Raw genomic sequence first — 57,151 nt, 5'->3', positions numbered from 1 at the left:
GGCCGGGGAGACGCTCGGCGTCGTCGGCGAGTCCGGGTCGGGCAAGACCACGACGGCGCGCCTCGTCCTCGGCCTGCTCGCGCCGGACGCCGGCTCCGTCGAGATCGACGGCCGCCCGTGGGCGGGGCTGACGGCGGGGGAACGGCGGGAGCTCCGCCGCCACATCCAGGTCGTGTACCAGGACCCGCTGAGCTCCTTCGACCCCCGGTTCACCGTGCGCCGCGTCTTGGACGAGGCGCTCGGCGTCGGCGGCGAGCCGCGTGCGACCAGACGGGACCGGGCGGTGGAGCTGCTGGAACAGGTCGGCCTCGACGCCTCGGTGCTGGACCGGCGCCCGCTGCGGCTGTCCGGCGGCCAGCGCCAGCGGGTCGCGATCGCCCGCGCGCTCGCCCCCCGCCCGCGCGTGATCGTCTGCGACGAGCCGGTCTCCGCGCTGGACGTCTCCATCCAGGCCCAGGTGCTGGACCTGCTCGCCGACCTGCAATCCGAGCTCGGCATCGCGTATCTGTTCATCTCCCACCACCTCGGTGTGGTGCACCACGTCAGCGACCGCGTCCTTGTGATGAAGGACGGGCGGGCGGTCGAGTACGGCGACGTCCGGCAGGTCTTCACCGAACCCAGGGCCGCCTACACACGCGAGCTCCTGGCCGCCATCCCCCGCCTGGACGCCGTCTCCACCGGACTTCCCACAAGGAGGGCCTCATGACCAAGCAGATCCACCTCGCCGCGCACTTCCCCGGCGTCAACAACACCACCGTCTGGTCCGACCCCCGCTCGGGGAGCCAGATCGACTTCGAGTCGTTCCGGCACCTGGCCCAGACCGCCGAACGCGGCAAGTTCGACTTCTTCTTCCTGGCCGAAGGGTTGCGGCTGCGGGAGATGAAGGGCCGCATCCACGACCTGGACGTCGTGGGCCGCCCCGAGTCGCTCACCGTCCTTTCGGCCCTGTCCGCCGTCACCACGCGGCTCGGCCTGGCCGCGACCGTCAACTCCACCTTCAACGAGCCGTACGAGGTGGCGCGCCGGCTGGCCTCGCTGGACCACCTCAGCGGCGGCCGGGCCGCGTGGAACGTCGTGACCAGCTACGACGCGTTCACCGGTGAGAACTTCCGGCGCGGCGGCTTCCTGGCCGAGGAGGACCGGTACACCAGGGCCGCCGAGTTCCTGCAGACCGTGCGCGAGCTGTGGGACTCCTGGGCGCCGGACGCGGTGGCCGCCGACGCCGCCACCGGCGCGTTCGTCCGGCCGGGCGGCATCACGCCGTTCCGGCACCAGGGGCGGCACTTCGACATCTCCGGCGCCTTCAACGTGCCGCGCGGCCCGCAGGGACACCCGGTGATCATCCAGGCGGGTGACTCCGACGAGGGCCGCGAGTTCGCCGCGTCGGCCGCCGACGTCATCTTCAGCCGGCACAGCAAGCTGGAGGAGGGCCGCGCCTTCTACCGCGACGTCAAGCGGCGCCTCGCCGCGTACGGCAGGCGGGACGAGGACCTGAAGATCCTTCCGGCGGTGACGTACGTGCTGGGCGACACCGAGGCGGAGGCGGCCGAGCGGGCCGCCGAGATCCGGCGCGCACAGGTGAGCCCGCAGACGGCGATCGCGTTCGTCGAGGGCGTGTGGGGCAGGGACCTGTCCGGCCACGACCCCGACGGCCCGCTCCCCGACCTCGAACCGGAGCTGGAGGAGGGCGTGTCCAAGGGCCGCGCGCAGTTCCGCGGCGACCGTGGCGCGGTCGCGGCGAAGTGGCGGGCGCTGGCGGAGGAGAAGAACCTGTCCATCCGCGAGCTCGTCATCGAGGTCGCCGCGCCGCAGACCTTCATCGGGACCCCGGTGTCGGTGGCCGCCGAGATCGACAGGTTCGTGCAGACCGACGCCGCCGACGGCTTCATCTTCGTCCCCCACCTCACCCCCGGCGGGCTGGACGACCTGGTGGACAAGGTCGTCCCGATCCTGCAGGAGAAGGGCGTCTTCCGCGCCGACTACACCGGGCCGACCCTCCGCGACCACCTCGGCCTCGCTCCTCGTCCCGGCCCTTCCGGCCTCGCACCCCACCCGAAGGAGACGTCATGACACTCCACCTGGCCGTCGCGCTCGACGGCGCCGGATGGCACCCCGCGGCGTGGCGGGCGAAGGGCGCGCGGCCGGACCGGCTGTTCACCGCCGCGTACTGGGCCGAGCTGGTGATCGAGGCCGAGCGCGGGCTGCTGGACTTCGTCACCTTCGAGGACTCGCTGGGCCTGCAGTCCTCCCGGTTCGAGGGGCCGGACGACCGGCTCGACCAAGTGCGCGGCCGGCTGGACGCGGTCCTGCTCGCCGCGAGCCTGGCCCCGCTGACCTCGCACATCGGCCTGGTGCCAACGACCAGCACCACCCACAGCGAGCCGTTCCACATCGCGATCGGCATCGCGTCGCTCGACCACGTCAGCCGGGGCAGGGCCGGGTGGCGTCCCCGGGTGTCGCCCCGCCCCGACGAGGCCGCCCACTTCGGCCGCCGGGAGTTCCCGCCCCTCGACCTGTCCGATCCCATCGTCACCAGGCACGTGCGCGACCTGTTCGGCGAGGCCGCCGACGCGGTGGAGGTGGTCCGCCGGCTGTGGGACAGCTGGGACGACGACGCCGAGATCCGCGACGTCGCGACCGGCCGGTTCGTCGACCGCGACCGCCTGCACTACGTCGACTTCCAGGGCGAGTGGTTCGACGTCAAGGGCCCGTCGATCACCCCGCGCCCCCCGCAGGGGCAGCCGCTGGTGACGTCGCTGGCCCATGACACGCTGCCGTACGAGTTCGCGGCCCAGGGTTCCGACGTCGTGTACGTCACCCCGCGCGACCGTGCCGAGGCCGAGGCGATCACCGGCCGGGTGCGGGCCGCCGAGGACGCCGTGGGCCGCTCGGAACCGCCGCTGCATGTCTTCGCCGACCTGGTGGTCTTCCTCGGCGACGACGCCGCCGACCGCAAGGCGCGCCTGGACGAGCTCGACGGGGGCGCGCTCGCCTCGGACGCGCTCGTCTTCACCGGCACCCCGGAGCGGCTCGCGGACCTGCTGCTCGACTGGCGGGCCGCCGGCCTGTCGGGGTACCGGCTCCGCCCCGGCACGCTCCCGCACGACCTCACCGCGATCACCCGGGGGCTGGTGCCCGCCCTCCAGGCCAGGGGCGCGTTCCGCGGCGCGTACGAGACCACGGTCCTGCGCGAGAGGCTGGGCCTGCCCCGCCCGGCCGGCCGCTACCAGAAGGCGTCATGACCACGGCCGCATCACCTAGGAGGAGTCCCATGACCCGGCTTTCGATCCTCGACCTGGCCCCCATCGTGTCCGGCGCGACCGCGCGCGAGGCGCTGCGCGACACCATCGACCTGGCCCGGCACGCCGACGACGCCGGCTACCACCGCTACTGGCTGGCCGAGCACCACCTCACCCCGGGCGTCGCCAGCTCGGCGCCGGCGGTGCTCATCGGCGCGGTGGCCGCGGCGACCGAGCGGATCAGGGTCGGCTCGGGGGCCGTGCAGCTCGGCCACCAGACCGCGCTCGGCGTGGTCGAGCAGTTCGGCACCCTGGAGGCGCTGCACCCGGGGCGGATCGACCTCGGCCTCGGCCGCTCCGGCCAGCGCGCCAAGGAGCTGCGCTCCGCCGCCTCCGCGCCACCGCCGCCGCCGGTCGGGTCGCGTGTCGTGGACGGCCTGCTGATCCCGCCCCCGTTCTCGTTCGCCTCGATCGCCGGTTCCCCGCTGTTCAAGCTGTACGCGTCGCTGCTGCAGCAACCCGGCGCGGAGTCGCCCGACTTCGCCGACCAGGTGGACGACATCCGGGCCCTGCTGGCGGGCACGTACCGCTCCGCCGAGGGGTACGAGGCGCACGCCCAGCCCGGCGAGGGCGCCGACGTGGAGCTGTGGATCCTCGGCAGCAGCGGCGGCCAGAGCGCCCAGGTCGCCGGCGAGCGCGGGCTGCCGTTCGCCGCGAACTACCACGTCAGCCCGTCCAGCGTGCTGGAGGCGGTGGAGGGGTACCGCGACGCGTTCAAGCCGTCGGACACGCTCGCCGCGCCGCACGTCATGGTGTCGGCGGACGTGGTCGTGGCCGCCACCGACGAGGAGGCCCGCCGGATCGCCGAGCCGTACGGGCTGTGGGTGCGCAGCATCCGCAGCGGCGCCGGGGCGATGGCCTACCCCTCGCCGCGGGAGGCCGCCGCGCACGCCTGGAGCGACGAGGACCGCGCGCTGGTCGCCGACCGGCTCGACACCCGGTTCGTCGGGACCCCCGAGGCGGTGGCGGACCGGCTCAGGGTCCTGCGCGACGCCACCGGGGCCGACGAGCTGCTGGTCACGACCATCACGCACGACCACGCCGACCGCGTACGCTCCCAGGACCTGCTCGCCGAGGTGTGGCTGGGCTGACACGCGGACCGGCCGGAGCGCGGGCGCCGCTATGCGATGATCGGCCGGCGCCCGTCCTCGGGCACGCCGTCCCCGGGATCGCCGTCCCCGGTCACGTCTCCGGGATCGCCGTCCCCGGTCCCGCCGTCCTCGGCCAGCAGGGCCCGTACGTCGTCGGCCTCGGGCAGGTCGCGGCGCTGGAAGATCTCCAGGGCCTCGGTCAGGCACGCCCGCGCCCGGCCGGCCCGGCCGAGGAGGGCGAGCGCCTGGCCAAGGGCGACAAGCGCCTTGCCCTCGACCCATTCGTGGCCCACCTCCGCCATGACCGCCAGCGCGTCCTCCGCGCGGTCGGCGGCCGCGGCGGGCCGCCCGAGCACGAGGTGGGTCTCGGCCATCCGCAGCAGCGTCACGCCCTCCCAGAGGCGCTGCTTGAGCACGCGGTACTCCGCGAGGACCTCGGTGAACCGCGACAGCGCCTCCTGCGGGCGCCCGGCGTCCCGCAGCACGACGGCCGACTGGTACAGGACGTCGTGGTCCATCCTGCCGCCCAGCTCGCGGGTGATGCGGGTGGCCCGTTCGACGGCCTCCACCGCCTCGCCGGTCTCACCGGCCGCCACGAGCTCCATCGCCAGGTTGCCCAGCCCGGTGGCCTCCAGCTTGCGGTCGCCGATCTCGCGCCAGATCTCGTTCGCCTCGCGGTACAGGGCGATCGCCCCGGCGTTGTCCCTGCGGCTGGACACCGCCATGGCCAGCAGGTTGAGGCTCGCCCCGTACTTGGCCATGTCGCCCTCGGCCAGGCTGAGGTCCCGGGCGGCGGTGCCGTCCTCGATCGCCCCGTCAGGTGACCACAGCAGCGCCACCCGCACCTCGCCGCGCATGCACCGCGCGTGCGCCTCGGCACGGCGGTCGCCCCGGGCCGCCGCCGCGTCGATGATCGCGCCCACCACCTGCTCCAGGCGTCCGGGGTCGGTCTCGGCGCCGAACCCGTCGGAGAGCATGTCGAGCAGCCGCACCAGGTCCAGCAGCGGCGCACCCGGCGTCCGCGCCGCCTGGAGCACGCAGCCCAGCAGGCCGGGGACCTCGCCGTCGGCCCACGCGACCGCCGCGTCCAGGTCGGCGAACGACAGCCCGGGATGCGCGGGGCTGACCGCGTCGGCCAGCCGCTTGCCCGGGTAGGCGAGGCGGAAGCCCGTCGCGACGGTGGCGAGGTAGAAGTCCAGCAGCCGGAACAGAGCCGCCCGCGTGACGTCCTCGCCGGCCGGCCGGGACCTGGCGAAGATCTTGAGCAGGTCGTGGTACCGGTACCGCCCCTGCGCGGGGGACTCCAGCATGCTGACGTCCACCAGCGTCTCGCAGACGTCCTCCGCGTCCGCCTCGTCCAGCCCGAGCACGGCCGCCGCCGCGCTCAGCGACGACTCGGGCGCGTCGGGCACCGCCAGCAGCCGGAACGCCGACGCGTGCGCGGCGTCGAGCTGGTCGTACCCGAGGGCGAAGGTGGCCTCCACGGCCAGGTCGTCCACGCGCAGCTCGGCCAGGCGCCGCCGCTCGTCGGCCATGCGGTCGCGCATCCGGGCCAGGCTCCAGGCCGGGCGCGCCGCCAGCCGCGCGGCCACGATCCTGATCGCCAGCGGCAGGTACCCGCACGCGGCGGCCAGCTCGCCCGCCGCCTCCGGCTCGGCGGCCACCCGTTCCCGGCCGGCCACCTTGGCCAGCAGCGCCACGGCCTCGTCGTGACCCAGCACGCCCAGGTCGACCTGCCGGGCCCCGGACAGGCCGATCATCTTGGCGCGGCCGGTCGCCAGCACCGCGCACCCGGCCGTCCCGGGCAGCAGCGGGCGAAGCTGTGCCGGGTTCGCCGCGTTGTCCAGCACCACCAGCACCCGCCGCTCGGCGAGGACCGAGCGGTACAGCGCCGCCCGTTCCGCCGGCTCGTCGGGGATGTCCGAGGCCTCGACCCCGAGTGAGCGCAGGAACGAGCCGAGCACGGCCTCCGGCGCCAGGGGCTGGGCGCTCGTCCCCCGCAGGTCCACGAAGAGCTGCCCGCCGGGGTAGTCAGGGGCGAGGCGGTGCGCCACGTGCACGGCCAGGGCCGTCTTGCCCATGCCGCCCGCGCCCGCCACCGCCGAGATCACCAGCGCCGAGGCGTCCCCGGACCGCAGGCCCGCCGCGATCCGCTGGATCTCCGGCTCCCTGCCGGTGAAGTCGGTGAGGTCGGCCGGTAGCTGCCGGGGCACCGGCGCCGTGGCCTGGACCGGTGCAGCCGCCTGCCCCACGCCGAGGGCGGGGTCGGCGGTGATGATCCGCTGGTAGAGCTCGGCCAGCTCGGGGGACGGGCCGACGCCGAGGTCCTCGGCGAGCAGCCGCCGGGTGTCGGTGTAGACCCCGATCGCCTCGGCCTGCCGCCCCGACCGGTACAGCGCGAGCATCAGCAGCCCGCACACCTGTTCCCTGGCCGGATGCTCGGCGCACAACGCGGTCAGCTCGGCGACCGCGTCGGCGTGCCGGCCCTGCTCCACGTCCTCGGCCAGCCGGCGTTCCAGCACCGCCAGCCGCCGCTGCTCCAGCCGGACCCGCCGCCCCTCGGCGTACCGCCCCTCCAGCCCGGCCAGCGGCTCCCCGTGCCACAACGCCAGCGCCTCGCCGTACCGGCCCGCCGCCGCCAGCTCCTCCATCACCGCGAGGTCGCTCTCGCCGCCGGCCAGGGCGTACCCGCCGCCCGCCGACTCCACCGCCTCCGCGCCCAGCGCCGAACGCAGCCGCGAGACGTACGTGCGCAACGTGCTCATCGCCGTACGGGGACGATCATCCGACCACACCGCGTCCAGCAGCGGCTCATGGCCGACCACCCGGCCTTCGGCCAGCACCAGCACCGCCAGCACCAGCCGCTGCTGCGGCGACCCCAGCTCCACCTCGGCGCCGTCCCGCCACGCCCGCACCGGCCCGAGGATCGAGAAGCGCAGCCCGTGGTCACTCATCCGGGACCTTCATCATGATCCGCGATCCTAGGGCAGACCCGACGGCGCCCGCCGCCGGCCCAGAACGCCCGCCGCCGGCCCAGAACGGGGGAATGCCAGGGGACCGCCCTCGCAGGGCCCCTGGCATTCGCTCGGTGGAGGGGATGATCCCCTGGTGATCAGACGGTGGTGAGCGCCGCCTCCGCCTTCCGGACGGCCGGCAGGTCGAGGCTCACGGTGAAGGTCCTGGACAGGCCGCTCGTCGTCAGCAGCCGGCGGAGCAGTCGCGTCGGGGCGAGCAGGCGGAGCGTCCCGCCGCGGCGCATGGCCATGCGCCTGATGAAGATCAGGACGGCCAGGCCACTGGCGTCCATGAAGGTGACGGCGGAGAGGTCGACCAGCAGCCGCCGCCCCGGCCGGTCCAGCGCCGCCAGCAGGTGCTCACGGAACTCGTGCGTCGTGAAGATGTTCACGTCCCCGGCCACACTGCATACGGTCCAGTCGGAGTTGACGCGGGTCGACAGGTCCATGAGGACCTCCAATCGGTTGACGCGGCCGGCGACCCTCCGGACGATGCGAACGTCCGTCGGGCGGGGGCCACGTCGAGGTGCGGGGCCGTTGGCGGCCCTGCGACGATCTTCAAAGCCAGGCGATCTTCAAAGCCAGGCGGGCGGATCAACGCCTGAACGATGGGGCCTGGCTCAAGTCAATCGTGCTCGGACGCCGCGGGAAACGACCGATCTGAGAAACGGCCATCACCGTGGGTGATGATCCGTAGCCGGGAGGTCGGCGGACTCCTCGGCGGTCTGTAGCCATCCTAGCCGGTCAGCCAGCTGCCTGGCACTCTCGATCACCGCCGCGACGTGCGCGGACGGGTCTCCGTACCGCCACAGCAGGGACCACGGATACTGCGGAACCGGCTCGATCAGCGGCTTCCACACGGTTCCCGGCCGGTTGGAGGTGCGCGAGGAGGAGGGGACGCACATCACACAGCGTCCCTGGAGCACGAGGTCGGCCGCCGCGCGGTTGCTGTCGACCGTTCCCTCGTAGATCGTGGGCGCGAACCCCACCGACCGGCAAAGTTCGATGACGAACTGGTTGAACTCCGGGGTCCGTGACTCCTCGCCCAGCAGCAGGGTCTCCCGGGCGAGCGAGATGACGGGAACGCCGTCATGGGCGGCCAGGCGGTGGTTCTGCGGGACCAGCACGCCGAGCGCGTCGAGGCGGACCAGCTCGGAGGCCACCCCCTGCGGGGTCAGGGACGCCCGCCCGATCCCGATGTCCAGCCGGCCGTCGGCGAGCTGCTGGTACTGGTCGGGTGTGCCGATCTCCACCTGGTGGATCGTGAGCCCCGGATTCCGCTGCTGGACCGACCGCAGGATCTGCGGCATCGAGTCGTATCCGGCGTCGATGATGCCCGCACGCAGGGTGGGGCCGGAGACGGCGGCGGTGCGCGCCGCCTGGGTGGCCCGGCCGATGTGGTCGAGGATCTGGCGCGCCTCCACCAGGAACGCGGCGCCCGCCGGGGTCAGCTCGACGTGGTGGGTGCTCCGGTCCAGCAGCCGCACTTCGAGTTCGCGTTCCAGCCGCTGGACCTGCTGGCTCAGCGCGGACTGCACGATGTGCTCACGCGCGGCGGCCCGGCCGAAATGCAGCTCTTCGGCCAGGGTCACGAAGTAACGGAGTTGCCGCAGTTCCATCCGTCACCCCCTTCCGGCTGGGAGCGCCGATGTGGACCGTCTCCCCCCCACGATACGCGCAGAGACCGCGCCCTGGACGGTACCCGGATACCTAACACTGAGGCCGTTCTGAGGTGATGACCCCAGAAGGCGCATCGTCTCTTGACGGCGGAAGATCGCGGCTGCAAAGTCTGGTATAGGCGGCCGCCGATCAGCACACATCTCCCCCGGCTTCACGTTTCGCGAGGATGTGCCATGACGCTCACCGACGCCCCCGGCAGTCACTCCCTCCCCTCCAGTCCATCCCTGCCACGCCACCGTGGCCGTCTCGTCGTGCTCAGCGTGATCGCCGGCGCGGTCGCCGCCGCGCTGTGGTCGTTCCGCTTCGTCGACAGCGTGATCGGCGACAACGTCGCCAACACCCTGCTCGGGTACGACGCCAAGGGCACCGCCATCAGCGGGGTCGTCGCGGGCGCGGTGTTCGCCTTCGTGTCCGGCCTGGCCGGGACGTTCACGGCCTGCAACGTCGCCGCCTTCGGCGCGGTGGTGCCGCTGGTGCGCGAGGGTGACTCATGGCGCGACCGCCTCCGCGAGACCGTGCGCCCGCTCAGCAGGCTCGCGATCGGCATGATCGTGGTCAGCGGGGTGTACGGCGCCGTCGGGGCCCTGTTCGGTGACCGGTTACCCCAGTTGTCGACCGCGACCGTGGGCGACGGGCTGCCCGTCCGGCTGATCCAGGCCAGCGTGGTCTTCGGGATCATCGGGCTGGCGTTCATCTGGCTCGGCCTGGCCTCGATCCGGCTGCTGCCCGACCCGCTGGCCAGGCTGGAGCGCCGGTTCCCGAACGCCCGCCTGGTCGTCCTCGGCGCGCTGGTCGGCGGCTTCCTCATCGGCCGGCCGTTCCCGCTGTTCCACAAGCTGTTCTCCTACGCCGCCGAGACCCACAACCCCCTGTACGGCGCGGCGGTGTTCATTCTTCAGTCGCTCGGCAACATCGTGGTGATGGCGGTGCTGTTCGCCGCCCTCATGCTGGTGGCCAGGGGACGGTTCGCGCGGTGGATGACGGCCAAGCCGAGCCGGATGGTGACGGTGACCGCGGTCGCCTTCATCGTCGCGGGCACCTTCACCTTCCTCTACTGGGACGTGCGGCTCCCGGCGATGTTCGGTTACGGCTGGTACCCCACCGCGTCCTGGTAGCCGTCACGAAGCGACCGGGCGCATCGCCTCCATGAGGGTGGCCAGGGGCACGCGGGCGAAGCCGATCCGGGCGTCACTGGCCCCGTACGGCAGCCACAGGGCGCCCGCGTGCGCCAGGCCACCACAGGAGTACAGGACGTTCGGGACATAGCCCTCGCGTTCGCCGTCATCGGGCGTGAGGAGGGTGGAAGGGAGTTCGGCGATCACACGGTGCGGCTCGTCCAGGTCGAGCAGCATGGCGCCGATGGCGTAGCGGCGCATCGGGCCGACACCGTGGGTCAGCACCAGCCAGCCGTGCTCGGTCTCCACAGGGGACCCGCAGTTGCCGACCTGGATCAGCTCCCAGCCGGCCCGAGGGGCGTGCAGCAGGACCGGCCGCCGCCACCTGTTGCCCGCGTCGAGCGAGGTCAGACCGATGGTCTCCCCGTCGGAACGGCACAGCGCGAGCCGGCGCCCGCCGACCGGGCGGGGGAACAGCGCCATGCCCTTGTTCGCGGCGGCCGGCCCGCGAAGCGGGGTGACCTCGAAACGCAGCAGGTCGTCGCTGCCGAGCACGCACGAGCGGATGTGACGGCCGTCGTAGGCGGTGTAGGTCGCCCGGTAGGCGGACGCGCCGTCCTCCTTGAGGGTCCGTACGAACCGGGCGTCCTCCATCCCGTTGCTCTCCGCGGCGGTGGCCGGCCACAGCACCCGCCGGGCCAAGGGGACGCCGGCCGGGAACTCCACGGCGTAGTCGGAGCTGATCGCGCGGCGCAGTTCCTCCAGCGTCCGCTGCGTGGTGGTCCGGGTGAGCAGGTCGGCCGGGAGTTCGGCGACCGCCTGCTCGAAGTCGTCGTCCTCGAACCGCTCGGGCAGGGACCCGAGCACCGTGGCCGAGACCTCGTCGTCCCAGCCCTCGTCGGCGAACCCGGCCGCAAGGAGGTCCCGCCGGTGGCGGGTGCCGCGCCGCAGGCCCACCGCCAGCGGCCCCGAGCGGTCGTCCACCGTGAGGCCGTCGCCGGGTCCGAGCAGGGCGGTGGCGAAACCGATCGACGACAGGTGCCCCTCACCGATCTGCCGCAGGCTGATCACGACGCGGAGCTGCCCGGGGGTCAGGCCGGACTGGTCGGGGTGGGGGACCATCGACGGGTTGCACAGCGCGGCGGCCTCCACCGCGTACTCGTGGCTGAAGTACGCGCCGACCAGGAGCCGGGCGGCCGGCGGCAGGTCGACGTGGCGCGGGACCCGGTGGCGGACCAGGTCGTAGTGGTGCAGGAAGGTCGCCTCCAGGTCGTGGTGCCGGTCGCCGAACCTCCGCACCGTCTCCGCCAGCATCGCGCCGGTCTCGTGGGGGTCCATGAGCGTGATGCGGTCGATCAGCCCGGCGGCGCGGGTGCGGGCCACGGCCGCGTCCTCGCCGGGGACGAACAGCTTGATGATCACCCTTCGCGGGTCGGGGGCGAGCGTCACGTCCAGCCGGTCGGCCAGGTCCCTGGTGGTCACGACAGGGTCGCCGCGTGCTGCATGGTCGAGATGAGGGCGAGGGTGGACTCCGCGCCCTGGTTGAGGTTCGGGCCGTGGTCGGTCAGGCCGTCGTAGCCGCCGCCGGTCTCGTGGTCCCACATGGGGACGTCCTGGTCGTTGGCGCCGTCGAACCACGCCACCGCCCGCAGCACGCCCTCGCGCCAGCGCGGGTCGCCGGTGACGGCGGACGCGGTGGCGCAGGCGTCGGCCAGCGCCGCCACCTCGATGGGCTGCTGGTCGTGGTGCCCGCGCGCGATGTGCTGGCGCCATCCGGCCACGGGGACGACCGACAGCCGCTTGTCCACGGTCTGGATGTCGACCAGCCACTCCAGCATGCGCAGACCTCGGCTGACCAGGGAGCGGTCACCGCCCAGGTCTCCGGCGGCGATGACCACCTCGGCCAGGGCGGCGTTGGCGTAGGTGAGCCGTGACTGCGGCCAGGGCCACCGAGGGTCCTCGGCGGGGACGCCGACCGCCGTCGCGGCGTCCGCCAGCAGGCGGGCGGCGGCGGTCCTGCCGGGGTCGGCGCGCAGGACCTCCGCGGCGCCCAGCCCGGCGAACACCATGGCGCGCGGATGCGGCGACCGCCGCGTGGCACCGAGCGTGAAGGCGTGCAGCGCCTCCTGGCGGATCCACGAGGCGGGGCCGCGCGCGGCGGCGGTGCCGAGGCCCCACATCGCCCGGCCCCACCAGTCGCCGGTCGACGCGGCGTCGGCCCAGCGCCGGTCGTGGCCGAGCCTGTTCCTGAAGGAGCCGGTGGCGTCCTGGGCGTGGGAGAGGAAGGCGAGGTAGCACTCCGCGAGCCGGACCACCTCCGGCGCGGGAGAGGGTTCGCGGCTGGTGACGACGAGCCCCCTGGCCACGTCGTCGGTGCAGTAGCCGTGCCTGCGGCGGGGGATGGCGTGCCGGGCGTGTTCGAACAGGCCGGTGTCGTCGCTCAGCCGGACCAGGTGCCGGAACCCGGGGACACCGGGGCTCACGGCATCGCCGCGACCACGGCGGGCGGCCGGTCGGCGAGCAGGAACCGGGCCACTTCCTCGTATCGGGCCGCCACGGCGGGCCACAGCAGGGCCGGGACCAGGGCGGGCGTCCGGCCGGCCAGGTCGTTGGCGAGACCGGGCTCGGTGAGGATGCGGCGCACGGCGAGCGCGAGCGCCGCGGGGTCGGCGTGCGGGACGAGCAGGCCGGGCCCGCCGGTGAGCAGCTCGACGGCATGGGGGAAGGAGGTGGCGACGATCGGGATGCCGGCGGCCACGGCCTCGATCAGCACGCCGGAGGTCACCTGCTCCGGTGAGTCGTACGGGAGCACGACGACGTCCGCCGAGCGGATCAGCCGGCTCAGCGAGGCGTCGTCGCGGTAGACCGGGTCGTACCGGACCGAGGGCGCGACGCCGAGCTTGGTGCCGATGCGGTGCAGGCGGTTGCGGTAGGCCTCGCCGTGGTGCTCCAGCACCTTCGGGTGCGTCTTCCCGGCGACGGTGTAGGTGGGCGGCGGGGTGAGGTCGCCGAGCAGGGCCAGGGCGCGCAACGCCCACTCGATGCCCTTGCCGGGGCCGATGAGGCCCCAGGTGAGCAGGTGGGGACGCAGGCGGCGCTGGGCAGGGACGCGGGCGTGGTCGGCGGCCCCGTGCGGGATGACCGACACCTTGCCGCCGTCGACGTGGTAGCCGGCGAGCAGCCGGTCGCGGGCGGTGCCGGTCATGGTGACCACCGCTCCCGCGGCGGCGACGATCTGCTCGAGCAACCTGCGCTGCCGGGGGGTGGGCCGGGTCAGCACGGTGTGCAGGACCACGACGCTCGGCACGGTGAGCCGGCGCAGCAGCGGCAGTACGTCCTGGCCGTCCGGGCCCGGGTAGATGCCGTATTCGTGCTGGACGACGGCGACGTCGAACTGGTCGAGGGCGTCGGCGGCGGCCTTCCAGCCGTCCGGCCGGTCGGGTCCCCAGGTGTGCACGACGCCGGGCACGGGCCGCTCGTCGTCCCCTTCGGAGACGACGCGGACGATGCCGCCGCGCATGCCGCCCCTGGTGAGATGGGAGGCCAGGGCGGAGTTGAAGGTGGCGAGACCGCATTGGGTGGGCGGATGGGTACTGAGGAAGCCGTATGTACGGGCCAACTGGGATGCCTTCCGGTCATCGGCCGATCCGGATGGGATTCGGGCCTCACGCGGTGAAGACGTCCATCGGCCAGCGTGTGTGGCGGATGGAGGTGAGCCGGTCGCCTGGCCGTCCTGGGCGGCCCTGGCTCGTCGCGATCCTGCGGTGGCAGGTCTACGCTTCTTTGACACTACAGGGCTCATGTCCGCCCATTCCGGTCGAGCCGGAACGGGCGGACGGGAGCGTCATCCCACCGGCGTCCGGACCGGCTCGGCTTCGCCGGCCTCGCCGCCGGCCGGCCGGCGGCGTCGTTCCACCCGCTCGGGGTCGGGCCAGTGGACGTCGGTGGCCCAGCCCAGCCGCTCGAACATCCCGATCAGCCCGGCGGAGACGTCGGTCTCGTGACGGCCGAGACCGTGCCTGGCACAGGCGGGATCACTGTGGTGGCCGTTGTGCCAGCTCTCCCCGAACGACGGGAGCGCCAGGGGCCACAGGTTGGTGGCCCGGTCATGGCGGCGGGTGGTGAAGGGCCGGTCGCCCACCACGTGGCAGAGCGAGTTGACGCTCCAGGTGATGTGCTGGAGCAGGAAGACCCTGATCAGCCCGGCCCACAGGAAGGCGGTGAACCCCGCGTAGAGGCTGCCGCCGATCACCCAACCTGCGGCGAACGGCAGGACCAGCGAGACCGCGCACAGGGCCGGGAAGGCACCGGCTACCCGCGTCATCGCCGGGTCGGCGAGCAGGTCGGGCGCGAAGCGGGCGGCGGGGGTGGGGTCGTTGCGGAACATCCACCCCAGGTGGGAGTGGGCCAGGCCGCGCAGCTGCCCGCGCAGGCCGGTGCCGTAGCGGTAGGGGGAGTGCGGGTCGCCGGGACGGTCGGTGTAAGCGTGGTGGCGGCGGTGGGTGGCCACCCAGTCGACGACGTTGCCCTCGAAGCTCATCGAGCCGGCCACCGCGAGCGCCACCCGCAGCCACGGACGGGCCTTGAAGGACCCGTGGGTGAGCAGCCGGTGGAAGCCGACCGTGACCCCGAACCCCGTGACCACGTAGAACACCAGTGCCATGACCAGGTCGGTGACCGTCACGCCACGGCCCCACGCGAGCCAGACGGCGACGCCGACCGCCACCAGCGGCAGCACGACGATCGCCCCCGTCAGCCACACCTGCAGGGCGCTCGGTGGCTCCTCGGTTTCTTCTCGCGCCCCCGGGAAAGCGGACACACCGTCGTAGCCTTGTTCTGTCGTCCGTTCGGATACGGCCATGAAGTCCTCCTGGGTCGTGACGATCCGGCCCGGGGTCAAACCGGCCGGCCGTGGACGTAGCACCATCGCCACGGCGGCTCGGAGTTGAGCCTGGCGGCCACCGGGTGATCGCTCTCCTCGTAGTGCTCCCGGGCGTGACAGCCGGGCGAGTCGTTGGAACAGGCCACCCAGCCGCAGGTCAGGCAGGCCATCAGCGCGGTCCAGTCCAGGCCGAGTACCAGGCACTGCTTGCATTCCGGCGCGCCGGGCCCGGCGACGGAGACCGCGGAGACGTGACCGCAGCGCGGCGTCTGCCCGTTCAGGCTGCCAATGCGCGTGGTCACGTCCACGACTTCAGGGATCGGGACCATATTTCGCCCCCCACGTCGACAGCGGCGCAAGTTGCACCGACTGCACCTCCCCAGTTCACGCGAAAAACGGCCCGGCGGAAAGGACCGATCCGAGCAAGCCTCATCAGTGGATCCGATGGCCGCCCCGCACGCTCCGCTGCCGAAGACTAAAACATCCTTGACAATAAAACTTGTCGGTGAGAAGGTCTTTCCATACCGGCCCCGCCGAAGGACGAAGACGACGACGCGGCCCGGCCGCGTCGACACCCGATAGGCCGAAGACCACCGATCGCGAAGGAAGATGTGATGACCGCCAACCTCCAGGCCGGCCCGGCGCCACGGGCCGGACGGCGCGAATGGATCGGGCTCGCGGTGCTGGCCCTGCCCACCCTGCTGCTCTCGCTGGACATCAGCGTCCTGTACCTGGCACTGCCCCACCTGAGCGCCGGCCTCGGCGCCGACGCGGCCCAGCAGCTGTGGATCCTGGACATCTACTCGTTCATGCTCGCCGGGTTCCTGGTCACCATGGGCACCCTGGGCGACCGCATCGGCCGCCGCAAGCTGCTCCTCATCGGCGCCGGCGCGTTCGGCGTGGCCTCCGTCCTGGCCGCCTACTCCGTCAGCCCCGCGATGCTGATCGCCTCCCGCGCCCTGCTGGGCGTCGCCGGCGCCACGCTCATGCCCTCGACCATGGCGCTGATCCGCAACATGTTCACCGACCCCAAGCAGATGGGCACCGCCATCGGCGTCTGGTTCGCCTGCTTCATGGGCGGCATGACCGTGGGCCCGCTGGTCGGCGGGCTGCTGCTGGAGCACTTCTGGTGGGGCTCGGCCTTCCTGCTCGGCGTCCCGGTCATGGTGCTGCTCCTGGTCGTCGGCCCCCGCCTGCTGCCGGAGTACCGCGACCAGGCCGCCGGCCGCCTCGACCTCGCCAGCGTCGCCCTGTCGCTCGGCGCGATCCTGCCCGCCATCTACGGCCTCAAGGAGCTGGCGCGCGGCGGCGTGCACCCGCTGCCCGTCGCGGCCCTGCTGGCCGGCATCGCGGTCGGCGTCGTCTTCACCCTGCGCCAGCGCACCCTCGCCGGCCCGCTGCTCGACCTGCGCCTGTTCGCCAACCGCCCGTTCAGCACCGCGATGGGCGTCATGCTCCTCGGCGGCATCGTGATGGCCGGCGCGACCCTGCTCTCCAGCCTGTACCTGCAGACCGTCCAGGGCCTCGGCCCGATGGACTCCGGGCTGTGGCTGCTGCCGCAGAACGTCGCCATGGTCGCCGGCTCGATGGTCGCCCCCGCACTGGCCCGCCGCGTCCGCCCCGCGTACGTCATCGCCGCCGGCCTGGTCATCGCCGCCGCCGGCCTGGCCGTCCACACCCAGGTCGCCCCGACCGGCGGGCTGCCGCTGCTGGTCACCGGCCTGGTCCTGACCTCGTTCGGCATCGCCTTCCCGATGGCGCTGACCATGAACCTGATCATGGGCGCCGTCCCGCCGGAGAAGGCCGGCTCGGCCGCCTCGATCAGCCAGACCAGCGGCGAGTTCGGGGTCGCCATGGGCGTCGCCGCCCTCGGCAGCCTGTCCACCTTCGTCTACCGCACCGACCTGCCCGGCAACCTGCCCGACGGCCTGCCCGCCGGGGCCGTCCACAGCGCCGGTGAGAGCATCAGCGCCGCCCTGGCCGCCGCCGACCAGCTCCCCGGCCAGCTCGCGACCGGCCTCGTCGACGCGGCCCGGACCGCCTTCACCTCCGGCCTGAACACCGTCGCCGCCGTCGGCGCCACCATCTTCCTCGCCCTGGCCGTCCTGTCCGTCGCCATCCTGCGCGACGGCGGACAGCCCGCCCCCACCCCGCAGCCCACCCCCGACCAGGCCGCACCGGCCGACCAGCCCGTCCTCGTCTCCGCCGGCTGACCCCGGCCCCTCCCCTCGTCCTCTCTGTCTCCTGCCAAGGACCCACCGGACCTCCCACAAGAGCCGGGCTGACACGGAACCACCGTGCCCGCCCGGCTCTTCACCGTCCGCCACGCCGCCCAGCGCCCTTCGACCCCGCGACCCGAGGCCCCCGTACGCCTTGCGGCTCAGCCGGGGTCGTTCGCGCCGGGGTTCCTCGCGGCGCGCAGGTGCGCTCGGTGCGCGCGCCAGCGGTTCAGGACCTGGGGCAGCTCCTGCTGGACGAACTCGAAGTACGCGAGCGTCTCGGCGATGCGCTCCCCGGCGGGGGTGCCCTCGCCGAGCGCCTCGACGCCCTCGCGCGCGGCGCCCTCCCACTGGCTGATCATCTGGTCCCTGCGGAGCTCCGCCTCGTACCAGACGTCGTCCAGGATGCGGAACTGGTCACGGCGGGAGCCCGGCTCGCGCTCGCGGGCGGCCAGGTTGAGCTGGATCAGATAGCGCACCGCGCCCGAGATCGCGGCCGGGCTGACCCCCAGCACACCGGCCAGCTCGGCGGCGGTGAGCCGTCCGGAGTCGGTGGCGAACAGGGCCGCGAACACCCGCGCCGGCATGCGGGGCATGCCGGCGTCCGCGAGGATCGAGGCGAACCGCTCGATGAACCGGAGGATGGCCTGTTGGTCACGCTTCGTACTGTCGGTCACTGCCGCGTCGTCCTTCGATCACTGCCCGCCCTGGAATCCCGGCACTCTAACATTTTCAATAGATTTTGTATCTTCAGAAAAACGTGAAAACAGTGTAGCTTGCGAGGCATGGAGACCCCGACCAGGAAGACGCCGGCGCGCACCGGACGGGCGCTGCTCGTCTGCGGTGTCGCCGGGCCGGCGCTGTTCGTGATCGCGTTCCTCGTCGAGGGCGCCACCCGGGCCGGCTACGACCCGCTGCGGCACCCCGTCAGCTCTCTCTCGATCGGTGCGCTCGGCTGGACGCAGATGACGAACTTCATCGTCACCGGAGCGCTGATCCTCGCCTTCGCCGCCGGACTTCGCCTGCGTGGCCTGGGCTGGGCATCGGTGCTGATCGCGCTGGTCGGGATCGGCCTCGTCGGCGCCGGGCTTTTCACCTGCGACCCCATCAGCGGCTACCCGCCCGGGACGCCGATGACGGCGTCGGTCCGCACCGCGCACGGCATCCTGCACGACCTGTTCTCCACCCCCGTCTTCACCGCCCTGCCCGCGGCCTGTTTCGTCGTCGCCCGCCGGTTCCAGGTCCTGGGGCAGAAGGGGTGGGCCCTCTACTGCCTGGTGAACGGCGTCGCCGTCCTGGCCGCTTTCGTGCTCACGAGCATGGGCTTCGCGCAGAACCCCGCCCTCATGCCGATCGGCGGCCTGCTGCAACGCCTCACGCTCGTCATCGGCCAGTCCTGGATCGCCATCCTGGCCCTCCACCTGCTCCGCCGCCCCCTCGCGTACCCGCAGGCCCGGCCGAGGTAGTGCCAGGTCTACCTGGGGGGCTAGTTCCCGCGCCAATGTGCGGCGGGTGCCGGGCCGGTTGGATCGACTCATGACCAGGACCGGAGACACCACCGCACCCGCCACCACCTCCAGGGAAACCGCGCACGCGACGCCACCCGCCGCCTCCGGGGACGCGACACGGCCCGCGACCTCCGCCGGCACCGGGCGCGCGGCGGGGGCCGGGACCTCGTTCGAGTTTCCGGGGCGCTGGGTGGAGGGGGCCGGGCTCGTCCTCGGGCCGTCGCTCATGCTCGCCGGGGTGCTGCTCCGCGCCGACGTGGACGGCTTCTTCCCTCAGCAGCTCGCCGCGGTCGCCGCGAGCCCGGCCCGGATGACCGCCTCCTACAGCGCCTTCGTCGCGGGGAACGTGCTGCTGTGGCCAGCCGTCATCGCCCTGGCCCGGCGCGTGGGGAGGACCCGGCCGGTGTGGGCGCTGTGGGGCGGGGTGATGGTGCTGCTCGGCCTGTTCGCCCGCACGTTCCACGCGGGGGTCAACCACCTGGCCTTCCAGCTCGTCGACGTCCAGGGGGCTCCCGCCGCGCAGCAGGTGATGGCCGACACTTACGGCGCGTTCCACATCTTCCACACCCTGTCCGCCGCCGTCTTCTTCGGCTGGATCGTGCTCGCCGTCGGGACGTGGCGGGCCGGCGTGCTGGGGATCGTCCGATCCGTGGCACTCGGGCTGATGGCCGCGCTGCCGATCGGCGTGCTCAAGGGCACCGGCCCGATGTCCGTCGTCGCCACCCTCGGCCTGTGCGTCGCCCTGCTCCCCCTCGGCGTCCGCGTCCTCCGGGACGGCCCCGCCCCCCGGTGGTGGGCGTACCCGATCGCCCTGGCCGTGGCCGCCGCGGCCGTGCTCCTCGGCATGGCCGGCTAGCGGGACCGCCGGCCGTCACCCTCCCGCCGGTCGTGGACGTAAGGTCGGGTCGCGGGCACAGGGCCGGCGTCGCGGGCACCAGGCCCGGGGCACGCCGGCGGACGGGAAGAGGCACCATGAGCTCGAAGACGCGCAGCGCGGCCGATTCCCGGTGAAGGTCGCCCTGCTGGGGCCGGTCGCCTGGCGCACGCCCCCGCGCCACTACGGACCGTGGGAGCAGATCACCAGCCTGCTCGCCGAAGGGCTGACCGCCCGGGGCGTCGACGTCACCCTGTTCGCCACGCTGGACTCGATCACCTCGGCGACGCTCGACGGGGTGTGCCCCCACGGCTACGCCGAGGACCCCTCCCTCGACGGCCGGGTGCAGGAGGCGATGCACGTCGCGCACGCGCTGAGCCGGTCCGCCGAGTTCGACCTGGTCCACAACCACCTCGACTGGCTCCCGCTGGCCTTCGCCGGGCACTGCCGCGCCCCGCTGCTCACCACCGTCCACGGGTTCTCCGGCGCCGGGATCAAGCCGGCGTACGCGCGGGCCCGCTCGGCCTACGTCTCCATCTCCGACGCCGACCGGGACCCGGGGCTCGACTACGTGGCCACGGTCCACCACGGCATCGACCTGGACTCCCTGCCCTTCGACGCGTCCGGCGGCCCCCGGCTGGTGTCCTTCGGCCGGATCCACCCCGACAAGGGGACCCACACCGCGATCGAGATCGCCCGGCGGGCCGGCGTCCCGCTGACCATCTGCGGGATCGTCCAGGACCAGCGGTACTTCGACCAGGAGGTCGGCCCGCGCGTGGACGGCGACCAGGTCACGTTCCTCGGGGCGGTCGGGCCGGAGCGGCGCGCCGAGATCCTCGGCGGCGCCATGGCCCTGCTGCACCCCATCGCGTTCGACGAGCCGTTCGGCCTGTCGGTCGTCGAGTCGATGGCCTGCGGCACCCCGGTCATCGCCTACCGGCGCGGGTCGATGCCGGAGGTCGTGGACCAGGGCGTGACGGGCTTCCTGGTGGACACCGTCGAGGAGGCGACGTCCGCCGTGTCCCGCCTCGCCACGATCGACCGCGCCGGATGCCGCACCCGGGCCGAACACCGGTTCGGCGCCGGCCGCATGGTCACCGACTACCTGAAGATCTATGAGACCCTCACCCGGCACTTCTGATCCCCGCCGAGTAAGGGACGGCTTTCCCCGAAGGTGTCGTGAATTTCGGTGCCGGGTTGAGCTGCGGTTTTTCGCGGGCGGTGGATAGCTTGGCGCTGTGAGGGCATGACCGTGCTTATGGCGGGGAACAATGGTCTGCTCGTGGCCCTCGAAACCCTGCGGCGTCAGCTCGATCACGATCTGTTCCCCCTCGCGATCGGTGACGTCGCTTCGCATCGGCGTGCGCACAAGGAGCTGATAGGGCAACTCGACGACTACCTGCTGCCCCGGGTGGCGGCCATGGACGCCCCCCTGCTCGCCGTGGTCGGCGGCTCGACGGGGGCGGGCAAGTCGACGCTGGTGAACTCCCTCGCGGGAGCCGACGTCACCGAGCCCGGGGTGCTGCGCCCCACGACGCTGGCCCCCACGCTGGTCGCCAACCCGGCGGACGAGGCGTGGTTCACCCGGCAGAGCGTGCTGCCCGGCCTGGCCAGGACGACCGGGCGCGGTCGCGGCGAGCCGGGGACCCTGCGCATCGTGACGGCGACCAGCCTGCCTCCCGGGCTCGCCCTGCTCGACGCACCTGACATCGACTCCGTCGTCACCGCCAACCGCGAGATCGCGGCGCAGCTTCTCGCGGCGGCCGATCTGTGGTTGTTCGTCACCACCGCCTCGCGGTACGCGGACGAGGTGCCGTGGGGGTTCCTGCGCAGCGCGCGCGAGCGGAGCACGGCCCTGGCGGTGGTCCTGGACCGGGTGCCGCCGGAAGCGCTCGGGCCGGTCGCCGCGCACCTGCACCGCCTGCTGGACGCCAACGGCCTGGCCGGGGCGCCGCTGTTCAGCGTCCCCGAGGTGGTGCTCCCTGAGGAGAACGCCCGGTTGCCGGAGTCCGCCGTCCGTGGCGTGAAGGACTGGCTCGGGGCCATCGCGGCCGACGCCCACGCCCGCTCTGAGGTCGTGCGCAGGACCCTTTCCGGAGCCCTTGAGAGCATCGGGACCCGGGTCCCGGCCCTGGCGGACGAGGCGGACCGGCAGCGGGCGGGCCTGGCCGACCTGCGCCTTTCCGTCGACTCCGCCTACGGCGCGGCCATGGCGAGCTTCGACGACGGGATACGTGACGGCTCGCTGCTGCGCGGCGAGGTCATGGCCCGCTGGCAGGACTTCGTCGGCACCGGCGACTTCATGCGCACGCTGGAGTCGCGCATCGGCTGGCTGCGCGAGCGGATCGTCTCGGCGTTCACCGGCCGGCCGGCTCCCGACACCCGGCTCAGGGCGGCGCTGGAGTCCGGGGTCGAGGCGCTGGTCCGGTCCTCGGCCGACGCCGCCGCCGAGCGGGCGCTGGAGGCGTGGTCGGGGATGCCTTCGGGGCGTGACGTCATCGAGCGCGCGGGGGCGGTCTCTGCGGGGCGCCTCGGCCGCGCGTCCGCCTCCCTGCCCGAGCGGGCGTCCTCGGCCGTCCGCGCCTGGCAGGGGTACGTCCTGGAGCTCGTCGCTGAGGAGGGGGCCGAGAAGCGCACCACCGCCCGGCTCGCCTCGTTCAGCCTGAACGGCGCCGGGCTGCTGCTCATGCTCATGGTGTTCGCGTCCACCGGCGGCCTGACGGGCATCGAGGTCGGCATCGCCGGCGGCACGAGCGTCCTGAGCCAGAAGCTGCTGGAGGCGGTGTTCGGCGACCAGGCGGTGCGGACGCTGACGCAGGCGGCGCGCGAGGACCTCAGGGAGCGGGTGGGCACGGTGTTCGAGGCGGAGGCGTCCCGGTTCACCTCGCTGCTCGACGGGCTCGGGCCGCCCGAGGAGATGCCCGGGGCGCTCAGGCAGGCGGCGCGGGCCGTGCGCGACCACCGTGGCGAGATCGACGCGCCCGTGGACGCGGGGGTGGACAAGCCGTGAAGCTGCTCCGGCGGCCGGGTGCGGTGTCGCTCGACGACAGGCTCGCCGCGCTCGGCGAGGCGGCCGGGCTCGCCGAGGGCCGGTTGGACGCGGAGGCGGTCGCGCGGGCCCGTGACGTCGTGTCCCGCGCGGGCGCGCGGCGCAGCCTGTCGGTGGAGCACACCGTCGTGGCGCTCGCCGGTGCGACGGGCAGCGGGAAGTCGTCCCTGTTCAACGCGCTGTCGGGCACGTCGCTCGCCGGGGTCGGGGTGACGCGGCCGACGACGTCCACGGCCCAGGCGGCGATGTGGGACCCGGAGGGCGCGGGACCGCTGCTCGACTGGCTGCGCGTCCCCCACCGCCACGCGGTCGGCGGCCCCGACGAGCTGTCGGGGCTGATCCTGCTGGACCTGCCCGACCACGACTCCATCGAACTGGCCCACCGGCTGGAGGTGGACCGGCTGGTCGCGGTGGTCGACCTGCTGGTGTGGGTGCTCGACCCGCAGAAGTACGCCGACGCGGCGGTGCACGAACGCTACCTGCGGTCTCTCGGCAGGCACCGGGACGTCATGCTCGTCGTGCTGAACCAGACCGACCGCCTCGCCCCGGCGGCGGCCGAGCGTTGCGTGGGCGACCTGCGGCGGCTGCTGGACGAGGACGGGCTCTCCGGCGTGCCCGTCATCGGCACCTCCGTGACCAAGGGCACCGGGATCGCCGACCTGCGCGCGACGCTGGCCAAGCGGGTCGCCGACCGGCGCACGTGGGCGACGCGCCTGACGGCCGACGCGGGCACGGCCGCCGACGCGCTGGCCCTGGCGTCCGCGGGCGGCCGGGACGCGGACGGAGGGCCGGCGAGCGTCCGCGACCCGGAGCCTGGCGGCCGGAACGCCACCGGCACCGGTCTCCGTGACGTGGACGGTACGGGTGCCCGGGACGCCGGCGGCACGGGTCCGTGGAACGCCGGCGGTACGGGTGCCCGGGACGCCGGCGGTGTCCGGCGGGAGCGGGGCGGTGAGGTTCCCGGGTCGGTGGAGGAGCTGGAGAAGCGGGCCGGGGCGGCGGAGGCGGCGCTCGACGACGTGCTGGCCAGGCCGCTGACGGCCGCGCTCGCCGAGGCGGCGGGCGTCCCGCTGGTGGTCGCGGCGGTCGCCAAGGCCCACCGGCACCGGTCGGTCGCCGCCACCGGCTGGCCGGTGACCCGCTGGCTGCGCAGGTTCCGCCCCGACCCGCTGCGCCGCCTGCACCTGGCAGGACCGTCCGCCGGGCGCGGCGCCGAGACCGGGCACGCGGGCGAGGGGCGGACGTCGCTGCCGCCCGCGACCGCCGTCCAGCGGTCCCGGATGGAGACCGCGATCCGTGACGTCGGCACCGCCGTCTCGGGCGGCCTGCCGGAGCCGTGGGCGGCGGCCGTGCGCCGGGCGGCCCGTTCGATGGCGGACGACCTGGCCGACGGCCTGGACAAGGCGGTGTCGGCGACCGCGGTGGGCGCGCGGCGGCGGCCCCGGTGGTGGCGGGTGGCGGGCCTGCTCCAGTGGCTGCTGTTCGCCGTGATGGTGGCCGGGATCGGCTGGCTGTCCGGGCTGTTCGCCCTCACCTACCTGCGCTTCCCCGAGCCGCCGACGCCGACGGTCGGCACGGTGCCCTGGCCCACGGCCCTGCTGGCGGGCGGCGCCGCCGCCGGGGTGCTGGTCGCTCTGCTGTGCCGGATCGCGGCGGCCCTGGGCGCGCGGCGCAGGGCCCGCAAGGCGCGGAAGGCGCTGTACGCGAGCGTGGACGCGGTCGGCCGGGAACTGGTGCTCGACCCGGTGCGGGACGAACTGTCCCGCACCCGCCGGTTCGGCACGGCCCTCACCACCGCGCGCCGCTGACCGGCCTCCAGCGGGCCGTCCCATCGCCGGACGGACCATGCCCGCCGTCACCCGCCGAAGCCGCCGTCACCCGCCGAAGCCCGGCGTCACCCGTCGAAGCCCGGCGTAGCCCGGCGTAGCCCGCCGCGTCCTGCGGACCCGGGTGGGTCAGGATTCGCCGTGGGCCTTGCGGGGCTCGGCGGGGGCGGGGTCGGAGGTCAGGGCGGAGAGCGGGTCGGGGATGCCCGCGCCCCGGCCGAGCTGGCGCGGGCCCGAGCTCTCGGCGTCGGCGATCGCCTCCTCGGCGGCCTTGGCGGCGTGGGCGGCCTCGTCCCGCGCGGCGGTCTTCGGCTTCACGACCTCCCGGGTGGCGGCGGACTTGGGCAGGGCCTCGGTGAACGCCTTGGACACCCCCTGCAACGCGGAGGTGACCTCGCTCGGGATGACCCAGAACGTGTTGCCGGGGCCCTGGGCGAGCTGCGGGAGCATCTGGAGGTACTGGTAGGCGAGCAGCTTCGGGTCGGGGTCGTTGCGGTGGACCGCCTGGAACACCTCGTCGATGGCCTGCGACTGGCCTTCGGCCTTCAGGATCGCGGCGGTCCTGTCGCCCTCGGCGCGCAGGATCGCGCTCTGCTTCTCGCCCTCGGCGGTGAGGATCTGCGACTGGCGGAAGCCTTCTGCGGTGAGGATCGCGGCGCGCTTGTCCCGCTCGGCGCGCATCTGCTTCTCCATCGCCTCCTTGATGGTCTTCGGCGGGTCGATGGCCTTGATCTCCACCCGGTTGACCCGGATGCCCCACTTGCCGGTGGCCTCGTCGAGCACGCCGCGGAGCTGGCTGTTGATGGTGTCGCGGGAGGTCAGGGTCTTCTCCAGGTCCATGCCGCCGACGACGTTCCTCAGCGTGGTGACGGTGAGCTGCTCGACGCCCTGGATGAAGTTGGCGATCTCGTACGCCGCCGCGCGCGGGTCGGTGACCTGGAAGTAGAGCACCGTGTCGATGTCGACGACCAGGTTGTCCTCGGTGATCACCGGCTGCGGCTTGAAGGACACGACCTGCTCGCGCAGGTCGATGAGCGGCCGGACGCGGTCCACGTAGGGGATCACGAAGTTGAGGCCGGGACCGAGGGTGCGGCTGTAGCGGCCCAGGCGTTCGACGTTCCCCGCGCGGGCCTGTGGAACGATCCTGACCGCGCGCAGGACGGTGAAGACCGCCAGCAGGACGATGAATATTCCGGCTATCAAAGCGGCGTCCATGCTCACTCCCGGGGATACACGAGGGCGGTGGCCCCCTCTATTTCGATGACGTCCACCGTCGCGCCGGCCGGGATCACCAGGGTCTCGTCATACGCGCGAGCGGACCATTCCTCTCCGCCGATGCGTACCCGCCCGTTCATGCCCGTGACCTCGCTGGTCACGTACGCGGACTTCCCCACCAGGGCCGAGATGCCGAACTGCCGGACCGGAGGCTGGATGATGTGGCGCTGGGCGATGGGCCGCAGCACGACCATGCCGGAGATCGACGCGAGGATGAACACCACGAGCTGGAACCCGGTCGGCACACCGATGGCCGCGACGGCACCGGTCAGGAGCGCGGCCGCACCGAGCAGCCCGAGTGCCGCGGTGAGCGTGAAGATCTCCGCCACGCCCAGCACGGCCGCGAGTATCAGCCAGAAGATCCACGAGTCCATTGCCCCGGCCCTCCTGTAAGGAGAAACGCATTTCAGGCGTCTGTGGTTCCTTAATTGCCACCGTAGTCCCATTCTCGGCGGTACGGCAGGGCAAGGGCTCCGGCGTCGTCCGTGGCGCTCCCTTTACGCCATTCCGCCCAGGAGAGCTGCCGGAATCTCAGGCCGGGGAGGGCAGGATCGTGCCCGTCACCTCGCCCAGCACGATGCGGGAGCCGTCGGGACCGGGCGCGGAGGCGGTGATCGTCACCGTGTCGCCGTCCTCCAGGAACGTGCGGTCCCGCCCGTCGGCCAGCCGGATCGTCTCGGTGCCGTTCCAGCTGATCTCGATCAGCGACCCCCGCTGCGACGGCTCGGCCCCCGAGACCGTGCCGCTGGCGAACAGGTCGCCGGTGCGCAGGACGGCGCCGTTGACGGTCATGTGGGCGAGCATCTGGTCCGGCGTCCAGTACATCTCCCGGTACGGCGGCGCGGAGATCGGCTCGCCGTTGAGCCGCACCTCCAGCGTCAGGTCCAGCCCCCACGGCTCCCGCCTGCGCAGGTAGTCCAGCGGTTCGGGGTCCTGGGCGCGCCCGGGGACCCTGGCCGCCTCCAGGGCCTCCAGGGGGGTGATCCACGCCGACATCGACGTGGCGAACGACTTGCCGAGGAACGGGCCGAGCGGCACGTACTCCCAGGACTGGATGTCGCGGGCGCTCCAGTCGTTGACCAGCGCGACCCCGAAGACGTGGTCGTCGAAGGCCCCGGCGCTGTCGCCGAGCCGGGTCCCGGCGCCGACGACGAAGCCCAGCTCGGCCTCGATGTCGAGCTTGCGCGAGGGCCCGAGCACGGGCGCCTGCCCGGGGCCCGGGAGCCGCTGGCCCCGGGGGCGGGTGACCGGGGTGCCGGACACCACGACGGTGCCGGACCGGCCGTGGTAGCCGACGGGCAGGTGCCGCCAGTTGGGCGTGAGCGGCTCGGCGTCCGGCCGGAACATGCGCCCGAGGTTCGTCGCGTGCTCCAGCGAGGCGTAGAAGTCGACGTAGTCGCCGATCTCGACGGGCAGGTGCATGCGCACCTGGTCCAGGGGGATGAGGTGCGGTTCTGTGGCGGCCCGGTTGGCCGAGGCCTCCCGCGCGCCCGCCGAGAGCAGGCGCTGGATCCGGCGGCGGGTGTCCCGCCAGGCCGTGCGCCCCCTGGCCAGGAAGTCGTTGAGGGTCCCTGACGTGAACACCTCGTCGTGCAGGACGGGCGCGAGGTCGAGGACGTGGTCGCCGATGCGCGCGCCGGCGCGCGGCGGCTCCCCCGGACGGGAGAACACCCCGTAGGGAAGGTGCGCGATGGTGTAGGGGGAGGTGTCGGCCCCGGGGACCCAGCTGGACGTCACGATCTCCTCCTTCGCGGCCCTCGGCGCCCGGCGGTGGCGCTCGGCCAGGCCGAGCCGGTGCAGGTCGTCGATGGGCGTGTGCGTGTTGCACGAGCCGTAGGAGACGAGCAGCTCACGCGCCCGCCGCGCCGTCTCCGGCGGCACGGACCGCGCCCGCGCCACCAGCTCGCGCCGGTCCATGAGCTCCAGCGCGCGCGCCGGGTCGCGGCCGTCGATGGCCGCGCACACGGCCAGCACGAGGTTCAGGAACCCGTGCTTGTAGACGCCCATGCTCGGATCGGCGTGCCTGACCGCGTGGTGCAGCCCGGCGGTGGCCTTGAACGGGGTGTTCCGCTCGACGCAGCCCCGGATGAAGGTCCCGAGCTCGTGCGTGGAGGGGAACAGGCCGGGCGTCTGCCCGCCGCAGCGCACCTTCAGCCCGACGCCGTCGGGGACGTCGTGCGGGGCCGTTGGCGGGACCTCGACGAAGAGCCGCGCCGTGGAGACGTCCGGGCGGAGCCGGCCGACCAGGGCGTCCAGCGTGGTCCCCGCGGGCAGGGCCACCTCGACGAGGTCGACGTCGACGTCGGTCAGCCCGGCGAGGCGCCCGAGGTCGGGGTAGGCGGGCGTGTCGAGGATGAGGCCCACCTTGACGGGGCGGCTCAGCATCGCGCGCAGTTCGTCCAGGCGGCTCGCGGGGCACAGGAAGCGGTGGCTGAGCACCGGGCTGTCGGCGTCCTCGTCGGCGTAGTGCCGGGCCAGGGCCGCCGACATCGGCAGGAGCGCGGGAGGGTAGAGCCCCGCGTCGTCGACCAGGGCGGAGAACAGTGCCGAGGGGCCGTCGGCCCCCTCGGTCCCGGCCGGCTCGCGGTCCGTGCCGTGGAGGGTCATCCGGCCCACGTCCAGGCGTAGCCGGGGTCCTCGCAGGACAGCGCGGCGTCGCCGAGGTCGAGCGGGCGGAAGGTGTCGACCATGACGGCCAGCTCGCTGGTGACCGTCAGACCCTGCCGCACGGCCTCCACGACGGCCTCCACGGCCCCCGGCTGCGGGCCGTGCGTGAAGCCGGCGGGGTGCAGCGAGATGGACCCGACGTCGATGCCCGACCCCTTGCGCGCGGTGTAGTCGCCGCCCGCGTAGAACATGAACTCGTCGGAGTCGACGTTGTGGTGGTTGTACGGGATCGGCACGGCGTCGGGGTGGAAGTCCAGCGGCCGGGGGCAGAACGAGCAGATGACGAAGCCGGGCCCCTCGAAGGTCTGGTGGACGGGCGGCGGCGCGTGGGTGCGCTTCACGATCGGCTCGAAGTCGGCGATGTTGAAGGCGTACGGGTACAGGCAGCCGTCCCAGCCGACCACGTCGAACGGGTGGTGCGCGTACGTCAGCCGGGTCAGGCCGCCCCGGGTCCTGACCAGGACCGGCGTCTCGCCGTCCTCCACGGTCAGCGGCTCGCCGGGCGCCCGCAGGTCGCGCTCGGAGTACGGCGCGTGCTCCAGGAACTGGCCGTACTGCGACAGGTAGCGCTTCGGCGGCCGGATGTGCCCGGCGGCCTCGATGGTCAGCGCCCGGACGGTGGTGCCGTCGAGCGGGACCCAGCGGTGGATCGTGCCGGTGGGGATCACGACGTAGTCCCCCTCACCGGCCTCGATGATCCCGTACGTGGACTCGAAGCGCGCCCTGCCGCTCGCGATGTAGACGCACTCGTCGCCCTTGGAGTCGCGGTACAGCTCGCTGGGCCGGTCGGCGGCGGCGTACGACATGCGGACGTCGGCGTTGCCCGCCAGGGGTCGCCGGCCGGTGACCAGGTCGCCGCCCGAGCCGAGGTCCTGGGTGCGGAAGTGGCGCGGGGACAGGGGGATGTTGGGGGACAGCGCGGTCCTGGTCCCCTCGCTGACCGCCTCCGCCTTGACGATCGCGGTGGGCAGGTGGCGGTGGTACAGCAGTGAGGAGTCCGAGGAGAAGCCCTCCTCCCCCATCAGTTCCTCCGCGTAGAGCCCGCCATCGGGCTTCGGGAACTGGACATGCCTCTTGCGCGGCACCTCGCCGACGGTGCGGTAGTACGGCATCGGCTTCTCCTGACGTACGCATATCGGACAATACTGTCCTCTATACGTACGACGATCCGCCATCCCCGAACCGATGTCAACTCCCGCCCGAGCAGGTGACCACGCTATGCGGCCTCCTTCCCGGAGGCCCCCCGGCCGGAATCCACCTGCCCGCAGTTGAGTTCCGGCCGCGGCGCGCGAACACCGGGTCACCGTCCAATCGGCGGACGGCGGGAGTGATGTCACCTGGTCATGTCGAGCCCGGCCTTCGGAGGCATCGCCTGGTCGATGACCGCCGGCGCCAGGTACTCGTCCAGCCACAGGGTCTGTGCGACCGTCCCGATCATTTCGTGGCCGTGCTCCTGGATGACGGCGCGGACCTTCGGATCCTGGTAGACCCGGTGGCACGATTGGCAATGATGCGCGTACATGCCCTGCCACTGGATCGAGGGATCCTTCTCCGCGGCCCACTGCAGGACGCGGTCGGGCCCGAGAGAGTGGATCCACAGCTTGAGCACGTCGGACTCCGCGGTCCGCACGGCGCGGCCGAGGAAGTCGGGCTCGTCGACGGTGGTGACGTTGAGCTCGTCGATGGCGCGCATGCCCAGCCCGCAGCACGCCGCGACCCTACCGTCGGACTGGAGGGTGTACGTGCGCAACAGGCTGTCACAACCGAGCCGTTCCGATATGTTGCCCGAATCGGTCGTCAGGCCATCGGGATAGCGCTCCACCTGATGCGGATCGAGCGGCATCCACGGACTCTCCACCACCTTGACCATGTCCCGCTGCGAATCCGACAGCGCGCGCAGTTCGGGGCGGCCGAGGACGGTGTCCCGCGTCACCGAACGCTCCGCTCTCAGCTCGACCATGACGTGCACAGGCAGCCGGCGCTTCACCGCCTCGACGACCGCGACCGCGACCCGGTCGATCGGTACGAAGCGGACGTGCTCGTCGCCGGTGCTGTAGTTGATCTCGGTGAGGCCGGCGGTCATGAGCTCGTCGATGACCCGCGCGGCCTTCTGCGGGCTCCGTGCCCAGTATGCGTTGGTGACCAACCGGGTCGGCAGGTCGAGGCTCGTCGCATAGGCGATGGCGTCGAGCAGGTCGCGTCGCTGGAGCGTGGCCTCACCTCCGGTGAAGACCACGATCCCGAAGCCCAGCCGGTGGGCCTCCCCGATGGCCGCACGGATGGCCTGCGGGTTCAGGACCGTGCGCTCCGCCGGACTGCTGTAGGTGCCGCAACTGGCGCAGGCCGCCGTGCAGCGGAACGTGGGCATGACCGACAGGATCTTGACTCCGCGGACGAGCGACTGCTCGTGGGGTTGGAGCGGGTCATCTTCGGACTTCGTGACGTCGCCGGCGTCGGCTCTCTGCTCCATGAGGTCACCAGATCTCTTGGCGTAGGTCGGACAGCACTCCGGCCTGCGACAGCTGTTGTGCCCGCGTCGTCAACCGCTCGGCGAGTTGCCGCAGGAGGGCCGAACTGATCACGGACGGGGGGCCGAGGCTCTCCCCTCTGCCGTCGAAGTGCGAGGAACTATTGGCGCTATTGGTCGACGGACTCGACACCGGGGTGACGAACACGCTTCCGGCCGCATTGTTGATCAGCAACTGGTTCGCCAGCGGTCCGAAACCACCACCCGGAACGGGTTGGCCCACGGTCGCGGACTCGACCATCGCGGTGATCAGGTTCGGGTCCCCGAAACGTTGGATGGCCGCCGATATGTCGTTGGCGGCCTGGTACGGAGGCAGCCTCGTGCCGATGTGCTGCGCCGCATAGGAGCGCAGCCACTCCCGGAAGGCGGGGTTGCTCAGAATGGAGAACAGCAGCCGGTTCGCGGCCGTGGTCGCGTCGGCCGGCATCGTGTACTGCATGCCGTACTGGGCGAGAACGCCGGACGGATCCTGGATGAACTGCGCCTGTAGCGAGTTGTTCGTCGACATGGTCGTGTACAACGACCTCAGGTTGGAGTAGACCGTGCTCGCGGAGATCTGCAACGGCGAGCCGGGGCAGTCGGTCACGGCCGCCGCCCCCGCCGCGGCCGGCGCGGCCGCGGCCGAAACGCCGCCGATCGCGGCGATGGCCCCACCGCCCATCGCGATCGCCTTACGGCGGGAGACGTGTTCGGGGAGTGAGGTGCTGTCGGATTCGTCGCGTGCCACTGGATTCCCTCTTCCACACGCAAGCGGATGATCACTCGGATCGGTTCGGCCCAACTGCGCCGCAGGGAGCGCGGGCGCTCCTGTCAGAAGATCCGGGTGCGGAGATCGGACAGGGTTCCGGCACTCGACAGTTGCTGCGCCCGGGTCGTCAACTGCTCGGCGAGCGTCCGCAGGAGGGCGGAACTGATCACGGACGGGCCGCCGAGGCTCTCCCCGGTGCCGTCGAAGTTCGAGGAACTGTGGATGGTCTGGTTGCTGGTCGACGGACTCGACACCGGGGTGACGACGGTGGTTCCGGACGCGTTGTTGACCAGCAACTGGTTCGCGAGCGGTCCGAAACCACCGCCCGGGATGGGTTGACCCACGGTCGCGGACTCGACCATCGCGCTGATCAGGTTCGGATCTCCGAAGTCCCGGATGGCCACCGTGAGATCTTGAGCGGCCTGCCTGGAATCCAGCCTCGTGCCGAGGTGCTGCGCCGCGTAGGAGCGCAGCCACTCCCGGAAGGCGGGGTTGCTCAGAATGGAGAACAGCAGCCGGTTCGCGGCGCTGGCCGCCTCGTAGGTGATGGACGAGGCCATGCCATATTGGACAAGGACGCTGGACGGATTCTGAATGAACCGCGCCTGTAGTTGGCTGTCTCCGAGCATGGTGGTGTACAGCGACCTCAACCGGGAACTGACCTCGCTCGGAGAAATCTCCAACGGCGGTCCTGGGCATTCGGACGGGCCGCCTGGGCCTGCCGCGGCGGCGGCACCCGATGCGCCGTTGGGGGCGACGTGGGAGGGTGTGGCCCCGATGGCGGCCAGAACTCCGCCGCCTATGGAATTCACCATGTTACGACGGGACATCTTCGCGGGGGGCTCGGCGCCGGCGAATTCGTTGCGATCCACTGAGCGGGATCCTTTCACATAATGGATAAGATGATCACTCAGGGTTGGAATTCCAACTTAATGGTGCATCGCTGTCAGGTGCCTGTCAATATGCGTCATTTCTGGTGTACGGAGCATCGTCGAATTTATTTCGGCTGAGTCGTCGGCAACATATCGGCTGTAAATTCGCGAGGTCTCCCGGCACCCCCGCCACCGGCGGCGGTCACCCGGTGGGTCCCGCGGCCGCGGGGCGGGAGGGCGGTGGCGGGGGCGGGGACCGCATAATCGGGAAGGTGGAGCACAAAGGGGGGCCGGAGTCGGCGCAGACGCTGGAGCGGGGGTTGCGGTTGCTGCGGTTGCTCGCCGACGGCCATCGCGGCCGCACTCCCACGGAGCTGGCCCAGGAGCTCGGGCTGAGCCGTCCGATCGTCTACCGGCTGCTCACCACGCTCCAGAACGAGGGTTTCGCCCGCCGGGACGCCGAAGGGCGGGTGCATCTCGGCTTCGGCGTGCTCGCGCTGGCACGGGCCGTCCAGCCCCTGCTCAGGGCGGCGGCGCTTCCGCCGCTGCGCCGGCTCGCCGAGGAGGCCGGGGCGACCGCCCACCTGACCGTGGCCGAGGGTGACGAAGGGCTCGCCATCGCCGTGGTCGAGCCGACGTGGACCGACATGCACGTCGCCTACCGCGAGGGCGCTCGCCACCCCCTGTCGCGCGGGGCCGCAGGCCTGGCGATCCTGGCCCTGCGGGAGGGGCGCGAGGACTACATCGTCACCGAAGGACAGCTCCAGGAGGGCGCACGCGGAGTCGCCGCTCCGCTGCCCGGGTTGCCGTGGCTGGAGGCGTCGGTGGGCATCGTGACCTTCGGCGCCTTCGACACCGCCACCCTCGGCCCGCGCGTGGTCGCCGCCGCCGCCGAACTCAGCGAGGCACTCACCTGAGCACGCGGTCGTCGTGCGGCCGGCCGGCCGAGACCGTGGTCCGGACCGGCGTGTCCTGCGGGAGGATCATGCGAGCCGAGATCAGGGTGGGCCGCACCGACAGGGGCGGTCGGTGCTGGAGCAATCGTGGGGATCCTCTGGTCGAGTAGAGATGTGCCCGATACAGTCGTTTCGATCGTTTACGGACGATCAATGGAGATTTGACGCCGCCCAAGGAGACGCTTGATGCGCATCAGGAGAGCTCTCGCCCTAGGGGCCACCCTCACCGTGCTCGCGGTGAGCCTGCCGGCCGCCATGGCGTTCTCCGAGGACGGCGCCGACGACTGCAAGAACGTCACCAACGGGGGCTCGCAGTCCGATCCCCAGTGCTTCTGGATGGCGCCCACCCCGCAGGACGCGCTCGACATCGTCCGCTTCTGGGCCAAGGACGACGGCGCGAAGCTCAAAGAGGCCACCGAGTACCCCGTCGGCTGGATCGACTGCACGGTCGAGGCCTGCAGCAGCGACGGCGAGGGCGACGGCCAGGCCCACGACGACGGTGACCCCGCGCCCGAGGGCTACCAGGACGACGACTCGCCGCCCACCTGCACGACCGCGGGCGAGACCTGCTCGGTGACGCCCGAGGAGATCGCCGCCGCCGCGCAGACCCCCGCCGGGCAGGCGATCGCCGCCGCGGCGGCGAGCAACATGCGCGTGTGGGTCGACTCCGAGCTGCTGGACGACTACAAGGCGGGCGGCGCCGCCTTCGCCACCGCCGTCAGGAAGATCGGCGCGCTCGCCGCGCAGCCGGGCGTCGTCGGGATCCGGTTCACCTCCCAGCTCGGCTACAACGGCGGCGTCAAGACGCCCGAGGAGATGAGCGCGTTCGTGACCGCCGCCGCCGCGGCGCTCCACCAGGTCGCGCCCGGCAAGAAGCTCGGCGTGCACACCGTGGTCCCCGTGTTCGGCTGCGGCGCCAGCGACCTCTGCACGGCGGAGATGACCAAGAAGTACCCGCTGCTCACGCCGGAGAACATCGAGCCGCTGCTCACCAACGGCTCGGTCGACCAGCTCGCCCTCGACTCCGGCCTGCTGCGCGGCTCGTACTCCACCTGGAAGATCACGCCGCAGCAGGCGCAGAGCAACCAGTGGGGCAAGGTCAAGACGCTCGCGTGGGACACGCTCGCGCAGATCGCCGCCGAGGACGCCGGGCTCGCCGGCAAGAACGCCTCCCCGCTGACCGCCGAGCAGGCCGCGACGGCCGCCCAGGAGCGCATCGCGGCCCCGCTGAAGGACGGCGCGGCGACGGTCAACCTCTGGACCCGCTGGCAGGACGGCACGGGCGCGACGTACCGCGTCATGGGCGCCGGCCTGGCCTCCACGCCCGCCTGGGAGCAGCTCGACAAGCTGGAGCCGCTCCAGCGGCGGCTGACCACCATGTTCAACCCGGCGTCGCCCGAGGTCGGCATCGCCCAGGACGTGAAGAAGCTCTCCGAGGTGTTCAGCCAGGTCTACGTGACCGAGTGACCATGCCGGACCAGCACCACCGGCCGTGGCCCGGCGACCCCCGGCCGGTGGTCATCGACGTCGGCGCCGGGTCGAAGGCCAAGGCGGTCGCCGCGTGCGTCGTCGCCGAGGGCATCGGAGCGCTGTCGGTCTACGCGGCGTTCACCGGGCAGGTCGACGGCGGCTCGGGTGTCGCCGTCGCCGCGGGCGTCATCGGCGCGCTGTTCATCGCCGTCGGCCTGCTCCCGGTGGTCGCCTGGCGCAAGATCACCCGGCCGCGCCGCCTGGTCATCGAGCAGCAGGGCATCCGCTGGGACGACCCGCGCGGCAGGCCGTGGGCCGTGGCCTGGCACGAGCTGGCGGGCGTCGGCGTCTCCCGCACCGTGCAGCGCAGGATCAGGGCGGAGGACCGCCTGACCCCGCGCAAGGTGATGGTGCGGGTGGACCTCTTCCCGGCGGACCCCGGGTTCCGGGCGCGCCATCCCGAGATGGAGCACCTGTGGGAGTTCCACCGGGTCGAGAACGGCTACCGGCTGCCGCTCGGCTCGGCCCCCAAACACATCGAGCCGATCGACCGTGGAATGCGGACGCACCGGCCCGGCGTCTACATGGGCGTGCGGGACGAGGGCTTCGTCGTCGGCATCGTGTAGTCGCCGGCGGGGGGTGTGGCCGGCCGTTCCTGGACGTCGCAGCTTCCGTCCCTCGCGGCGCCCTCGGCCTCCGGCAGCCGGTCGACGACCGAGACCTTGAGCTGCGCGGTCAGGGCGACGACGGTGCCCACCGGGGCGCGACCGGTCTTCTCGTCGACCACGGTGCCGCGTTCCCCGAGGAACAGGAAGGTGTCCGGGTCGAAGACGAGCTGGGTGAGCACCCCGTTCTCCTCCCGGCCAACGGCCACCCCCGCGCGTCCCGCGGCGTCCTTGACGCCGTCGGCCACCTTGACGCCGGGGATCGTCTTCGCGGCCTCGAAGAGCGCCTGCCGCTGGGCGCGCGGCATGTAGTTCTCCCGCGTCAGGTCGCCGACCGCGGTGAACACCCCGTCGTCGGCGCTCTGCCCCCCGTGGTCGCGCTCGTAGAGGTAGTCGCGCATCGCGGGCCCGTCCGAGGGCAGGCCGCTCAGGTAGGCGTAGTCGGTGCGGAACACGTCGGGCGACCCGGGGCAGTGGCCGGCGATCTGGTGCCAGCTCTCACGCTCGTCTCGCGTCGCCTCGGCCGGGAGGGGCAGGCCCGGGAGCGCCCGGGGTTCCAGGCCGGTGATCGAGAGCAGCCCCGGCGCGCTCCCGTCGGCCGAGCTCCAGATCTTCCGCTGGGTCCGGTACAGGTAGCGGGCCGTATCGGTGCCGGTGGAGTCGCCGGCGTACTCGGCGGTGTACATCGTCTCCGACTCGAACAGCAGGAACTGGCCCGGCTTCGGGGACAGCTCCCCCATGCCCTGCGAGGACGCCACCGAGGCCGACTCGGTCGCCGCGGCTCCCGGTCTCGCCGCGGAACCGCCGGTCCAGGACGGCAGGGCCAGGGCGATCCCGCCGATCAGCGCGACCGTCAGCCCGAACGCGCCCGCCGCCTGCCAGCCGAACCGGGGCGTGCGGAACCGCCGCCGGCCCCCTTCCGCGAGCAGGTTCCTGCGCGCCTCCTCACGGGCCTCCGAGGGGTACGGCGGCGCCGCCGGGCGGCCGGCGGTGAAGATCTCGATCTCGTCATCCATGCTGGGACTCCAAACTGAGGGGATCGACGCCGCCGAGCGCCCGGCGAAGTTTCGCCCGGACGCGGTGCAGCCGGGAGCGGACCGTGCCGATCGGGAGGCCGAGCGCCAGCGCGACCTCCTCGTAGGTCAGGTCCGTCCACGCCACGAGCAGCAAAAGGTCGCGTTCGCGTGACGACAGGCCGGACAGCGCCCGGGCGAGCGCGGGCTGGAGCGACTCGGCCGTGACGCGGTCCGCGCTCCGCTCGTCGAAGGCGCCGGGGCGTTCGGCGGGGACCCTGGCCATGGCCCGGGTGCGCCGGCGTTCGGCCCTTCTGTACTGCGACGTCACGTTCGTCGCGATGCCGTAGAGCCAGGGCCGGGCGTCGGGGCGCGAGCGGTCGTAGCGGACCCTGCCGCGGAACGCGACCAGGAACACCTCCGCCGTGACGTCCTCCGCCGGTTCGGCCCCGAGCCGTCTCGCGGCGTACCGGAAGATCTCGTCGGCGTGCCGGTCGAACACCACCGCGAACAGCTCGGGGTGGTCGAGCGAGCGGGAGATGACGGTGGAGTCGTCCAGTGTGGAGCCGTCGAGCAGTGCCTCGGCACTCACCACGTGCGGTCCTCTCCGGGTTTCGATGCGGTCAACCCGTACTTGGCCGCTCCGGCGAACCCGGTTCCCCTTTTTTCGGTACGTCCCCCCAGGAACGCGGGAAGCCCGCCGCGTCCTCGGACATCGGCGGGCACCTACGGAAAATCCGGGCCCGGCGCTCGCCGGGCCCGCTCACATCTGGCGTGCCGCCGGTTACCGGCCGGCGCTGAGGTACGCGGAGAACTCCTCCAGCGAGATGAGCCCGTCGCCGTCCTGGTCGAGCTTCTGGACGGCTGCCTCGGCGGCCTCGTCCGTGACCGGCTGGCCCAGCACCTCCATGAGGCGCAGCAGCTCTCCGGCAGAGATGAGCCCGTCCTTGTCGGCGTCGACCAGATCGAAGGTCACCGCGTACTCGCTCATTGCCACTCCTCGTTTGATCAGTCGTCCAGAACCTTAGTCCGCCACCTCTCGCCGTTCACGGGTTTTGAGGTAGTTCGTCCAACCACCCCGGCCCCCTGACCGGCAGAGACGGCCGGACCCCCTCTGCCCTCGGCCGGGCATCAGGAACACGGAGCGGCGGCGGGCCGGGGGGCCGGTCCCGCCGCCGGCCGGGTCAGTTGCTGCTGACGAACTGCTGGGCGAGTTGCTGGCCGAGGCTCACGGCCTGCGCGTGGTCCTGGACGGTGGACACCTTGGTGCCCGATCCGGTGAACACGATGTAGGTGACGCCACTGTCGGTGCCGCCGTTGCTCGGGTCGGGGTTGATGCCCAGGTCGGACGCGGTCTTGTAGGAGGCCTCGCCGATGATCTCGGTAGGCCCGGTGTCACCCACGACGGCGTACTCGATCTGGCCGTTGTAGATCACCGCCACGACCGTCCCGCAGCCGATGCCCTTGGAGGTGTAGTTCCAGATGGAGCTGCTGCTGGGCACCACCACGTAGGGGAGCTGCGCGGCGTTGAGCGGGCCGCCGGCCGTGGACTGGCAGGCGGTGTCGGGCAGGAAGCAGCAGTCGGTGTCCTCGTTGCACTGGGTGGTGCGGACACCGTCGCAGTCGATGTCCATGTCGGCCTTCCAGAACACGGCGCCGGTCTTGTTGCACACCGGGATGGTCGCCGTGCCGACGTCGCTGTCGGTCTTGTAGTTGCCGTTGGAGATCTGGCTGCAGGTCGTCACCTTGGAGAGGAGCTGCGCGGCGGTGACGGTGCCGCCGGTGGCGGTGCCGACGGTGAGCTTGTCGACGTTCGGGCCGCCGTTGGCCGTGGTCGCCGTCGCCCGCACCGTGTTGTTGCCGGCGTTCAGCGTCACGGTCAGGGTGTTGTCGGCCCAGGTGTCCCAGCTACCGGTCGAGTTGAAGGCCCGCGCCGAGGACACGACGGTGCCGTTGACCGAGATGTTCATCGGCCGGTTGGCCGCCGGGCCGTTGGCGTAGCGGAACACGAGGCTCGTGCTGCCCGCCGTCGCGGCGTTGACGGTCCACTGGACGTAGCCGCCGGTGACGTTGGTGTAGTCCACGAACCCCGATCCGGAGTATCCGGAGTGGTCGCTGGCGACGGTGGCCTGCGAGAGCGTCGCGTTCTCGGCCTCGTAGGTCGTGGCGGCGTAGGAGGAGCCGCCCAGGAAGACCTGGGTGGCGAGGAGGGTGAGCAGGAGGAGTGCGGCGTGGGCGGGGCGCCGGAGCGCCGACAGGAGGGGGTGCACGATCAGCCTTTCTGCCGGCCGTACCCGACGCTCGACACCCCCGATGCCGGGCGCGGGCACGGCGAACTCAGCGGGTGACTGGAGCCCGCTTGATGAATTGTTAGGAAGGCTTCCTATCAAAAAGCGATGTCACCATTTCCCACCCCGCGCCGTCAAGAGCATCGGGGGCCCAAATCGGGCACCCTCAGCCGCAGTGCTCGAACGGGCTGTTGTACGCCGACGAACCGGCCGTCCCGCCCCACTTGACGCATTTGTCCGCTGCGGCGGCTCGCACGGGTCCCGCGTAGTACGCGAAGCTCCCCGAGTCGGTGACCCGCGCCGACCCCTGCACCTCCAGGTACGCCGAGGTGGCGGTGGCCGTGCCCAGCGAGGTGCTCTTGATCGTGGCCACGCAGTTGCGGCCCGAGCCGGCGTCGTACAGCAGGAAGACCGTCCCGGCGGTGCCCAGGGCGGCGGAGTCGATGACGCCGAAGCCCGCGCCGCAGACCTGCTCGGGCGTGTACGGGTTGCCGCCGGTCTCGCCCGTCACCAGTCGCATGTACGTGGTCCAGTTCCAGTTCGGCCCCGGGTCGGTGTGGTCGGAGCCCGGCACCTCGACGTGCCCGACGATGTGCGTCCGGTCCTTCGGGATGCCGTACTTGTCGGCGAGGTAGCGGGTCAGCGCGGCCGAGGAGCGGTACATCGCGTCGGTGAACCAGGAGGCGTCGCTGACGAACCCCTCGTGCTCGATCCCGATGGCCCGGTTGTTGTAGGTGGTGGCGTGGTAGGCGACGTCCTTGTCATGGACCATCTGGGTGATGTCGCCGTCGGAGGACCGCACCAGGTAGTGCGCCGAAACCTTGGCGACGGGGTTCTGGAACCAGGAGATCGTGCCCGCGTACGACCCCTGCATGACGTGGATGACGATGCGGTCGATCGTGGCGGCGTCCCTGCTCGCCACCCGGTAGTTGCTGGAGCTGGCCGCCACCCAGTGCGCGCTCGGGTAGTCGGCCGCCGCCGCCAGGCGCGGCGCGTCCAGGTCGGGCGCGTTCGCGTACTCGCCCCGGTCGGGCACCACGGCCCGGGGCGCGACGGTCACGGTCTCGCCGCCGGCGACCGCGCGCACGCCGTGGGCCAGCAGGTCGTACACGGTGTCGGCGTAGAGCCGCGCCGAGCCCGGGTCGGCGGCGCCGCCGTACCTCGCCACGGCGGTGTACCAGCGGGCCACGTCCTCGCGGCCGGACGCGCTCAGGCCGAGCGCGTCGGCCTCGGCCCGCAGCACGGCCGCGCCGCCCGCGATGTTGGCCGCGGTGTCGGACCTCAGCGCCGCCACGGGCCTGCCGGTGAGCTCGGCGGCCCGCTCCAGGGTGTGGGCGGACGGATTGGTGACCAGGTGCATCACGCCGTAGCCGCCGCTCGCGCTCGGCCTGCCCTCGTGCCCGTCGAGGTGGGTCTCGGCGTACGCGAGCGCGACGAGCAGGTCGCGTGGCACCTGGTACACCGCCGCGGCCTCGGCGAACGCGCCCGTGAGGGTCGCGGCCGGGGCCACGGCGGCCGGACCGCCGCTGAGGGCCGCAGGGGCCGTACCGCCGGTGAGGGCCGCGAGGGCCGTACCGCCTGTGACAGCCGCGGCGGCCGGGCCGCCGGTGAGGCAGAGCGGGATCGCGAGCACGCAGGCCAGCGCCACCGCCAGGCGGTGGGACCTGCGTGGCCGGGGAGCCATCATGTTTCCTCCTCAGGACAGGCCTCCCGATGACGGGAGTGCCGTGCCTGACAGGGTCCGGAGAAGGCGTACAAGAAAGCTCCAAGGCGCGTACAAAGCGCTCCCGGCCCCCGATGCCGGTACATGCCGGACAGGGCGGTGCGGGATCGCGCGGAGGCCCCACGGGGGCTCGGGGTCAGGCCGGGACGGGCCGTACGGGGCGGTGCGGGAAGCGGTGGGCGGCGATGGCCGCCACGAAGGGCGGCAGGAACGCGCCGAGGTCCGCCCCCGACGAGGTGAAAACGCCCTGCCCGGGGGCGGTGGAGACGTGGGCCGGCTCCAGGATCTCGACCCCCGTGCCGAGGGCGCCGACCGCCTTGCCGTGCTTGTAGGCCTCCGACACGAAATGCAGCGCGTCGCCGTCCTCGATCAGCGCCCGCACGCTCTCGTCCCCGCCCGCCACCACCACGGCGTCGTACATCACCGAGGCCGTGGTGGGCAGCGGCCGGGTCACCGTGAGCCGGTCGCCGGCCGCCCCCTGCACGGCGCCGCCGCGCGCGGCGAGGACCTCGCAAAAGGCGCCTCTGGCCGTGAGGTCGTCCATGAGGCCGCGGACCTGCTCGGCGTCGACGCCGTCGCCGACCAGGAACGCGATCTTGCGGGTGGCGATGCCGTCCGCCGGCTCGTCGCTCATGCTCAGCGCGGGAGAGGAGCGGCCGTGGTTCGGGGTGGCGGGCAGGCCGGGGGCGTCCACCCCGATGCCCTCGGCGACCCGCACGGCCAGGTCGTGGTCCACCTCGTTGAGGTTGCGGACGACGCCCTCCTGGATCCCGCGCACCTCGACCTTGCCGAGCTCGAAGCGGAAGGCCGCGACGATGTGGTCCCGCTCCCAGCCGGTCATGCTGTTCCAGAACAGGGTGGCCTGGCTGTAGTGGTCGGCGAAGCTCTCGCTGCGCATGCGGATCTTGTACCCGTCGATCCGCTCCCGGTGGTGCGTGAACCCGTCCTCCGGTGAGGGCACCGGCGCGCCGCCGCCGACCGAGTTGGGGTGGTACGCGGCCCGGCCCTGGTTGACGCGCGTCTGGTGGTAGCCGTCGCGCTGGTGGTTGCGCACCTCGGCGATCGGCCGGTTGACCGGGATCTGCGGGAAGTTCGGGCCGCCGAGCCTGATGAGCTGCGTGTCGAGGTAGGAGAACAGGCGGCCCTGGAGCAGGGGGTCGTCGGAGAAGTCGATGCCAGGGACGATGTTGGCGAGGTGGAAGGCGACCTGCTCGGTCTCGGCGAAGAAGTTGTCGGGGTTGCGGTCGAGCACCAGCCGCCCGACCGGGCGCACCGGCACCTGCTCCTCGGGGATGATCTTCGTCGAGTCGAGGAGGTCGAAGTCGAAGGAGTGCTCGTCCTCCTCCGGGACGAGCTGGAGTCCCAGCTCCCATTCGGGGTGGGCGCCGCGTTCGATGGCCTCCCACAGGTCGCGGCGGTTGAAGTCGGGGTCCTTGCCGGCGATCTTCTGCGCCTCGTCCCAGACCAGGGAGTGCGTGCCGAGCGCCGGCTTCCAGTGGAACTTCACGAAGGTCGCCCGGCCGTCCTCGGCGACCAGCCGGAAGGTGTGCACGCCGAAGCCCTGCATCATGCGGAGGCTCCGGGGGATCGCCCGGTCGGACATCACCCACATCATCATGTGCGTGGTCTCCGGCTGGAGCTGGACGAAGTCCCAGAGCGTGTCATGCGCGGACGACGCCTGCGGCATCTCGTTGTGCGGCTCGGGCTTCACCGCGTGCACGAAGTCGGGGAACTTGATCGAGTCCTGGATGAAGAAGACCGGCATGTTGTTGCCGACCAGGTCGAAGTTGCCCTGCCGCGTGTAGAACTTGACGGCGAACCCCCGCACGTCCCGCACGGTGTCGGCCGACCCGCGCGAACCGGCGACCGTGGAGAAGCGCACGAACACCGGCGTCCGCAGCCCCGGCGTCCGCAGGAACTCGGCCCGGGTCAGCGCGGCCAGCGAGCCGTCGTAGGGCTCGAAGTAGCCGTACGCCCCGGCGCCCCTGGCGTGCACGACCCGTTCGGGGATGCGCTCGTGGTCGAAATGGGTGATCTTCTCGCGGAAGTGGAAGTCCTCCAGCAGCGTCGGGCCGCGTTCGCCCGCCTTCAGGGAGTTGTCGGTGTCGGCGACGGGAATGCCCTGGTCCGTCGTGAGGAACGAGTCCCGCTCGTCCACACGGTAGCCGTCGAGCTGCCGGTCCTTCTCCGAACGGTCGTCGCCGCCCATCCTCGTACCCCCGATCGCGCGTGGCCCATGCCGCGCCGGCGGCGCCCGTGATGGGGGCGCGCGTCACGGCCGCTACGTGCCCTGGCTCCGATGCGGGAAAACCGATGATCGATTCAGGGTTCCCCCGCGTGACCGGCGGCGGAACCCCTTATGACCAGGGATGATGGGGAATGCCGGTCAGGGCATCACCGCGTCGGTGTCCTGTGTCGCCACGGCGAGCACGCCCTCGACCTCCGCGAGCGTGGCGGTCAGCTCCGAGAGCGAGCCGCCGCCGTGCACGGTGATCCACAGGGAGACGGCCGCCTGGTCCTGGTGGCGCAGCCGCTGGTCGACCGACAGCTCGGTCACGCTGAACCCCCGGCGGGTGAACTCCGCCAGCACCCGCCGCAGCACGCCCCGGCCGTCGAGGTAGGTCAGGTGGACCCGCGAGGGCGCGTACTTGGAGTGCGGCAGGCGGGTGGCCAGCGGGGTGAGCACGCACACGGCCGCGAAGTGCCCCCCGGTCACGACGACCGCCAGCAGCCACAGCCCCGCCCCCGCCGCCATGCCCACCCCCGCGGTGAGCCAGATCGTCGCGGCGGTGGTCAGCCCGCGCACCGCGTCCCGCCGGATGACGATCAGGCCGGCGCCGAGGAACCCGATGCCCGACACGATCTGGGCCGCCACCCGGGAGGGGTCGAGGGTGACGTGCGCGCCGAGGACGTCGCCGAACCCGTACTTCGACACCAGCATGATGAGCGCGGCGCCGAGGCCGACCAGGGTGTGGGTGCGCAGGCCGGCGCTCTTCTGCCGGATCTCCCGCTCCAGGCCGATCGCCGCCGAGAGCACGAAGGCGAGCAACAGCTCGCCGAGCTGCAGCCAGCCCTGCCCGGCGAGGTCAATCGCGTACGCCAGCGCCATCGTCCCAGGTTAGAGCCTCGGCGAGCACCTGGGGCGCTTCGGCGAGCGACGGGCCGTACCAGGTGAGATGGCGCCCGCTGACAAGCGCGGCCGGGACGCCGGGGAAGAAGCCGGGACCGTCGTCGGCGGTGAACCGGTAGGGCTCGTCCGGCAGCACGACGAGGTCGGGACGGGCCGCCAGCAAATCGGGCAGCGGGATGCGCGGGTACCGCTCGGCGTGTCCCGCGTACACGTTGCGCACGCCCAGGCGCAGCAGCAGGTCGCCCGCGAAGGTGTCCCGGCCCACCACCATCCACGGCTTGCGCCAGATCGGGATCACCGCGCGGCGCTCGCCCCGCGCGAGGCCGGGGTGCCACGCCCTCTCGGCGGCGGCCAGCCATCCGGGCTCGGGAAGGCCCATCGCGTCCACCAGCATCCGCCGGAGCGAGACGAGGGCCTCGTCGAGCGTGCGCACGACGGTGACCCACACAGGCACGCCGGCCGCGCGCAGCGCGTCCAGGTCGGCGACGCGGTTCTCCTCCTCGTTGGCCAGGACCAGGTCGGGGGCGAGGGCCATGATGGCGGCCACGTCGGGGTTCTTGGTGCCGCGGATCCGGGTCACGTCGAGCCCGGCCGGGTGGGAGCACCAGTCGGTCGCCCCGGCCAGCAGGCCGGGCGCCGTGGCCGCCACCGACTCGGTCAGCGAGGGCACCAGCGACACCACCCGCCGCACCTCGCCCGGCAGGTGGACATCGAGCCCGAGGTCGTCCCTGAGCGCGGTCACGCCCGTGCCCACCGGGCGTGGCGGGTCTCGGGGGCGAGCAGGGCGCAGTCATCGCACATCCCCCCGCCGGGGACGCGGTAGTACAGGCAGCAGCTCACCCGGACGAAGTAGTGGTTCCCGGGCGCGGGCTCCGCCGGCTCCCCCGTTCCCGCGAGCACTCCGAGCCTGAGCACCTCGCCGACCAGCCGCGCGGCGCGCGGCCCGAGGTCGGGCCGCGCGACCGGGAGGGTGCGAAGGACGCCGGCCAGCGCGGACGCGGCGTTGCCCCACAGCAGGGCGGGGGCGATCTTGGTGATGTCCTGGACGGCCCGCGCCAGCGGTGTGAGCAGGTCGTCCACGACGGTCCGGTAGACCTGCGCGGCGGCGTCACCGGACACCGGCTCCCACGCCGCCGTGGCCGTCCACAGCGGGAGGGGCCCCGTGGCGACCGGGCGCCAACGCAGGTGTTCGGTGACCGAGACGGGGATCAGGCCGTGGGCGGTGACGGCGGCGGCGATCGGCGACCACAGCCGCGCCGCGAGTCCCTGGAACAGGATCGACGCGGCGACCCGGCTCTCGCCGGTGCCGAGGCGCCGCTCGAAGTCGGTGATCCTCGCGCTCAGGGCACCGGTGTCGGCGGACAGGTCGGCGAGCGGCCGCCAGAGCGGGTCGCCGTCGTGGGCGGGGTCGGTGGAGACGGCGAAGTACGGCCCCATCGCCGACACGTCGGCCAGGGCGTCCGCCACTCGGTCCCGATCCACGGTCCCAGCGTACGGCGGCGCGCGGAACGGACGACGCGGGCGGGACACCGGCCGTATGTTACCAACAAGTCAGTAACTTGTAATGTGAGCTTGTAAATCAGGTCAAGCTGGCTGACATTCTGATCGTCAGAGCCGATCGGGGGAGCACACCCAGGAGCCCAGCTTGGACGTCCGCCGCCGTATCCTCGTCCTCCTCGCAGCACTCGCAGTCGTCTTCGTCCCCTCGACGGCCTGGGCGTACGCCCCGCCGGTCCCCGCCTCCATCGCCTCCATGGGCGACTCCATCACCCGCGGCTTCAACGCCTGCGGCTTCTACGTCGACTGCACCTCACGCTCGTGGTCCACCGGGTCGTACAGCAGCGTGAACAGCCACTACCGGCGGATCCAGGCGCTGAACCCGTCCGTGACCGCCTTCAACGACGCCAAGTCCGGTGCCAAGGTCGCGGACATGGCGGGGCAGGCCGCGAGCGCCGTCTCCCAGGGCGCCGGCTACGTGACGATCCTGATCGGGGCCAACGACGCGTGCACGTCATCGGAGGCGGCCATGACCTCGGCCGCCGACTTCGAGTCCCGGTTCCGCACGGCACTTCAGACGCTCACCACGGGGCTCCCCAACGCGCTGATCTTCGTCGCGAGCGTTCCCGACATCAAGCGGTTGTGGGAGGTCGGCAAGGACAGCTCATCGGCGCGCACGGCGTGGTCGGCGCTGAGCATCTGCCAGTCCATGCTCGCCCGGCCCCGCTCCACCGACGCGGCCGACGCCGAGCGGCGCGACCGGGTACGCCAGCGCGTCGCCGACTTCAACGCGGTGCTGGCCAGGGTGTGCGGGGAGCAGGCCGCGTGCCGGTACGACGGTGGCGCCGTCTTCGGCTACCCGTTCGCCCTCTCCGAGATCAGCACCTGGGACTACTTCCACCCCAACGCCACCGGCCAGCGCCGGCTCGCCGACGTGACCTACGCGGCCGGCTACGGCTGGTAGGGCGGCCGGTTACGGCTGGTAGGGGCCGCTCAGGGCACCTGGTACGCGCTGTCGCGGGCGTCGGTGACGGCCATGTGGCCGGGCGCGTGACCGATCGCGAACGGCGGCCGTGACCGCATCACGGCCGCCTGCGGTGTCACGCCGCATCCCCAGAAGACCGGCAGCTCCCCCTCCCGCACCTCGACCGGCTCGCCGAAGTCGGGCCGGTCGAGGTCGGCGATGCCCAGCACGCGCGGGTCCCCGACGTGGACGGGGGCGCCGTGCACGGCGGGGTATCGGGAGGTGATGCGCACCGCCGTCGCCACCAGCCCGGCGGGCACCGGACGCATGCTGACCACCTCGGGTCCCGACATGTCGCCCGCCGGGCGGCACTGCCGGTTGGTGAGGTACATCGGCACGTTCGTCCCCGCCTCCAGGTGCCGCACCGGGACGCCCGCCTCCAGCAGCGCCGCCTCGAAGGTGAAACTGCACCCGATGAGGAAGCAGACGAGGTCCGCGCGCCAGTACGAAAGGACGTCGGTGACCTCGGCCACCTGCTCGCCGTCCACGTAGACGCGGTAGGCGGGCAGGTCGGTGCGCAGGTCACCGTCGAAGATGGGCGTGGCGTGCGCGCCCGGCTCGGTCACGTCCAGCACGGGGCACGGGCGCGGGTTGCGCTGCGCGAACAGCAGGAAGTCGTACGCGCGGTCCTTCGGCAGCGCGATCAGGTTGGCCTGGGTCCAGCCGGACGCCCATCCGGCGGTGGGCGTCACGAGCCCGCCGCGGAACAGCGCCCGGGCCTCCCGGGGCGCCAGCCGCGCCGGATCGGTCATTGTGCCGGTCATCCCGCACTCCTGTTCTCCGCGTTTCGCGGTGTCCGTCCTGTTCACGTTCGGCCCAGCCGGAAGCGGACGCGCTGACCGGGGCGGGTCTGGGCGGCGCGGTCGACGTCCCTCGAACGCACTACCGCGATCACCGGGTACCCGCCCGTCACCGGATGGTCGGCCAGGAAGAGCGTCGGCTGCCCGGACGGCGGCACCTGCAGCGCGCCGGGCACCATCCCCTCGGGCGGCAGCTCCTCCTCCCGCACCCGCGTGAGGCGCGGCCCGCGCAGCCGCATGCCCACCCGGTCGCTGTCGGTGGTCACCTCGTACGGCGCCGAGCACAGCGACGCCAGCGCGTCCGCGCTGAACCAGTCGTCGCGCGGGCCGGGCAGGATCTCCAGCACGGGATCCCCGGACGACATGCCGAACACCGGCGCGAGGTCGGCGACCGGGAACCTCGGCGGCGGCGGTCCCACGGGCAGCAGCGTCCCGGGCGCGGGGCGCTCGGGCCCGAGCCCGGCCATGGTGTCGGTGGCCCGCGACCCCAGCACCTCGGGCACGTCCAGGCCGCCCCGGACGGCCACGTACGTGCGCAGGCCGCGCCTCGGGACGCCGAGCCGCAGCGTGGCCCCGTCGGGCAGCCGTTCGACCGACTGGTGACCCACGCCGCGCACCCGCCCGGCGGCGTCGGTCACCGTGGCCGGGCACAGGGCCCCGGTGAGCGCGATGAGCAGGTCACCCTGGGCGCGCACCCGCAGACCGCCCAGGGTGACCTCCAGCGACGCGGCGCCCTCGGGGTTGGCCAGCAGCCGGTTGCCCAGCCGCAACGCGCCCCGGTCGGCGGCGCCCGAGCGTCCCACGCCGAGGTCGCCACGGCCCGGACGCCCGAGGTCCTGCACGGTCGTCATCGGCCCCGTGGCCAGCACCTCCAGCGACCTCACCCCCTCACCCACAGCGGGTCACGCATCCCGTGCCTCCGTGAAGCGGACCCGGGTGCCCGGGCGCAGCAGCGCGGGCGGGTCGGCGGTCAGGTCCCACACCGTGAGCGCGGTGCGGCCGATGAGCCGCCACCCGCCGGGCGACTCGCGCGGGTACACGGCGCTGAACCCGGCCGCCAGCGCGACCGACCCGGCCGGCACCCGCACCCGTGACTCGGTACGGCGGGGCACGCGCAGGCGGGCGTCGCCGCCGGAGAGGTAGCCGAAGCCGGGGGCGAACCCGGAGAACGCCACCGTCCACGGCGTGCCGGTGTGCGCCTCCACCACCTCGCGCTCGGACAGCCCGGTCAGCGCCGCCACCCCGGCCAGGTCGGCGCCGTCGTAGACGACGGGGACGGTCACCTCGCCCGCGTCCCGGCCGCGCCCGGTGGCCGGCCGCGCCCGCAGGACGGCGGACTCCACCGTCTCCCGCCTGGCCGGCGGGCCGAAGCGGAGCAGCAGCGTGCGGGCGGCCGGGAGGATGTCGGTGACCCCGCGCGGCGGGTCGGCGGCGAGCGCGTCGTACAGGGCGAGCACCGCCTCGGTGCCGTCCACCTCCACCAGGACGGCGCCGTCGCCGCACCGCAGGAACCGGGGCGTCATCGGCCCGCCTTGCCGGTGAACGGTGCCAGGTCGATCCCGGCGGCGGCGAGCGCCGCGCGTACCCCCCGGGCCATCTCCACCGCGCCAAGGCTGTCGCCGTGCACGCAGATCGAGGCCGCCCTGACGGTCAGCGGCGAGCCGTCGACGGCCTCGATCGGCTCGCCCAGCGCCATGCGCAGGCACCGCCCCGCCACCAGGCGCGGATCGCGCAGCACCGCGCCGGGACGGTCGCGCGGCACGAGCGTCCCCTGCGGGGTGTACGCCCGGTCGGCGAAGCATTCGGCGACGGCGGTCAGCCCGGCCGCCTCGGCCTGGCGCAGCCACTGCGACCCGGGCAGCCCGAGGACCGGCAGCCCGGGGTCGTACGCCCGGACCGCCGCCACGACGGCGCCCGCCTGCGCCTCGTGGTGGACGATGGCGTTGTACAGGGCGCCGTGCGGCTTGACGTAGCCCACCCGGCTGCCCGCGAGGCGCGCGAACGCGTCCAGGGCGCCGATCTGGTAGACGATGTCGTCGGCGAGGGCTTCGGGCGGCACCTCGATGAAGCGCCGCCCGAAGCCCGCGAGGTCGCGGTAGCCCACCTGGGCGCCGATCGCCACGCCGCGCGCGACCGCCGTCCCGCACACCCTGCGCATGATCGTCGGATCTCCCGCGTGGAACCCGCAGGCGACGTTGGCGCTGGTGACGATCGAGAGCAGGGCCTCGTCGTCACCGAGCTCCCAGCGGCCGAACCCCTCTCCGAGGTCGGAGTTGAGGTCGATGGTTGTCGTCAGGCGAGACACGATGGGCTCCGGGATCGGTCGGTGCGATGGGTTTCGTCGATGCTTGGGTTTCGTCGGTGCGATGTCTCAGGAGAGCCGCCGGGCGCGGGTCTCCGGCAGGCCGAAGAGCGCCACGACCGCGAGCCCGTACGCCAGGGCACCGAACGCCATCGCGCCGCCGACGCTGTACGTCGTCGCCAGGTACCCGATGATCGTGGGGAAGAAAGCGCCGATGCCGCGCCCCACGTTATAGGTGAAGCCCTGGCCGGTCCCCCGGATGGCGCTCGGGTAGAGCTCGGACAGGAACGCCCCGAAGCCGGAGAAGATGGCGGAGGAGCAGAACCCGAGCGGGAACCCGAGGAACATCACGTACGCGTTGGCGCCGGCCGGGAGCTGGGTGTAGAGCAGGATCAGCCCGCCACTGAGCACGGAGAAGATGGCGAACGTCGGCTTGCGCCCGATCTTGTCGGTGAAGTACCCGCCGGTCAGGTAGCCGCAGAAGGCGCCGGTGATGAGGAAGGTCAGGTAGCCGCCCGTGCCGATCACCGACAGGCCGCGGTCGGTCTTGAGGTAGGTCGGCACCCACGTCGCCAGCGTGTAGTAGCCGCCCTGGACGCCGGTGGCCAGCAGTGTGGCGAAGAGGGTCGTGCGGAGCAGTCCCCCGCTGAAGATCGCGGCCACGGGGACGCGCGGGGCCTCGCGGTCGCGTCCGGCGAAGACCGGCGCGTCGGTGACGTTGCGCCGCACGTAGATGACCATGAGGGCGGGCAGGGCGCCGGTCCAGAACAGCACCCGCCAGGCGAGGTCCTGGTCGACGAGCTGGAACACCAGCGTGTAGACCACGACCGCCAGGCCCCATCCGAGCGCCCAGGAGCTCTGGATCATCGCGACCGCGCGCCCCCGGTGCCGGGCCTGGGCGTACTCGGCGACCAGGATCGCGCCGGCCGCCCATTCGCCGCCGAAGCCGAGCCCCTGGAGCGCGCGGAAGCCCAGCAGGGTCTCGTAGTTGGGCGCGAGGCCGCACAGGGCCGTGAAGATCGCGTACACGGTGACGGTGAGCATGAGGGTGCGCGCCCGGCCGATCCTGTCGGCCAGCACGCCGGCGGCGATGCCGCCGAGCGCCGAGCACACCAGCGTCGCGGTCGCGAGCAGGCCGGTCTGCGCGGTGCCGAGGTCGAAGGCCGCCGCGATGGCGGTGAGGCCGAGGGGGAGCACCCAGAAGTCGTAGGAGTCGAGGCTGTAGCCGAGGAAGGCGCCGGTGAAGGCCCGGCGGCCCTTCTGGCCGAGCGTGGTGTACCAGGCGAAGAGCCCCTGGGCGTGCTGTTCCTCGGAGACGGCCACGGCTGGGTCGGGCTTGGACGATGTCGTCATTCGCGCACCTCGATGCCACATCTGCCGGTGGGAGACGGCACCGGGCCCGGCCTTCGGCCGGCTCCCCCGCTCGTCTCTCGGCTCGCTTGGGAGCCAACGATCTCACTATAGAATCGTTCAACGATTTGACAATAGCCTCGTGTTAAGATTTCGTTCTGGTCCGGAACGGCGGAGGGTGGAGCGGGTCGTGACCGAAGGTGCGCCGAACGCGGCCGAGCGCCTCGTGGAGGACCGCGCCCTGCTCGGGCGCACCAGCACCGCCGAGCGCGTGGCCGCCATCCTGCGCCAGCGCATCACCGAAGGCATGTTCGAGCCCGGCTCCCGGCTGTCGGAGGAGTCCATCGGCGCCGCCCTCGGCGTGTCGCGCAACACCCTGCGCGAGGCCTTCCGCCTGCTGTCCCACGAGCGCCTCCTGGTCCACGAGCTGAACCGAGGCGTGTTCGTGCGCAGGCTCACGGCCGCCGACGTCGTCGACCTGTACCGCCTGCGGCGCCTCATCGAGTGCGCCGCGATCCGCGACCCGCGCGGCGTCCCCGAGGAGGCCGTCGCCGGCCTTCGCGAAGGGGTGCGGATCGCGGAGCTCGCCGCGGCCGAGGAGCGGTGGGAGGACGTGGGCACCGCCAACATGCACTTCCACCGGGCCATCGTCGAGCTGGCCGGCAGCCCCCGGCTGGACGAGATGATGCGCCAGGTGCTCGCTGAACTGCGCCTCAGCTTCCTGGCGATGAAGAACCCCCGCGCCTTCCACGAGCCCTACCTGGGGCGCAACCGCGACATTCTCAAACTCATCGAGGCGGGCGACACGGCCGGCGCCGAGCGCCTCCTCGACAGCTATCTGGCCGACGCCGAGCGGCAGCTCGTCGAGGCCCACTCCTAGCGACAGGTGTCGCCACACCGGGCCACGGGTAACCGGAGTAGTGTGGGCATATGGGATAAAAGGGATGACATGGTCGTGCATCACTCACGGCCCTACAACGCCGAGCCGCCACCCGCGGCCCTGGCCGGGCTTCCCATCACGCCCCTGGACACCTTCTACGGCCGCAACCACGGCACCGTACCCGAACTGGACCCCGCGACCTGGCGGCTGACCGTGGACGGCATGCTCGACCGGCCGCTGACCCTGTCCCTGGACGAGCTGCGCGCCACCTTCCCCGAGCGGACCGTCGTCGCCACCCTGCAGTGCGCGGGGAACCGGCGCGCCGGCCTGACCAGGGTGCGGGACATCCCCGGCGAGGACCCGTGGGGACCCGGCGCCACTTCCACGGCGAGCTGGACGGGCGTGCGCCTCGCCGACGTCCTGGCCCACGCCGGGCTGCGGCCAGGAGCGGCGCACATCGCCTTCACCGCGCCGGACGTCAACGAGCAGGGCGGCCCGCGCGAGCCGTACGCCGGGTCGGTCCCCACGGCCAAGGCCACCTCCGGTGAGGTCCTGCTCGCCTGGGCCATGAACGGCCGGCCGTTGCCCCTGGTCCACGGCGCCCCGCTCCGCGTCGTCGTGCCCGGCTGGATCGGGGCCCGCAGCGTGAAGTGGCTGGAGCGGGTCACCGCGCAGCGCGAGCCCTCCGCCGGCTACTTCCAGGCCGTCGCCTACCGCGTCCTGCCCCCCGAGGCCGACCCCGGCACGGCAGGGCCCGGCGACGGCATCTCCCTCGGCCCGGTCGCCCTCAACTCCGCCATCCTGCGACCGGGGGACGGCGAGCGGCTCCACGCCGGCCCGGTGGAGGTCACCGGCTACGCCTACGCGGGCGACGACCGCGAGGTGGCGCGCGTGGACGTCTCCCTCGACGACGGCCGCACCTGGGCGCAGGCCGGCCTCGACCGGCCGGACGGGTCCTGGGCGTGGCAGCACTGGCGCCTCACGCTCGACCTGCCCGAGGGAAGGTCCGCGATCACCGTCAGGGCGTGGGACACCACCGGCGCCGCCCAGCCCGAGCACGCCTGCCACCTGTGGAACCCGAAGGGCTACGCCAACAACTCCTGGGACCGGATCACCGTCACCTGCGGGGCGTGACGGCGGCCCTCCCGCTGACGCGAAGTAAGCGTGAGAAACAGGATGAAAACGACCATGTGGGGAGTGGTGTCGCAGTAGCATCGGCGCGTGCGAATCACGCTCTGCGCTCTCTCCGTCACTTCCCTGGTACTGTCCGGCGCCCCCGCATGGGGCACGGCGGGATCCCCGGCCACCCTCGCGTGGGGCGCGGCGGGATCGCCGGCCACCGCGACCCGGACCGTGAGCACCGCGTCCGCGCTCGCCACGGCGGACGCGTCGGCGGCGCTGCCCGCCCCGGGCAACCCGGCAGGACGCGCGTACGTCCCGGCCGAGGCGCGCCCGGCCGGCACCTCCCGTCCCACGCGCGTCGTCGGGAAGGGGACACCGGCGAGCTGCACGTCCCAGGCGGTCGTCGCGGCGGTCGCGGCGGGCGGCGTGATCACCTTCTCCTGCGGCCCGAGGCCGGTGACCATCGCGATGAAGGCCACCGCCAAGATCCGCAACGCCAGCGCGCGGGTCGTCATCGACGGCGGCGGCAAAGTGACTCTAAGCGGCGGCGGCAAGCGGCGCATCCTGTACATGAACACCTGCGACAAGGCGCAGGGGTGGACCACGTCGCACTGCGACGACCAGGCCACCCCCCAGCTCACCCTCCAGAACCTCACGTTCGCCGACGGGAACTCGACCGGGCAGCGGGCCGAGGGAGGAGGCGGCGGCGCGGTCTTCGTCCGGGGCGGCCGGGTCAAGGTGATCGGCTCCCGGTTCGTCCGCAACCGCTGCGACCCGTCGGGCCCCGACCTCGGCGGGGCCGCCCTCCGGGTCCTCGACCAGTCGCGCGACCTGCCGGTGTACGTCGTCCGCAGCACCTTCGGCGGTGCGCCGGGGCTCGGCGGCATCTGCTCCAACGGCGGCGCGCTGAGCGGCATCGGCGTGTCGTGGGTGGTGCTCAACAGCGTCATCAGCGACAACAAGGCCATCGGGCGGGGCGCCAACCCGGCGCGCGGCGGCACCGCCGGGGGCGGCAGCGGCGGCGCCATCTACGCCGACGGCAACCGCTTCACCGTACGCGTCGCCGGGTCGATCATCAAGAACAACCAGGCCAGGGAGGGCGGCGGGGCCATCTTCTTCGTCAGCAACGACCGCACCGGCACACTGACCATCGACCACTCGACACTGCGCCACAACCCCAGCGCCGGCTTCGAAACCCGCGGCTACCCCGGCATCTTCTTCCTCGGCGCCGGCAAACCCAAGGTAACCTCCTCAACCCTCAGGTGAGCGTCACGCCGGGTAGGCGTGGGTCTCGGTGGCCTTGACCGAGACCCAGACGGGCTTGCCGGGCACCAGGTCGAGCTCGGCGACGGCGGCCGGGGTGACGTCGGCCGCCACGGGGATCGGGCCGTCGAGATGCACCCGCACGTTGTCGCCGTGCCGCTCGACGCCGTCGATGCGCGCGCGCCACAGGTTGCGCGGCGTCCCGTTCGGCCGGGTGCCGTACAGGGCGACCGCCGACGGAGGGAACGCGACGAACACCGGCCCGTCGAACCGCTCGACCACACTGAACACGACCCCCTCCCCACCCCCGGCCTCTACGCCCCCGTCCTCGACGTCCGCCGTCCCGGCACCAGGGCCTCCGCCGGATGACAACGTCCCGACGCCGGGGATCGTGTCGGCGGACGTCATGTCGGCGGTCGTCGTGTCATTGGTCGTCGTGTCATTGGTCGTGCCGGCGGTGGCCTCGATGGTGACGGTCCGCCCGGTGGCGATCCCCCGGTACAGGTTCAGGCCGACCAGCCGGGCCACGTAGTCGGTGCGCGGGCGGCGGGCCACCTCGACGGAGGTGCCCTCCTGCACGATGGAACCGTTCTCGATGACCACCAGCCGGTCGGCGAGCACCATGGCGTCCAGCGGGTCGTGGGTGACCAGGACGGTGGCCCCGTCGAAGCCTGCGAGGTGGCGGCGGAGCTCGGAGCGCACGTCCAGGCGGGTGTGCGCGTCCAATGCCGCGAGCGGCTCGTCGAGCAGCAGCAGGCGCGGACCGACGGCGAGCGCCCGGGCGAGCGCCACGCGCTGCGCCTGCCCGCCGGACAACCGGCGGGGCCGTGAGCCCGCGTGGGCGGACAGCCCGACCCGCTCCAGCCAGGCCGAGGCCGTGCGCCGTGCCTCCACCTTGGAGGCGCCGTGGCAGCGCGGCCCGAAGGCCACGTTGTCCAGGGCGGACAGGTGCGGGAACAGCAGGTAGTCCTGGAAGACCATGCCGATCGGGCGGCTCTCAGCCGGGATCTCGTGCAGCGCCCGGCCCTCCAGGTCGATGTGCCCCGACGTGAGCGCGGTCAGCCCGGCGAGGGCACGCAGGGCGGTGGTCTTCCCGGCGCCGTTCGGCCCGAGCAGGGCGACGACCTCACCCGGCGCCACCTCGAACCCGACGTCCAGCCGGAACCCCGCCCTCTCCACCACCAGCCGCGCCCGCAGCGTCATCGCCCTCCCACCCCCGCCACCCGAAGACCACGCTTCGCCACCGACACGCGGAGGGTGCGCGACGATCCAGTCCTCAGGTCGACGCGGCGCGGGGTCATGGGCCGCTCACCCACCGGTCGCGGAGACTGGCCAGGACGATCACGGACACGGCCAGCAGCACCAGGCTGAGGACGATCGCGGCCTCGGGCTCGGTCTCCAGCGCCAGGTAGACCGCCAGCGGCATGGTCTGGGTCCGGCCGGGGAAGTTCCCGGCGAAGGTGATGGTGGCCCCGAACTCGCCCAGCGCGCGGGCCCAGCAGAGCACGGCTCCCGCAGTGATCCCGGGCGCGACCAGCGGCAACGTCACGCGGCGGAACGCCGTCCACCGCGAGGCGCCCAGCGTCGCCGCGGCCTCCTCGAAACGCTGGTCGGCGGCGCGCAGGGCGCCCTCGACGCTGATGACGAGGAACGGCATCGCCACGAAAGCCTCGGCGAGCACGACACCGGCGGTGGTGAACGGGAGCGAGAAGCCGAATGCGCTCTCCAGCCACTGCCCGACCAGTCCCCGGCGGCCGAGCACGAGCAGCAGTGCGACACCGCCGACCACAGGGGGCAGCACCAGCGGGACCGTGACGAGCGCGCGCACGACCCGCCGCCCGGGGAAGGACGTACGGGCGAGCATCCAGGCGAGCGGCACGCCGAGCAGCAGGCAGAACAGGGTGGCCAGGCTGGCGGTCACCAGCGACAGCCGCAACGCCTCCAGCACCTGCGGCTCGGCCAGTCGCCCCGCCAGCGTGGACCAGGGCGCCCTGACCAGCAGCCCCGCGAGCGGCAGGACCAGGAAGACCAGCCCGGCGACGGCCGGCACCATCAGCACCCAGGGCGCACGAGAGGAGTTCACGCGCTCAAAAACACCCAAACCCAACCCAGACCACCGACCCGCCCACCCCACCCGCGACCCACCTTGCCGGCGGTCCCAGCCAGAGGCGTGGCCACCTCGCCGATGCGGAACGTCGTCACGGAATCACCCTACCGCCGCAGATTCCCCCTGCCATCGCGGCAAACCATGGCAACCGCACTCCGTTTCTCCACAGATGCCAGCATCTGCGACCCGAGCCTTCCACCACCGGAAAACCCCACGAGACACCCCCGGCACCACTCGCCCCCGCACCACCCACTCGGTCCGGCGGCGCCAGGTACGTCCGCCGGTCGTGCCGCCGGACCCGCCCGGGACCAGAGGGCCGATCACCCGGATCCGGAATCCATCGGGAAAGGCGCGTTTCCAGTCGGGGAATTCGACGTGTCGTAACCTGTTGTTCTTTTTCGACCGCCCAGCCCGTGGCGCGACAGAAAAACTTTTCGCTCAGTCGGGTCTGATTGTCGGACGAATAAAGAACGGGCCGTAGAACGCCTCACGCGGCCGGGCGCTGTCGCTCCGGCCGCGTGGGGGGTTCTTGGTGTATGCGGGGTGGATCAGCCCCACGGAGTGTTGTGCGGCACGGATGCGGGGGGAACGATCGGGCCCGACGTGAGCACGGATACCACGGTCAGAGGCTTGGCAGGGACCGCGTCGGCCATCGCCGCAGCACTGAGAGCGGCGCCGGATCCGGCGGTGATGGTCGTGACGACGATGATCCGGGCGACGGTCGACTTGATGTGATCCTGCATTTCGGATGACCCCTCGTCTGTGGCCGGGTGGCGCACGTCCTGCCGTTCTCCTGCTTGATGACGAAGGTATTAGGGGCCGCTATCCGCTCGTTATCGAGATTCTTCTCACCCCCACCAACCCACTCCGATCCCCATTTCCACCCACCCCCGCGACCCCCTCCAAAACCCCACT

Annotated in this window: 52 protein-coding genes (1 of these 52 cut by a window edge); 18 read left to right on the top strand and 34 right to left on the bottom strand. The window is 72.6% G+C overall.

Annotated features, from left to right (window positions below; genetic code table 11):
* The 4 genes in view from NYZ98_RS22405 to NYZ98_RS22390 are tightly spaced (at most 29 nt apart) and all read left to right on the top strand, a layout consistent with a single transcriptional unit that may run on beyond the window.
* Positions 1-706: the 3' end of a dipeptide ABC transporter ATP-binding protein gene (locus tag NYZ98_RS22405; RefSeq protein WP_262844820.1), read on the top strand. Its footprint begins 974 nt before the window's first position; 706 of the gene's 1,680 nt are visible here — the last part of the coding sequence; its start codon lies off the left edge, out of view; it ends in the stop codon at positions 704-706.
* Positions 703-2,070, top strand: coding sequence for an NtaA/DmoA family FMN-dependent monooxygenase (locus tag NYZ98_RS22400; protein ID WP_262844819.1), 1,368 nt, complete (start codon positions 703-705; stop codon positions 2,068-2,070). Before NYZ98_RS22405 ends, NYZ98_RS22400 begins: the two co-directional genes overlap by 4 nt.
* Positions 2,067-3,242, top strand: a complete 1,176-nt coding sequence (locus tag NYZ98_RS22395; protein ID WP_262844818.1) for an LLM class flavin-dependent oxidoreductase — start codon at positions 2,067-2,069, stop codon at positions 3,240-3,242. Before NYZ98_RS22400 ends, NYZ98_RS22395 begins: the two co-directional genes overlap by 4 nt.
* Positions 3,243-3,271: 29 nt before the next feature.
* The gene (locus NYZ98_RS22390; RefSeq protein ID WP_262844817.1) at positions 3,272-4,390 is read left to right on the top strand and encodes an LLM class flavin-dependent oxidoreductase; all 1,119 of its coding nucleotides are present in this window, start codon (positions 3,272-3,274) and stop codon (positions 4,388-4,390) included.
* A gap of 29 nt (positions 4,391-4,419) precedes the next feature.
* Here the strand turns inward: NYZ98_RS22390 and NYZ98_RS22385 are convergent, their stop codons facing one another.
* The 3 genes from NYZ98_RS22385 to NYZ98_RS22375 all read right to left on the bottom strand — a co-directional run bounded on the left by NYZ98_RS22385 (position 4,420) and on the right by NYZ98_RS22375 (position 9,023).
* The gene (locus NYZ98_RS22385) at positions 4,420-7,344 is read right to left on the bottom strand and encodes an AfsR/SARP family transcriptional regulator (RefSeq protein WP_262844816.1); all 2,925 of its coding nucleotides are present in this window, start codon (positions 7,342-7,344) and stop codon (positions 4,420-4,422) included.
* Positions 7,345-7,502: 158 nt separating this feature from the next.
* Positions 7,503-7,853 carry an STAS domain-containing protein gene (locus NYZ98_RS22380; protein WP_262844815.1) on the bottom strand — a complete coding sequence of 117 codons (351 nt, stop codon included), beginning with the start codon at positions 7,851-7,853 and terminating at the stop codon, positions 7,503-7,505.
* A 225-nt stretch (positions 7,854-8,078) separates the two neighbouring features.
* Positions 8,079-9,023: a LysR family transcriptional regulator gene (locus tag NYZ98_RS22375; protein WP_262844814.1), complete on the bottom strand. Its 945-nt coding sequence runs from the start codon at positions 9,021-9,023 to the stop codon at positions 8,079-8,081.
* 234 nt (positions 9,024-9,257) lie between these two features.
* On the opposite strand from NYZ98_RS22375, the gene NYZ98_RS22370 reads away from it, so the two are divergent.
* Positions 9,258-10,199, top strand: a complete 942-nt coding sequence (locus NYZ98_RS22370; RefSeq protein WP_262844813.1) for an urease accessory protein UreH domain-containing protein — start codon at positions 9,258-9,260, stop codon at positions 10,197-10,199.
* Between the two features lie 3 nt (positions 10,200-10,202).
* Here the strand turns inward: NYZ98_RS22370 and NYZ98_RS22365 are convergent, their stop codons facing one another.
* From NYZ98_RS22365 to NYZ98_RS22345, 5 genes are all read right to left on the bottom strand, one after another.
* Entirely contained in the window at positions 10,203-11,681 is a 1,479-nt protein-coding gene (locus NYZ98_RS22365) for a glycoside hydrolase family 130 protein (protein ID WP_262844812.1), read from the bottom strand.
* On the bottom strand, positions 11,678-12,682 hold the full coding sequence (locus tag NYZ98_RS22360; RefSeq protein WP_262844811.1) for a glycosyltransferase: 1,005 nt from the start codon (positions 12,680-12,682) through the stop codon (positions 11,678-11,680). Before NYZ98_RS22360 ends, NYZ98_RS22365 begins: the two co-directional genes overlap by 4 nt.
* Complete coding sequence (locus NYZ98_RS22355) at positions 12,679-13,818, bottom strand: glycosyltransferase (protein ID WP_262844810.1); 1,140 nt, start codon at positions 13,816-13,818, stop codon at positions 12,679-12,681. The genes NYZ98_RS22360 and NYZ98_RS22355 overlap by 4 nt, the downstream gene beginning before the upstream one ends.
* A 225-nt stretch (positions 13,819-14,043) precedes the next feature.
* Positions 14,044-15,060, bottom strand: coding sequence for an acyl-CoA desaturase (locus tag NYZ98_RS22350; protein WP_262844809.1), 1,017 nt, complete (start codon positions 15,058-15,060; stop codon positions 14,044-14,046).
* Between the two features lie 35 nt (positions 15,061-15,095).
* Complete coding sequence (locus NYZ98_RS22345; RefSeq protein WP_262844808.1) at positions 15,096-15,383, bottom strand: UBP-type zinc finger domain-containing protein; 288 nt, start codon at positions 15,381-15,383, stop codon at positions 15,096-15,098.
* 312 nt (positions 15,384-15,695) lie between these two features.
* On the opposite strand from NYZ98_RS22345, the gene NYZ98_RS22340 reads away from it, so the two are divergent.
* Positions 15,696-17,294 (top strand): MFS transporter, encoded by a 1,599-nt coding sequence (locus NYZ98_RS22340; RefSeq protein WP_262844807.1) that lies wholly within the window; start codon positions 15,696-15,698, stop codon positions 17,292-17,294.
* A gap of 167 nt (positions 17,295-17,461) precedes the next feature.
* Here NYZ98_RS22340 and NYZ98_RS22335 read toward each other — a convergent pair whose 3' ends face one another.
* Positions 17,462-17,977, bottom strand: a complete 516-nt coding sequence (locus tag NYZ98_RS22335; protein WP_262844806.1) for a GbsR/MarR family transcriptional regulator — start codon at positions 17,975-17,977, stop codon at positions 17,462-17,464.
* 108 nt (positions 17,978-18,085) lie between these two features.
* Here NYZ98_RS22335 and NYZ98_RS22330 point away from each other — a divergent pair, with 108 nt between their 5' ends.
* The 5 genes from NYZ98_RS22330 (at position 18,086) to NYZ98_RS22310 (ending at position 24,539) form a co-directional block, all read left to right on the top strand.
* A complete protein-coding gene (locus tag NYZ98_RS22330; RefSeq protein WP_262844805.1) occupies positions 18,086-18,766 on the top strand; it encodes a DUF998 domain-containing protein in 681 nt (226 codons plus the stop codon).
* Between the two features lie 70 nt (positions 18,767-18,836).
* The gene (locus NYZ98_RS22325) at positions 18,837-19,664 is read left to right on the top strand and encodes a hypothetical protein (RefSeq protein WP_262844804.1); all 828 of its coding nucleotides are present in this window, start codon (positions 18,837-18,839) and stop codon (positions 19,662-19,664) included.
* A gap of 151 nt (positions 19,665-19,815) precedes the next feature.
* Positions 19,816-20,823 (top strand): glycosyltransferase family 4 protein, encoded by a 1,008-nt coding sequence (locus tag NYZ98_RS22320; RefSeq protein ID WP_262844803.1) that lies wholly within the window; start codon positions 19,816-19,818, stop codon positions 20,821-20,823.
* A 105-nt stretch (positions 20,824-20,928) separates the two neighbouring features.
* Positions 20,929-22,692, top strand: coding sequence for a dynamin family protein (locus tag NYZ98_RS22315; RefSeq protein ID WP_262844802.1), 1,764 nt, complete (start codon positions 20,929-20,931; stop codon positions 22,690-22,692).
* Complete coding sequence (locus tag NYZ98_RS22310) at positions 22,689-24,539, top strand: GTPase (RefSeq protein WP_262844801.1); 1,851 nt, start codon at positions 22,689-22,691, stop codon at positions 24,537-24,539. Before NYZ98_RS22315 ends, NYZ98_RS22310 begins: the two co-directional genes overlap by 4 nt.
* Positions 24,540-24,686: 147 nt before the next feature.
* Here the strand turns inward: NYZ98_RS22310 and NYZ98_RS22305 are convergent, their stop codons facing one another.
* The 7 genes from NYZ98_RS22305 to NYZ98_RS22275 all read right to left on the bottom strand — a co-directional run bounded on the left by NYZ98_RS22305 (position 24,687) and on the right by NYZ98_RS22275 (position 32,646).
* On the bottom strand, positions 24,687-25,772 hold the full coding sequence (locus NYZ98_RS22305; protein ID WP_262844800.1) for an SPFH domain-containing protein: 1,086 nt from the start codon (positions 25,770-25,772) through the stop codon (positions 24,687-24,689).
* A 2-nt stretch (positions 25,773-25,774) separates the two neighbouring features.
* Positions 25,775-26,206, bottom strand: a complete 432-nt coding sequence (locus tag NYZ98_RS22300; RefSeq protein ID WP_262844799.1) for an NfeD family protein — start codon at positions 26,204-26,206, stop codon at positions 25,775-25,777.
* Between the two features lie 157 nt (positions 26,207-26,363).
* Positions 26,364-27,569 (bottom strand): fumarylacetoacetase, encoded by a 1,206-nt coding sequence (fahA, locus tag NYZ98_RS22295; RefSeq protein WP_262844853.1) that lies wholly within the window; start codon positions 27,567-27,569, stop codon positions 26,364-26,366.
* An 866-nt stretch (positions 27,570-28,435) separates the two neighbouring features.
* Entirely contained in the window at positions 28,436-29,611 is a 1,176-nt protein-coding gene (locus NYZ98_RS22290) for a homogentisate 1,2-dioxygenase (protein ID WP_262844798.1), read from the bottom strand.
* Positions 29,612-29,832: 221 nt separating this feature from the next.
* Positions 29,833-30,969, bottom strand: a complete 1,137-nt coding sequence (locus tag NYZ98_RS22285; RefSeq protein WP_262844797.1) for a radical SAM protein — start codon at positions 30,967-30,969, stop codon at positions 29,833-29,835.
* 4 nt (positions 30,970-30,973) lie between these two features.
* The gene (locus tag NYZ98_RS22280) at positions 30,974-31,753 is read right to left on the bottom strand and encodes a hypothetical protein (protein ID WP_262844796.1); all 780 of its coding nucleotides are present in this window, start codon (positions 31,751-31,753) and stop codon (positions 30,974-30,976) included.
* An 83-nt stretch (positions 31,754-31,836) separates the two neighbouring features.
* Positions 31,837-32,646, bottom strand: coding sequence for a hypothetical protein (locus NYZ98_RS22275; RefSeq protein WP_262844795.1), 810 nt, complete (start codon positions 32,644-32,646; stop codon positions 31,837-31,839).
* Positions 32,647-32,918: 272 nt separating this feature from the next.
* Here NYZ98_RS22275 and NYZ98_RS22270 point away from each other — a divergent pair, with 272 nt between their 5' ends.
* On the top strand, positions 32,919-33,563 hold the full coding sequence (locus NYZ98_RS22270) for an IclR family transcriptional regulator (protein WP_262844794.1): 645 nt from the start codon (positions 32,919-32,921) through the stop codon (positions 33,561-33,563).
* On the opposite strand, the gene NYZ98_RS22265 is transcribed toward NYZ98_RS22270, so the two are convergent.
* On the bottom strand, positions 33,556-33,687 hold the full coding sequence (locus tag NYZ98_RS22265) for a hypothetical protein (protein WP_262844793.1): 132 nt from the start codon (positions 33,685-33,687) through the stop codon (positions 33,556-33,558). The two genes, NYZ98_RS22270 and NYZ98_RS22265, sit on opposite strands and share 8 nt — an antisense overlap.
* 101 nt (positions 33,688-33,788) lie before the next feature.
* Between NYZ98_RS22265 and NYZ98_RS22260 the strand changes: the two genes are divergently transcribed.
* Positions 33,789-35,069 (top strand): hypothetical protein, encoded by a 1,281-nt coding sequence (locus NYZ98_RS22260; RefSeq protein WP_262844792.1) that lies wholly within the window; start codon positions 33,789-33,791, stop codon positions 35,067-35,069.
* 2 nt (positions 35,070-35,071) lie between these two features.
* The gene (locus NYZ98_RS22255) at positions 35,072-35,698 is read left to right on the top strand and encodes a hypothetical protein (RefSeq protein ID WP_262844791.1); all 627 of its coding nucleotides are present in this window, start codon (positions 35,072-35,074) and stop codon (positions 35,696-35,698) included.
* Here NYZ98_RS22255 and NYZ98_RS22250 read toward each other — a convergent pair.
* From NYZ98_RS22250 to NYZ98_RS22210, 9 genes are all read right to left on the bottom strand, one after another.
* Positions 35,653-36,753, bottom strand: coding sequence for a CU044_5270 family protein (locus NYZ98_RS22250; RefSeq protein ID WP_262844790.1), 1,101 nt, complete (start codon positions 36,751-36,753; stop codon positions 35,653-35,655). The two genes, NYZ98_RS22255 and NYZ98_RS22250, sit on opposite strands and share 46 nt — an antisense overlap.
* Positions 36,746-37,342, bottom strand: coding sequence for an RNA polymerase sigma factor (locus NYZ98_RS22245; protein ID WP_316249593.1), 597 nt, complete (start codon positions 37,340-37,342; stop codon positions 36,746-36,748). Before NYZ98_RS22245 ends, NYZ98_RS22250 begins: the two co-directional genes overlap by 8 nt.
* Before the next feature lie 192 nt (positions 37,343-37,534).
* Entirely contained in the window at positions 37,535-37,741 is a 207-nt protein-coding gene (locus NYZ98_RS22240) for an EF-hand domain-containing protein (protein WP_262844788.1), read from the bottom strand.
* A gap of 193 nt (positions 37,742-37,934) precedes the next feature.
* On the bottom strand, positions 37,935-39,020 hold the full coding sequence (locus tag NYZ98_RS22235) for a glycoside hydrolase family 75 protein (protein WP_262844787.1): 1,086 nt from the start codon (positions 39,018-39,020) through the stop codon (positions 37,935-37,937).
* Between the two features lie 184 nt (positions 39,021-39,204).
* Positions 39,205-40,725, bottom strand: coding sequence for an N-acetylmuramoyl-L-alanine amidase (locus tag NYZ98_RS22230; RefSeq protein WP_262844786.1), 1,521 nt, complete (start codon positions 40,723-40,725; stop codon positions 39,205-39,207).
* Between the two features lie 172 nt (positions 40,726-40,897).
* A complete protein-coding gene (locus NYZ98_RS22225; RefSeq protein WP_262844785.1) occupies positions 40,898-42,970 on the bottom strand; it encodes a catalase in 2,073 nt (690 codons plus the stop codon).
* Between the two features lie 177 nt (positions 42,971-43,147).
* Complete coding sequence (locus NYZ98_RS22220) at positions 43,148-43,870, bottom strand: MgtC/SapB family protein (RefSeq protein WP_262844784.1); 723 nt, start codon at positions 43,868-43,870, stop codon at positions 43,148-43,150.
* Entirely contained in the window at positions 43,848-44,633 is a 786-nt protein-coding gene (locus NYZ98_RS22215) for a helical backbone metal receptor (RefSeq protein ID WP_262844783.1), read from the bottom strand. The genes NYZ98_RS22220 and NYZ98_RS22215 overlap by 23 nt, the downstream gene beginning before the upstream one ends.
* Positions 44,630-45,373 (bottom strand): (2Fe-2S)-binding protein, encoded by a 744-nt coding sequence (locus NYZ98_RS22210; protein ID WP_262844782.1) that lies wholly within the window; start codon positions 45,371-45,373, stop codon positions 44,630-44,632. The genes NYZ98_RS22215 and NYZ98_RS22210 overlap by 4 nt, the downstream gene beginning before the upstream one ends.
* 163 nt (positions 45,374-45,536) lie before the next feature.
* On the opposite strand from NYZ98_RS22210, the gene NYZ98_RS22205 reads away from it, so the two are divergent.
* Positions 45,537-46,352: an SGNH/GDSL hydrolase family protein gene (locus NYZ98_RS22205; RefSeq protein ID WP_262844781.1), complete on the top strand. Its 816-nt coding sequence runs from the start codon at positions 45,537-45,539 to the stop codon at positions 46,350-46,352.
* Positions 46,353-46,381: 29 nt separating this feature from the next.
* On the opposite strand, the gene NYZ98_RS22200 is transcribed toward NYZ98_RS22205, so the two are convergent.
* The 5 genes from NYZ98_RS22200 to NYZ98_RS22180 form a co-directional block, all read right to left on the bottom strand.
* A complete protein-coding gene (locus NYZ98_RS22200) occupies positions 46,382-47,164 on the bottom strand; it encodes a putative hydro-lyase (protein ID WP_262844852.1) in 783 nt (260 codons plus the stop codon).
* 53 nt (positions 47,165-47,217) lie between these two features.
* Positions 47,218-48,096: a 5-oxoprolinase subunit C family protein gene (locus NYZ98_RS22195; protein ID WP_262844780.1), complete on the bottom strand. Its 879-nt coding sequence runs from the start codon at positions 48,094-48,096 to the stop codon at positions 47,218-47,220.
* Between the two features lie 18 nt (positions 48,097-48,114).
* Entirely contained in the window at positions 48,115-48,735 is a 621-nt protein-coding gene (locus NYZ98_RS22190) for a 5-oxoprolinase subunit B family protein (RefSeq protein ID WP_262844779.1), read from the bottom strand.
* Positions 48,732-49,517 (bottom strand): LamB/YcsF family protein, encoded by a 786-nt coding sequence (locus NYZ98_RS22185; protein ID WP_262844778.1) that lies wholly within the window; start codon positions 49,515-49,517, stop codon positions 48,732-48,734. The genes NYZ98_RS22190 and NYZ98_RS22185 overlap by 4 nt, the downstream gene beginning before the upstream one ends.
* A gap of 66 nt (positions 49,518-49,583) precedes the next feature.
* A complete protein-coding gene (locus NYZ98_RS22180) occupies positions 49,584-50,867 on the bottom strand; it encodes an MFS transporter (protein ID WP_262844777.1) in 1,284 nt (427 codons plus the stop codon).
* 187 nt (positions 50,868-51,054) lie between these two features.
* On the opposite strand from NYZ98_RS22180, the gene NYZ98_RS22175 reads away from it, so the two are divergent.
* The 3 genes from NYZ98_RS22175 (at position 51,055) to NYZ98_RS22165 (ending at position 54,132) form a co-directional block, all read left to right on the top strand.
* The gene (locus tag NYZ98_RS22175; protein ID WP_262844776.1) at positions 51,055-51,744 is read left to right on the top strand and encodes a GntR family transcriptional regulator; all 690 of its coding nucleotides are present in this window, start codon (positions 51,055-51,057) and stop codon (positions 51,742-51,744) included.
* 69 nt (positions 51,745-51,813) lie between these two features.
* Positions 51,814-52,878, top strand: coding sequence for a sulfite oxidase (locus NYZ98_RS22170; RefSeq protein WP_262844775.1), 1,065 nt, complete (start codon positions 51,814-51,816; stop codon positions 52,876-52,878).
* 87 nt (positions 52,879-52,965) lie between these two features.
* Complete coding sequence (locus NYZ98_RS22165) at positions 52,966-54,132, top strand: hypothetical protein (protein WP_262844774.1); 1,167 nt, start codon at positions 52,966-52,968, stop codon at positions 54,130-54,132.
* Positions 54,133-54,135: 3 nt separating this feature from the next.
* Here the strand turns inward: NYZ98_RS22165 and NYZ98_RS22160 are convergent, their stop codons facing one another.
* The 3 genes from NYZ98_RS22160 to NYZ98_RS22150 form a co-directional block, all read right to left on the bottom strand.
* On the bottom strand, positions 54,136-55,332 hold the full coding sequence (locus NYZ98_RS22160; protein WP_262844773.1) for an ABC transporter ATP-binding protein: 1,197 nt from the start codon (positions 55,330-55,332) through the stop codon (positions 54,136-54,138).
* A gap of 94 nt (positions 55,333-55,426) precedes the next feature.
* Positions 55,427-56,182: a molybdate ABC transporter permease subunit gene (modB, locus tag NYZ98_RS22155; RefSeq protein ID WP_262844851.1), complete on the bottom strand. Its 756-nt coding sequence runs from the start codon at positions 56,180-56,182 to the stop codon at positions 55,427-55,429.
* 602 nt (positions 56,183-56,784) lie between these two features.
* Positions 56,785-56,979, bottom strand: coding sequence for a hypothetical protein (locus tag NYZ98_RS22150; protein ID WP_262844772.1), 195 nt, complete (start codon positions 56,977-56,979; stop codon positions 56,785-56,787).
* Positions 56,980-57,151 lie beyond the last annotated feature (172 nt).

It is taken from the genome of Sphaerisporangium corydalis, assembly GCF_025506355.1.
In the GTDB taxonomy this organism is placed as follows: Bacteria; Actinomycetota; Actinomycetes; order Streptosporangiales; family Streptosporangiaceae; genus Sphaerisporangium; species Sphaerisporangium corydalis.
This window is presented reverse-complemented; position numbering and strand designations above follow the sequence as displayed.

Coding starts and splice junctions, on each gene's coding strand:
- NYZ98_RS22400 (WP_262844819.1), top strand. CDS start 703: ATGACCAAGCAGATCCACCTCGCCGCGCACTTCCCCGGCGTCAACAAC.
- NYZ98_RS22395 (WP_262844818.1), top strand. CDS start 2,067: ATGACACTCCACCTGGCCGTCGCGCTCGACGGCGCCGGATGGCACCCC.
- NYZ98_RS22390 (WP_262844817.1), top strand. CDS start 3,272: ATGACCCGGCTTTCGATCCTCGACCTGGCCCCCATCGTGTCCGGCGCG.
- NYZ98_RS22385 (WP_262844816.1), bottom strand. CDS start 7,344: ATGAGTGACCACGGGCTGCGCTTCTCGATCCTCGGGCCGGTGCGGGCG.
- NYZ98_RS22380 (WP_262844815.1), bottom strand. CDS start 7,853: ATGGACCTGTCGACCCGCGTCAACTCCGACTGGACCGTATGCAGTGTG.
- NYZ98_RS22375 (WP_262844814.1), bottom strand. CDS start 9,023: ATGGAACTGCGGCAACTCCGTTACTTCGTGACCCTGGCCGAAGAGCTG.
- NYZ98_RS22370 (WP_262844813.1), top strand. CDS start 9,258: ATGACGCTCACCGACGCCCCCGGCAGTCACTCCCTCCCCTCCAGTCCA.
- NYZ98_RS22350 (WP_262844809.1), bottom strand. CDS start 15,060: ATGGCCGTATCCGAACGGACGACAGAACAAGGCTACGACGGTGTGTCC.
- NYZ98_RS22340 (WP_262844807.1), top strand. CDS start 15,696: ATGACCGCCAACCTCCAGGCCGGCCCGGCGCCACGGGCCGGACGGCGC.
- NYZ98_RS22330 (WP_262844805.1), top strand. CDS start 18,086: ATGGAGACCCCGACCAGGAAGACGCCGGCGCGCACCGGACGGGCGCTG.
- NYZ98_RS22325 (WP_262844804.1), top strand. CDS start 18,837: ATGACCAGGACCGGAGACACCACCGCACCCGCCACCACCTCCAGGGAA.
- NYZ98_RS22315 (WP_262844802.1), top strand. CDS start 20,929: ATGACCGTGCTTATGGCGGGGAACAATGGTCTGCTCGTGGCCCTCGAA.
- NYZ98_RS22305 (WP_262844800.1), bottom strand. CDS start 25,772: ATGGACGCCGCTTTGATAGCCGGAATATTCATCGTCCTGCTGGCGGTC.
- NYZ98_RS22300 (WP_262844799.1), bottom strand. CDS start 26,206: ATGGACTCGTGGATCTTCTGGCTGATACTCGCGGCCGTGCTGGGCGTG.
- NYZ98_RS22290 (WP_262844798.1), bottom strand. CDS start 29,611: ATGCCGTACTACCGCACCGTCGGCGAGGTGCCGCGCAAGAGGCATGTC.
- NYZ98_RS22285 (WP_262844797.1), bottom strand. CDS start 30,969: ATGGAGCAGAGAGCCGACGCCGGCGACGTCACGAAGTCCGAAGATGAC.
- NYZ98_RS22260 (WP_262844792.1), top strand. CDS start 33,789: ATGCGCATCAGGAGAGCTCTCGCCCTAGGGGCCACCCTCACCGTGCTC.
- NYZ98_RS22255 (WP_262844791.1), top strand. CDS start 35,072: ATGCCGGACCAGCACCACCGGCCGTGGCCCGGCGACCCCCGGCCGGTG.
- NYZ98_RS22250 (WP_262844790.1), bottom strand. CDS start 36,753: ATGGATGACGAGATCGAGATCTTCACCGCCGGCCGCCCGGCGGCGCCG.
- NYZ98_RS22240 (WP_262844788.1), bottom strand. CDS start 37,741: ATGAGCGAGTACGCGGTGACCTTCGATCTGGTCGACGCCGACAAGGAC.
- NYZ98_RS22230 (WP_262844786.1), bottom strand. CDS start 40,725: ATGATGGCTCCCCGGCCACGCAGGTCCCACCGCCTGGCGGTGGCGCTG.
- NYZ98_RS22225 (WP_262844785.1), bottom strand. CDS start 42,970: ATGGGCGGCGACGACCGTTCGGAGAAGGACCGGCAGCTCGACGGCTAC.
- NYZ98_RS22220 (WP_262844784.1), bottom strand. CDS start 43,870: ATGGCGCTGGCGTACGCGATTGACCTCGCCGGGCAGGGCTGGCTGCAG.
- NYZ98_RS22200 (WP_262844852.1), bottom strand. CDS start 47,164: ATGACCGATCCGGCGCGGCTGGCGCCCCGGGAGGCCCGGGCGCTGTTC.
- NYZ98_RS22190 (WP_262844779.1), bottom strand. CDS start 48,735: ATGACGCCCCGGTTCCTGCGGTGCGGCGACGGCGCCGTCCTGGTGGAG.
- NYZ98_RS22180 (WP_262844777.1), bottom strand. CDS start 50,867: ATGACGACATCGTCCAAGCCCGACCCAGCCGTGGCCGTCTCCGAGGAA.
- NYZ98_RS22170 (WP_262844775.1), top strand. CDS start 51,814: ATGGTCGTGCATCACTCACGGCCCTACAACGCCGAGCCGCCACCCGCG.
- NYZ98_RS22160 (WP_262844773.1), bottom strand. CDS start 55,332: ATGACGCTGCGGGCGCGGCTGGTGGTGGAGAGGGCGGGGTTCCGGCTG.
- modB (WP_262844851.1), bottom strand. CDS start 56,182: ATGGTGCCGGCCGTCGCCGGGCTGGTCTTCCTGGTCCTGCCGCTCGCG.
- NYZ98_RS22150 (WP_262844772.1), bottom strand. CDS start 56,979: ATGCAGGATCACATCAAGTCGACCGTCGCCCGGATCATCGTCGTCACG.